The 44,320-nt window shown below is 61.9% G+C and carries 45 protein-coding genes, 1 tRNA gene and 1 riboswitch; of the genes, 29 read left to right on the top strand and 17 right to left on the bottom strand.

The window, feature by feature from the left end:
* Positions 1-221 precede the first annotated feature (221 nt).
* The 6 genes from C2E25_RS12935 to thiF all read right to left on the bottom strand — a co-directional run bounded on the left by C2E25_RS12935 (position 222) and on the right by thiF (position 6,505).
* Positions 222-1,994, bottom strand: coding sequence for an SLC13 family permease (locus tag C2E25_RS12935; RefSeq protein WP_103116151.1), 1,773 nt, complete (start codon positions 1,992-1,994; stop codon positions 222-224).
* A 673-nt stretch (positions 1,995-2,667) separates the two neighbouring features.
* Positions 2,668-3,294: a thiamine phosphate synthase gene (thiE, locus tag C2E25_RS12930; RefSeq protein WP_103116150.1), complete on the bottom strand. Its 627-nt coding sequence runs from the start codon at positions 3,292-3,294 to the stop codon at positions 2,668-2,670.
* Positions 3,295-3,301: 7 nt separating this feature from the next.
* On the bottom strand, positions 3,302-4,438 hold the full coding sequence (thiH, locus tag C2E25_RS12925) for a 2-iminoacetate synthase ThiH (protein ID WP_103116149.1): 1,137 nt from the start codon (positions 4,436-4,438) through the stop codon (positions 3,302-3,304).
* Between the two features lie 143 nt (positions 4,439-4,581).
* Positions 4,582-5,361 (bottom strand): thiazole synthase, encoded by a 780-nt coding sequence (locus C2E25_RS12920; protein ID WP_103116148.1) that lies wholly within the window; start codon positions 5,359-5,361, stop codon positions 4,582-4,584.
* A 128-nt stretch (positions 5,362-5,489) separates the two neighbouring features.
* Positions 5,490-5,690 carry a sulfur carrier protein ThiS gene (gene thiS, locus C2E25_RS12915; RefSeq protein ID WP_103116147.1) on the bottom strand — a complete coding sequence of 67 codons (201 nt, stop codon included), beginning with the start codon at positions 5,688-5,690 and terminating at the stop codon, positions 5,490-5,492.
* A complete protein-coding gene (thiF, locus tag C2E25_RS12910; RefSeq protein WP_103116146.1) occupies positions 5,681-6,505 on the bottom strand; it encodes a sulfur carrier protein ThiS adenylyltransferase ThiF in 825 nt (274 codons plus the stop codon). The genes thiS and thiF overlap by 10 nt, the downstream gene beginning before the upstream one ends.
* Before the next feature lie 47 nt (positions 6,506-6,552).
* Positions 6,553-6,657: riboswitch (TPP riboswitch) on the bottom strand.
* 124 nt (positions 6,658-6,781) lie between these two features.
* Between thiF and C2E25_RS12905 the strand changes: the two genes are divergently transcribed.
* Entirely contained in the window at positions 6,782-7,102 is a 321-nt protein-coding gene (locus tag C2E25_RS12905) for a hypothetical protein (protein ID WP_085011793.1), read from the top strand.
* A 587-nt stretch (positions 7,103-7,689) separates the two neighbouring features.
* Here the strand turns inward: C2E25_RS12905 and C2E25_RS12900 are convergent.
* Positions 7,690-8,421, bottom strand: a complete 732-nt coding sequence (locus tag C2E25_RS12900; RefSeq protein WP_158247258.1) for a PilZ domain-containing protein — start codon at positions 8,419-8,421, stop codon at positions 7,690-7,692.
* A gap of 379 nt (positions 8,422-8,800) precedes the next feature.
* On the opposite strand from C2E25_RS12900, the gene C2E25_RS12895 reads away from it, so the two are divergent.
* The 10 genes from C2E25_RS12895 to C2E25_RS12850 all read left to right on the top strand — a co-directional run bounded on the left by C2E25_RS12895 (position 8,801) and on the right by C2E25_RS12850 (position 18,736).
* A complete protein-coding gene (locus C2E25_RS12895; RefSeq protein ID WP_103116144.1) occupies positions 8,801-9,682 on the top strand; it encodes an AAA family ATPase in 882 nt (293 codons plus the stop codon).
* Positions 9,683-10,078: 396 nt separating this feature from the next.
* Positions 10,079-10,558: an FmdE family protein gene (locus C2E25_RS12890; protein WP_158247257.1), complete on the top strand. Its 480-nt coding sequence runs from the start codon at positions 10,079-10,081 to the stop codon at positions 10,556-10,558.
* A complete protein-coding gene (locus C2E25_RS12885) occupies positions 10,551-11,510 on the top strand; it encodes a permease (protein WP_103116142.1) in 960 nt (319 codons plus the stop codon). The genes C2E25_RS12890 and C2E25_RS12885 overlap by 8 nt, the downstream gene beginning before the upstream one ends.
* Before the next feature lie 48 nt (positions 11,511-11,558).
* Entirely contained in the window at positions 11,559-12,608 is a 1,050-nt protein-coding gene (locus tag C2E25_RS12880) for a hypothetical protein (RefSeq protein ID WP_103116141.1), read from the top strand.
* Complete coding sequence (locus C2E25_RS12875) at positions 12,605-14,431, top strand: PQQ-binding-like beta-propeller repeat protein (RefSeq protein WP_158247256.1); 1,827 nt, start codon at positions 12,605-12,607, stop codon at positions 14,429-14,431. Before C2E25_RS12880 ends, C2E25_RS12875 begins: the two co-directional genes overlap by 4 nt.
* 37 nt (positions 14,432-14,468) lie before the next feature.
* Positions 14,469-14,783 (top strand): DUF3467 domain-containing protein, encoded by a 315-nt coding sequence (locus tag C2E25_RS12870; RefSeq protein ID WP_103116139.1) that lies wholly within the window; start codon positions 14,469-14,471, stop codon positions 14,781-14,783.
* A 78-nt stretch (positions 14,784-14,861) separates the two neighbouring features.
* On the top strand, positions 14,862-15,470 hold the full coding sequence (locus C2E25_RS12865; protein WP_103116138.1) for a glycine betaine ABC transporter substrate-binding protein: 609 nt from the start codon (positions 14,862-14,864) through the stop codon (positions 15,468-15,470).
* Complete coding sequence (locus C2E25_RS12860) at positions 15,470-16,375, top strand: DUF362 domain-containing protein (protein WP_103116137.1); 906 nt, start codon at positions 15,470-15,472, stop codon at positions 16,373-16,375. The genes C2E25_RS12865 and C2E25_RS12860 overlap by 1 nt, the downstream gene beginning before the upstream one ends.
* Complete coding sequence (locus tag C2E25_RS12855; protein ID WP_103116136.1) at positions 16,375-17,910, top strand: 4Fe-4S binding protein; 1,536 nt, start codon at positions 16,375-16,377, stop codon at positions 17,908-17,910. The genes C2E25_RS12860 and C2E25_RS12855 overlap by 1 nt, the downstream gene beginning before the upstream one ends.
* Positions 17,911-18,076: 166 nt before the next feature.
* On the top strand, positions 18,077-18,736 hold the full coding sequence (locus C2E25_RS12850) for a DUF3047 domain-containing protein (protein WP_158247255.1): 660 nt from the start codon (positions 18,077-18,079) through the stop codon (positions 18,734-18,736).
* 2 nt (positions 18,737-18,738) lie between these two features.
* Here the strand turns inward: C2E25_RS12850 and C2E25_RS12845 are convergent, their stop codons facing one another.
* Positions 18,739-19,656, bottom strand: coding sequence for a diguanylate cyclase (locus C2E25_RS12845; RefSeq protein ID WP_103116134.1), 918 nt, complete (start codon positions 19,654-19,656; stop codon positions 18,739-18,741).
* 121 nt (positions 19,657-19,777) lie between these two features.
* Here C2E25_RS12845 and C2E25_RS12840 point away from each other — a divergent pair, with 121 nt between their 5' ends.
* Together C2E25_RS12840 and lhgO are read left to right on the top strand one after the other, a co-directional pair.
* Positions 19,778-19,963 (top strand): MerR family transcriptional regulator, encoded by a 186-nt coding sequence (locus tag C2E25_RS12840; RefSeq protein ID WP_103116133.1) that lies wholly within the window; start codon positions 19,778-19,780, stop codon positions 19,961-19,963.
* A gap of 84 nt (positions 19,964-20,047) precedes the next feature.
* Positions 20,048-21,256 carry an L-2-hydroxyglutarate oxidase gene (lhgO, locus tag C2E25_RS12835; protein ID WP_103116132.1) on the top strand — a complete coding sequence of 403 codons (1,209 nt, stop codon included), beginning with the start codon at positions 20,048-20,050 and terminating at the stop codon, positions 21,254-21,256.
* A gap of 227 nt (positions 21,257-21,483) precedes the next feature.
* On the opposite strand, the gene hgcB is transcribed toward lhgO, so the two are convergent.
* The 3 genes from hgcB to C2E25_RS12820 form a co-directional block, all read right to left on the bottom strand.
* Positions 21,484-21,771 carry a mercury methylation ferredoxin HgcB gene (gene hgcB / locus C2E25_RS12830; protein ID WP_103116131.1) on the bottom strand — a complete coding sequence of 96 codons (288 nt, stop codon included), beginning with the start codon at positions 21,769-21,771 and terminating at the stop codon, positions 21,484-21,486.
* 17 nt (positions 21,772-21,788) lie between these two features.
* A complete protein-coding gene (hgcA, locus tag C2E25_RS12825; protein WP_233189426.1) occupies positions 21,789-23,087 on the bottom strand; it encodes a mercury methylation corrinoid protein HgcA in 1,299 nt (432 codons plus the stop codon).
* A 116-nt stretch (positions 23,088-23,203) separates the two neighbouring features.
* The gene (locus C2E25_RS12820) at positions 23,204-24,268 is read right to left on the bottom strand and encodes a 3-deoxy-7-phosphoheptulonate synthase (protein ID WP_103116130.1); all 1,065 of its coding nucleotides are present in this window, start codon (positions 24,266-24,268) and stop codon (positions 23,204-23,206) included.
* Positions 24,269-24,512: 244 nt separating this feature from the next.
* Between C2E25_RS12820 and C2E25_RS12815 the strand changes: the two genes are divergently transcribed.
* From C2E25_RS12815 to C2E25_RS12805, 3 genes are read left to right on the top strand one after another with little or no spacing between them, the layout of a single operon-like run.
* Complete coding sequence (locus tag C2E25_RS12815; RefSeq protein ID WP_103116129.1) at positions 24,513-24,809, top strand: YggT family protein; 297 nt, start codon at positions 24,513-24,515, stop codon at positions 24,807-24,809.
* Entirely contained in the window at positions 24,809-25,357 is a 549-nt protein-coding gene (locus tag C2E25_RS12810; RefSeq protein WP_103116128.1) for a DivIVA domain-containing protein, read from the top strand. The genes C2E25_RS12815 and C2E25_RS12810 overlap by 1 nt, the downstream gene beginning before the upstream one ends.
* Complete coding sequence (locus C2E25_RS12805) at positions 25,357-25,662, top strand: DUF167 domain-containing protein (protein WP_103116127.1); 306 nt, start codon at positions 25,357-25,359, stop codon at positions 25,660-25,662. Before C2E25_RS12810 ends, C2E25_RS12805 begins: the two co-directional genes overlap by 1 nt.
* A gap of 2 nt (positions 25,663-25,664) precedes the next feature.
* Here the strand turns inward: C2E25_RS12805 and C2E25_RS12800 are convergent, their stop codons facing one another.
* Complete coding sequence (locus C2E25_RS12800; RefSeq protein WP_103116126.1) at positions 25,665-26,360, bottom strand: DUF6901 family protein; 696 nt, start codon at positions 26,358-26,360, stop codon at positions 25,665-25,667.
* A gap of 201 nt (positions 26,361-26,561) precedes the next feature.
* On the opposite strand from C2E25_RS12800, the gene C2E25_RS12795 reads away from it, so the two are divergent.
* The 6 genes from C2E25_RS12795 (at position 26,562) to gcvPB (ending at position 32,495) form a co-directional block, all read left to right on the top strand.
* Complete coding sequence (locus tag C2E25_RS12795) at positions 26,562-26,825, top strand: FmdB family zinc ribbon protein (protein ID WP_103116125.1); 264 nt, start codon at positions 26,562-26,564, stop codon at positions 26,823-26,825.
* Positions 26,826-26,975: 150 nt separating this feature from the next.
* Entirely contained in the window at positions 26,976-27,827 is an 852-nt protein-coding gene (gene folD, locus C2E25_RS12790; protein ID WP_103116124.1) for a bifunctional methylenetetrahydrofolate dehydrogenase/methenyltetrahydrofolate cyclohydrolase FolD, read from the top strand.
* 146 nt (positions 27,828-27,973) lie between these two features.
* Positions 27,974-29,077, top strand: a complete 1,104-nt coding sequence (gene gcvT / locus C2E25_RS12785) for a glycine cleavage system aminomethyltransferase GcvT (RefSeq protein WP_103116123.1) — start codon at positions 27,974-27,976, stop codon at positions 29,075-29,077.
* 34 nt (positions 29,078-29,111) lie between these two features.
* On the top strand, positions 29,112-29,498 hold the full coding sequence (gene gcvH / locus C2E25_RS12780; RefSeq protein WP_103116122.1) for a glycine cleavage system protein GcvH: 387 nt from the start codon (positions 29,112-29,114) through the stop codon (positions 29,496-29,498).
* A 190-nt stretch (positions 29,499-29,688) separates the two neighbouring features.
* The gene (gene gcvPA / locus C2E25_RS12775) at positions 29,689-31,038 is read left to right on the top strand and encodes an aminomethyl-transferring glycine dehydrogenase subunit GcvPA (RefSeq protein WP_103116121.1); all 1,350 of its coding nucleotides are present in this window, start codon (positions 29,689-29,691) and stop codon (positions 31,036-31,038) included.
* Positions 31,035-32,495, top strand: a complete 1,461-nt coding sequence (gcvPB, locus tag C2E25_RS12770) for an aminomethyl-transferring glycine dehydrogenase subunit GcvPB (RefSeq protein ID WP_103116120.1) — start codon at positions 31,035-31,037, stop codon at positions 32,493-32,495. The genes gcvPA and gcvPB overlap by 4 nt, the downstream gene beginning before the upstream one ends.
* A 467-nt stretch (positions 32,496-32,962) precedes the next feature.
* On the opposite strand, the gene C2E25_RS12765 is transcribed toward gcvPB, so the two are convergent.
* Positions 32,963-33,892, bottom strand: coding sequence for an energy transducer TonB (locus C2E25_RS12765; RefSeq protein ID WP_103116119.1), 930 nt, complete (start codon positions 33,890-33,892; stop codon positions 32,963-32,965).
* Between the two features lie 157 nt (positions 33,893-34,049).
* On the opposite strand from C2E25_RS12765, the gene pta reads away from it, so the two are divergent.
* Positions 34,050-35,051: a phosphate acetyltransferase gene (pta, locus tag C2E25_RS12760; protein ID WP_103116118.1), complete on the top strand. Its 1,002-nt coding sequence runs from the start codon at positions 34,050-34,052 to the stop codon at positions 35,049-35,051.
* A gap of 252 nt (positions 35,052-35,303) precedes the next feature.
* Here pta and C2E25_RS12755 read toward each other — a convergent pair whose 3' ends face one another.
* Positions 35,304-36,569 carry an acetate kinase gene (locus tag C2E25_RS12755; protein ID WP_103116117.1) on the bottom strand — a complete coding sequence of 422 codons (1,266 nt, stop codon included), beginning with the start codon at positions 36,567-36,569 and terminating at the stop codon, positions 35,304-35,306.
* A 292-nt stretch (positions 36,570-36,861) separates the two neighbouring features.
* Here C2E25_RS12755 and C2E25_RS12750 point away from each other — a divergent pair, with 292 nt between their 5' ends.
* Complete coding sequence (locus tag C2E25_RS12750) at positions 36,862-37,032, top strand: 4Fe-4S binding protein (protein WP_103116116.1); 171 nt, start codon at positions 36,862-36,864, stop codon at positions 37,030-37,032.
* Between the two features lie 148 nt (positions 37,033-37,180).
* Here the strand turns inward: C2E25_RS12750 and C2E25_RS12745 are convergent, their stop codons facing one another.
* Positions 37,181-38,737: a DUF3426 domain-containing protein gene (locus C2E25_RS12745; RefSeq protein ID WP_103116152.1), complete on the bottom strand. Its 1,557-nt coding sequence runs from the start codon at positions 38,735-38,737 to the stop codon at positions 37,181-37,183.
* A gap of 42 nt (positions 38,738-38,779) precedes the next feature.
* Positions 38,780-39,310: a hypoxanthine phosphoribosyltransferase gene (hpt, locus tag C2E25_RS12740; protein WP_103116115.1), complete on the bottom strand. Its 531-nt coding sequence runs from the start codon at positions 39,308-39,310 to the stop codon at positions 38,780-38,782.
* 210 nt (positions 39,311-39,520) lie between these two features.
* On the opposite strand from hpt, the gene C2E25_RS12735 reads away from it, so the two are divergent.
* From C2E25_RS12735 to C2E25_RS17895, 4 genes are all read left to right on the top strand, one after another.
* Positions 39,521-40,210 (top strand): DUF1573 domain-containing protein, encoded by a 690-nt coding sequence (locus C2E25_RS12735; protein ID WP_103116114.1) that lies wholly within the window; start codon positions 39,521-39,523, stop codon positions 40,208-40,210.
* Between the two features lie 508 nt (positions 40,211-40,718).
* On the top strand, positions 40,719-41,153 hold the full coding sequence (locus C2E25_RS12730) for a ubiquinol-cytochrome c reductase iron-sulfur subunit (protein ID WP_103116113.1): 435 nt from the start codon (positions 40,719-40,721) through the stop codon (positions 41,151-41,153).
* A 9-nt stretch (positions 41,154-41,162) separates the two neighbouring features.
* Positions 41,163-42,257, top strand: a complete 1,095-nt coding sequence (locus C2E25_RS12725; RefSeq protein ID WP_103116112.1) for a cytochrome b — start codon at positions 41,163-41,165, stop codon at positions 42,255-42,257.
* Positions 42,254-43,084, top strand: a complete 831-nt coding sequence (locus tag C2E25_RS17895) for a multiheme c-type cytochrome (RefSeq protein ID WP_146032969.1) — start codon at positions 42,254-42,256, stop codon at positions 43,082-43,084. Before C2E25_RS12725 ends, C2E25_RS17895 begins: the two co-directional genes overlap by 4 nt.
* Before the next feature lies 1 nt (position 43,085).
* On the opposite strand, the gene C2E25_RS12715 is transcribed toward C2E25_RS17895, so the two are convergent.
* Positions 43,086-43,937 carry an MBL fold metallo-hydrolase gene (locus C2E25_RS12715; protein WP_103116110.1) on the bottom strand — a complete coding sequence of 284 codons (852 nt, stop codon included), beginning with the start codon at positions 43,935-43,937 and terminating at the stop codon, positions 43,086-43,088.
* A gap of 115 nt (positions 43,938-44,052) precedes the next feature.
* On the opposite strand from C2E25_RS12715, the gene C2E25_RS12710 reads away from it, so the two are divergent.
* Positions 44,053-44,129, top strand: a tRNA-Arg gene (locus tag C2E25_RS12710).
* Positions 44,130-44,320: the final 191 nt, after the last annotated feature.

Genomic DNA, 44,320 nt, shown 5'->3' with positions numbered 1-44,320 from the left:
GGGGCGGCCGATACGCACGCATCTGCTGCGTTGCTCGCACCTTCAGTCGCTGCGGAGTAGCTGCCGCTACACCTCACTCCTTCAGTTGCGAGGCGCCTTGCATCTACGCACGTCTCGACCGCCTTCAACGGTAGTGCTGGGGGCGGCCGATATGCGCCCGTCTGCGGTGTTGCACTCAGGCACGTCTCGACCACCTTGCGACGGTAGTGCTGTGCGTCGGCTCAGAATGGGAAAACCAGCGGGATCAGCAGGCTACCGACCAGCCAGATCAGCAGGTTGAGGGGGGTGCCGACCTTCAGGTAGTCGACGAAACGGTAGCCGCCCGGACCCATCACCAGGGCGTTGGACTGGTGGCTGACCGGGGTCAGGAAGCTGGCCGAAGCGGCTACCGCGACGGTCATGTAGAACGGTTGCGGGTTGACACCGAGGTCGATAGCGGCTTCGAAGGCAATCGGCGCGATCAGTACCGCGGTGGCGGCGTTGCTCATCACCGCGGTGAGCAGGAAGGTGGCCAGAAACAGCCCGGCAAGCACCGCCCAGGGGCCGAACGGGCCGAGCAGGTTGAGCATGAAATCGGCCAGCAGGCGCGCCGTGCCGCTGCGCTCCATGGCGATTCCCAGGGGCAGGGTGCCGGCAATCAGGATAATGATCGACCAGTCGATGGCTTCGTAGGCTTCCTTGACCGTCAGGCAGCGGATCATGATCATCGCCAGCGCCCCGAGGGTGGCTGCCAGCATGATCGGCATCAGGCCGGTGGCCGCCAGGGCGACCACGCCCAGCAGGACCAGGATGGCCGCCGGACCGCGACGCGGTCGGAACGGCACCCGGTCAACGTTGCCGAGCAGCAGAAAACCATGGTCCCGGCCGAGGTGAATGGCCCGTTGCCTGGTCCCCTGCAGCAGCAGCACATCGCCGAAACGCAGCACCACGTGATCGACCTTTTTCACCACCGGCGCTCCCTTGCGCCAGATGCCGAGCACCGTCAGTCCGTGGGTGTCGGCGAAGCGGACATCGCGCAGGGTTTTGCCGACCATCTCCGAGGTTGGCGTCAACGCCCCCTCCACCACCACGATCTCCTCCTGGCCGGCTTCGGCCGGGGTCGGATGCTCCGCCTCCTGGACCAGTTGCAGCCCTTTCTTCTCCCGCACCTTGAGGATGCCGGACGGGTCCCCCTCCAGGAACAGGATGTCGCCGCTCTGCAGCTTGCGGTTGCGGTGGGGGAAGGGGAATTTTTCCCGTCCCCGCAGCAGTGCCCGGACCTGCAGGCCGAAATCCCGTTCCAACCCGCATCCGGAGATGGTTTTGCCGATCAGGGGGGAATTCTCCAGCAGTTCGATTTCGCTGATGTATTCCTTGATCTGGTAGGCTTCGGTGAGGGAGCCGGCCTTGCGCTCCGGCAGCAGGTGGCGGCCGACCAGCAGCATGAAGAGAATGCCGCAGGTCAGCAGCACCACGCCGACCGGGGTAAAGGAGAACATGCCGAATTCCTGACCGGTATGCTGTTTGAGCAACTCGTTGACGAGGATATTGGGCGGGGTGCCGATCATGGTGCAGACCCCGCCGAGCAGTGAGCCGAAGGCGAGTGGAATGAGCAGCTTCGAGGGGCTCAGGCGGCCCTTCTGGGCGACGGCGGTGACCAGTGGCATGAGCATGGCGGTGGCGCCGATGTTGTTGATGAAGGCGGAGAAGAGGGCGCTGGCGAACATGATCGCCGCGATCATGCGCACTTCCGAGTTGCCCGAAACCTGCAGCAGATGTTCGCCGATGGGGCCGAGAGCGCCGGTGTGGGTCAGTCCGGCCGAGAGGACGAACATCGCCGCGACGGTGATCACCGCCGGGTTGGAAAAACCGGAAAATGCTTCCTGCGGGGTCACCAGGCCGGAAATGCCGACCGCCAGCAGCACCATCAGGCTGACGAGATCCATGCGGATCCACTCGGTGGCGTAGAGGACGATAGCGGTCAGCAGGATGATCAGGACCAGGGCGATGCTCATGGAGTCTCCGGGACTATGAAGGATTCAGGGATAAGTGTATCCGGTTCTAAGCCCGACTCAAGGAGGGCGGCCGATACGCACGCATCTGCTGCGTTGCTCCCGTACCTCGTCATTCCGACGTAGCTGCCGCTACGCCTCATTCCTCGGCGCGTGAGACGCCTTGCATCTACGCACGTCTCGGCCGCCTCGGAACGGTGGTGTTGGGGGGGGGCTTTGAGCCCCGTCCTTCGGGTGGGGTTTTTCAGGCTCCCCTGTGCACCCCGTTTGTTTGCCCTCTGCGTAGCCAGTTCACATACCACCACTGCCGGGCGTGGCTACGAGAGCGCCGTGGGTTTCGTAATCTGCAAGGCTGGCAAAGGGTACTGTCCATGCCCGCCGCAGGCGATGGCTCTTTCTGCTTACTCTTGCGAGCAGGCAAGAGTAAGGCGGCGGGCGGGGCCGCGACCCCGCGGTGTACTGCGAGGGCGGTCGATACGCACCCGTCTGCGGCGTTGCACTCAGCCTTCAATCCTCGATGTAGCTGCCGCTACACCTGCGGTTTCAGTCTTCGCGCGCCTTGCCGGGCACGTCTCGACCACCTTGTAACAGTAGTGCTGAGGGCGGCCGATACGCACGCATCTGCTGCGTCTCGACCGGCAGGAACTGTCCGTACGGATTTTACCGGGGCGGTGTTTCAGCCGTCCCCGTTCCAGGACATGAGAAGTTCACGGGTGGCCGGTCCCGGTTCCCCTGCCGCGAGAATGGCGCGGATGCAGGCGAACCCGGCGGCGCCGCATTTTCTGACCGCGACCAGGTTGTTCCGGTCGATGCCGCCGAGGGCGTAGACCGGCAGGCGGCCGGCGTGGCAGGCTTCGGCCAGGGCGGCAAGTCCGACCGGGGTGCCGTAGGGGAGCTTGGAAGGGGTGGCGAAGACCGGGCCGAAGGTGACGAAATCGGCTCCCGCGGCTTCGGCGGCGTGAAGTTCCGCGAGGTTGTGGGTGGAGACGCCGATCAGGCGGTCGGTACCTAGCAGGTCGCGGGCGACGGTGACCGGCAGCGACTGGCCGCCGAGGTGGACACCGTCGGCTTCGCAGGCCAGGGCGACATCGAGGCGATCGTTGATCAGCAACCGGGCTCGGTAGTCGGCGGTGAGCCGCCGCAGTTTTTCCGCCAGCGGCAGCAGTTGCGCCGCCGGCAGGTCCTTCTCGCGCAACTGGATGAGTCGCGTCCCGCTGTCAAGGGCTTCGGCGACGGAGTGCAGCAGGTTGCCGTCGGCGACCGCCTGGCGGTCAGTGATCAGGTAGAGGGGCGGGATCTCCATCGCCTGCTCAGTGGTTCGCAGCGTGCGCGTCGGGACGCAGGAAGAGGCCGTCCCAGTCCTTCCAGACCGGGTCATAGCCCTTCTCCCTGAGCATCGCCGCGAACTCGGCCGGAGTACGTTCGTCGTCGATGGCGAATTGTTCGGTTGCCCGCTCTGTGCCGCTGTAGCCGCCGGGCGCGGTACAGCTGCCGGCACTCATCTGGGTGATGCCGAGCGGCAGCAGGTGGTCGCGAAGTTCGGCGCTTTCCCGGGTCGAGAGGATCAGTCCGGCATCGTTCAGCAGCAGGCGCATGGCGCAGATAAGTTGCACGAAGTGGCGGTCGGAGACCGTCACCGGCGGCTGGAAACCGCCGTCGGCCGGACGCATGCGCGGGAAAGAAACCGACAACTGGCTGCGCCAGAAGTGGCGGGCCAGGTAGCGGCCGTGCAGACCGGTGAAAAAGGCCTCGCTGCGGAACGGCCCGAGACCGAGCAGCGCGCCGATGCCGATCCGTCTCAAACCGGCGGCGCCGCCCCGCTCCGGCGTGGCCAGGCGCCAGGCGTAGTCCCGCTTTCTGCCGAACGGATGCAGCTGCTCGTAGAGTTCGGGGTTGTAGGTCTCCTGGTAGACGGTCAGGGTGTCGACGCCGGCGGCGATCAGGCGCGCGTACTCATCTTCCTCCATCGGGAAGACTTCGATGCCGATCGATGAAAAGAGCGGGCGGACGCGTTCCACCGCCGCCACCAGGTAGTCGACCCCGGCGACCTTCGGCGCCTCGCCGGTGAGCAGCAGCACGTGGCGGAGGCCCTGTTCCGCCAGCACCCGGGCGTCAGCCTCGATTTCATCCGCGTTCAGGGTACGGCGCGGCAGCTTGTTGCCGGCGGAAAAGCCGCAGTAACGGCAGCCGTTGTGGCATTCGTTGGACAGGTAGAGCGGCGCGTAGAGCAGGATGGTGTTGCCGAACCGGCGCCGGGTGATGCGGTGGGCCTTCTGCGCCAGCGGTTCCAGGTAATCTTCCGCGGCTTCCGAGAGCAACGCCATGAAATCGGTCTCGCTCAGATATTCGGCTGCCAGGGCGCGTTCGACGTCGGCGGCGGTCATGGCGGCGATCGCCTCCTCGACCCGTGCCGGGGTGTATTGCTGGATAATGTCGAGAAAACTCATATATGTTCCTTGCGGTCCGTCCCGGTAGTTAGTGTCCCCGCTCGTGCGTGTTCAAACCGCCGAGAACATCATGGACATTGAACAGTTGTTTTCGGGGGGTGGAATTCTTGGCGCTCTTGGCGTCCTGGCGGCGGTATGGCTTATCAGTTTCCGTCCCGAAGAAACCCGGTCAACGGGCTGCTCGCCTCGGCCTGGACACGTTCCTCGCCGAGTCCGGCGAGGTAACCCTCGCGGCCGGCTTCGACGGCCTTTTTGAACGCCGCCCCCATGGCGCCGGGATCATGGGCGACCGCCAGGGCGGTATTCACCAGCACCGCGTCGGCACCCAGTTCCATTGCCTCGGCGGCGTGACTCGGGGCGCCGAGCCCGGCGTCGACCACCACCGGGACGATCGCCTGCTCGATGATGATGCGGATCTGGTCGCGGGTGCGGACTCCTTTGTTGGTGCCGATCGGCGCGCCGAGCGGCATTACCGTGGCGGTGCCGGCTTCCTGCAGATGCTTGGCCAGCACCGGGTCGGCGTTGATGTAGGGCAGGACCGTGAAGCCGTCCCTGACCAGGATCTCCGCCGCCTTGAGGGTTTCAATCGGATCGGGCAGCAGGTAGTAGGGGTCGGGGGTGACTTCCAGCTTGACCCAGGGTTCGCAGCCGGCGGCGCGGGCGAGGCGGGCGAGGCGGACCGCCTCCTCGGCGTCGCGGGCGCCGCTGGTGTTCGGCAGCAGCAGGTAGCGCTGTCGGTCGATGTGGCTGAGCATGTCATCCTGGGGATTCTCGACATCAACCCGGCGCAGGGCGACAGTGACGATCTCGGCGCCGGCACCCTCCATGGCGGCGACCATCGCCTGGTTGGAACTGAATTTTCCGGTGCCGACCAGCAGTCGGGAGTTGAAGCTGCGATCGGCGATGGTGAGTTGATCGGACATGGGTGATTCCTTGTCAAATGAAAGGCAAGCGGTTCGGGACGCTGTCGGACAAATCAGGGTTCAAAGGGCGAGTCTGTCCGGAGCATGGATTGTTCGACAGCTGTAAAGGGATGTCTCATGGCGTTCCGTCAGCCGCCGCCGACGAACTGGACGATCTCCAGGCAGTCCTCTTCCAGCAGTTCGATGCTGCTGAACTGCTCGCGCGGGACCACGTCGCGGTTGCGCTCGACGGCAACGCGGGCGGTGTCGAGCTGCATCAGGCCCAGCAGCCCGGCGATGGTCAGTCCTTCATCGACCTGTCGTGGTTCTCCGTTGATGATCAATTGCATGGTGTCGCTCCTGTAGGGTCTTCTCCGAGCAGCAGTCGCAGTACGGCGTTGGCCTGGTGATGGGCGGCGACGCCGACCCGCGGGGCCATCAGCCCCTCGCCGGGACCGGCGGCGCTGTCGCCGTCGCCGACCAGGTAGAAGTCGCGACCGGCGCGGCGGGTCAGGACCGTGTTGGCCGGTCCGAAACCGGCCAGCCCGGAGGCGGCGACCACCGGTCGCCCGGGACAATGCAGCCGGAAGCTTTCCAGCAGCATCGCCTTCTGGTCGGGTCGGTCGAAAGCTTCGACCAGCACCTGGACGTCTGCGAAGACCGTCGCGGTGTTGTCGGCGGTCAGGCGGATATGGCGAGCTTCGATTTCGACATAGGGGTTGATGCGGCGCAGGTTCTCCGCCAGGGCCGTGACCTTGGGAAAGCCGAGCTGATCGACGAAATACTGCTGCCGGTTGAGATTGCTCGGCTCGACGATATCAAAATCGGCCAGTACCAGGCGGCCGACACCGACCCGCGCCAAGGCGATGGCAACAGCTGAGCCGAGCCCGCCGACACCGGCGATACCGACGCAGGACTGCTTGATGCGGGCATGCACGCCAGGGGTGTGACGGGCCATCAGCAGGGCTTCAAGTTCATCGGCCGAGGGGGTTTCGCCGCGCCGGATCAGCACCACCCGGTCGTCCGGCTGCAGCGACTCGTCCCGGTCGCAGGGGAAACCGTTGCGGATCAGGATGTCGGCGTCCGGTTTGCTGCGGTCGCGCAGGGAGAAAAGGGTTTCTCCGTCCTCGATGTCGAGTGCCTGTTCGTTGAGATAGATACGCATAAAAGAAAACAGCCGCCTTAAAGAGAAGCGGCCGCAAACAGGTGGGACTGTTGTCGGTTGCCGCTTCCCTCCGCCGGTATCATCCGGATCAGGTTCAAAGGGTCATCCCGCCGTGGCGGAACTCTCAGTCGGTGACTCCCCTAGGGCATTGAATCGTCACGTTAACAAGCGGCGGCCGATGCCGTCAACTCTTTTCCCCTCTTTTCCCCTTGCCCGCAGGGGATCTTTTGCTTACCATTGAGCCCTTTTTAAGTGACCCCATCCCGGAGTTTGACCATGAGTATTTCCACCCGTTATCGTGACCTGGCGGCCGAGGCCGCCGACCTGAATGCCCGGCTGAAGCAGGAGGCCGCCGAGGAGGGTGATCGCTGTGTCCGCCAGCTCGCCAAGGCGGTTGCCGCGCTGGAAGAGTTGCGTGAAGGGGTCGGTGAGATTCCCCAGATGCGTCTTGAACGTGAATTGACGCCGGTGCTGCTGCGGGCCCACAATGATATTGATCGAGCTCGCCTGTGGCTGGAAGAGGAGGATCGCGGCGACTGGTCGGCAAGGCTATGGGGGCTGCAGCAGACGATCTATCGCCTGCTCAACGATCTCTAGCTGCGAGGGCGGCCGATACGCACGCATCTGCTGCGTTGCTCGCGCCTTCAGTCGCTGCGGAGTAGCTGCCGCTACACCTCACTCCTTCAGTTGCGAGACGCCTTGCATCTACGCACGTCTCGACCGCCTCGAAGCGTCTCTACTGGGGGGGATTGGACCTTCCTTCCCGTTAGAAGCCACTGAACGGAGGGGACGGCCGGCGGAAACAGAGCCATGAATGTCTGAGGCGTCAGCCGAGTTTTCATGGCTCCCGCCGGGCGGCGCCGGAGTGAAGGAACCCGCAGGGTGGCTTCGTCGGGTGACCTTCTTTTGCTTACTTTTCTTGGGCAAGCAAGAAAAGTAAGGCGCTGGCGGGCGCCCCCGCCTTTACTGCGAGGGTGGTCGATATGCACGCATCTGCTGCGTTGCTCGCATCCTAAGTCGCTGCGGAGTAGCTGCCGCTATGCCTCACACTCCTTCGGGCGCGAGGCGCCTTGCATCTACGCACGTCTCAACCCCCTTCAACGGTTTGTGCGGGGGCGGCTGATACGCACACATCTGCGGAGTTGTCCGCGGGCCTCGAAACGGTTGTGTATGGGGGTCCCGCTTCAGGTGATATGCGGAGCGGCTGCGGGGCGGTAATGGTAGCCGTTGTCATCCGGGGCCGTCAGCAGATGACAGCTGAGATAATGTTCCAGGTCCCGGACAAGCTCGTCGTCGTGGGTGAGGAACTGGATGCCCGCCTGGTAATGAAAGTTGTTTTCCGCGACGGGTTCCTGGGCGTAGACCACCTGGCAGGGGATTTCCAGCTCCTTCTTCTGTCCCAGCAACGGGATCACGACTTCGAGATTCTGTCCCGTGCGCAGCGGTCTGGCCGAGGATTGCAGTTGTGCCCCTCCCGTTCCCAGGACATTGACCTCGCCGAGAAGATGTTCTCCCCGGTCGCAGACCAGGGCCGGAAGCCGGATCGACGCGCGCAGCTTCTTGCGGTCATACTGCGTCATGTGCCGCTGCAGGGCCCGATGCAGGGCGGGGATATCCAGGGGATCGACCAGCTGGTTGCAGCCCGGCGGTGTCCGGGGGGATTGGCCCGTCCCGCAGCAGAGGATCGTGGCGGCGTTTTTCGTCTCTCGACTTCGGTATTTTTTGATCAGCGAGATTTCTTTTTCGCCCAGTGGCCGGTCAATCAGGGCCAGGTTCGCGCCGTGGCCGGCCAGGGATGAAAACATCAGGTGGCAGCGGGTGTAGGCGAAGACCCGGTAACCGAGGCGGCGCAGGATGCGTTCCAGTTGATGGTCATCGTCGTTTTTTTTGAGTAGTCCGATGGCAGGCTGTGGCATGGGCATATCTCCCCCCTCCCGAGAGATCGGCGTGCTCAAGGCGGTCGACACAGATCTTCGCCGCCCCGCCCGACCTGCTGGTGCAAATCATTTTCCAATTCTGACGGAGGCGGCGGCGTCAGGTTGATCCGTCGGGCATGATGGCGCTAACTGTCCTATAAGACATGGTTAATCTTTTTGTCGGGGTGGATGGCGTGAGCTGTCGCGAGCCGCAGCCGGCAGCCGGAATGCTCGCCGCGGCGTGAAAGGACGCACCCCGGTTCCGTCTTTTCGCCCGCCGGTATTCGGTCCGTCGCGCTTTTTTTGTGGCATGGTTGTTGCTGATTCAAAGGGCTTTTCAGATGCTCCGGACATTCCCGCTTAAGAGGACGACTCTTCCATGCACCGCAAACTGCAGAATATTTTTTACGAGACCCGTGATCCCGAACTCTGCTGGGACGATATCGGTGGTTATGATGACGTCAAGCAGACCCTGCGTGAAATGGTCTGCCTGCCGATCCAGAAACCGGAGCTGATCGCCCGGCACAATCTCGGTCTGCCGGCCGGGGTGATGATGTGGGGACCGCTGGGCACCGGCATCACCATGCTCGCCGAAGCCTGCGCCCGCGAAGCGGGGGTTTCCTTTGTCTATATCTCCGGCCAGGAGATGCTCGGCAAACATCAGGAGATGGTCGAGGCCTTTGATACCGCGATTCACGAGACTCCCTGTATCCTCTTCATTTCCGATTGTGAATGGCTGGCGCCGCGGGCCGGCTGCGACTACGACTGGAGCCCGGGCAACCGCCGGGCGATCCCGCCGACCTTCGCCGACAAGGACCTGACCCGGCTGTTCATCGAGCAGGTCGACCGTATCAACGGCGTTTCCGGGGTGACCCTGCTCGGTTCCTGTTATCGTATCGACACCGTCGATCAGGCGCTGATCAAGGAAAAGAAACGGTTCAATCGCAAGGTCTTCGTTCATCCGCCCACCGCCGTCGACCGGCGGGGCATGCTCGATATCTACATGGATAAAATGCCCAACCTCGCGCCGGGGATCGATCGGGACGCCTTGGCGGCCGCCGCCGAAGGCTATGTCGGTTGGGATATCGAGAGTCTCTGCAAACGAGCCACGGTCAATGCCATCAAGGAGGACGCGACGACGGTCACCGGGGCGCACTTCGAGAAGGCGCTCAAGGAAGTGCGGCAGTTTCTGACTCCGGATATGGTGGAGAAGTATTGGGAGATACGGAACACAGACTGCCCCCACCACTATGAATTCTAGGGGCGGTTCTTTTCCGCCAGCTCGGCGTTGGAGTCGTAATTCCCTTGTGCGACGTAGCTGCCGCTACGCCTCCGCGGGAATCGTCAGCCCGCCTTGATCTGACGAAAAATCCCTCGCCCTTCAGTGGTGCGGCAAGATGGACTCGCGCTTCGTTGACAGGTGCGAGGGGCGGGGTGTGAGGGCGGTCCTTGGCGCCATGCGTTCAAAAGCTCTCAACGCAGAGACGGAGAGGGGCAGAGGTGGGGAGACCCACAAGCCATTCTGGCTTGTGGGTTTAAACCCAGGCCGGATTTGATTCTCTTTGCGTCTCTCTCTCTCTGCACCTCTCCGTTAAAAAGGTTTTCCTGGTATGTTTTGGCGGCCAACGCTTTTTATCGCATGGTGAATCGACAGCACATGATTACACCGGCTCCCGACATATTCGCCCGCATCTACGCTCGTCACGGCCATCGCTGCACCATGAGTACCCTCGGCGGGCGGATCGGCCTGGCGGTACTCCGCCTGCGAAGGGCGGAGTGGGGAGACGTGCGGGGCAGCTACCTGACACGAACCTGCGCGGTTGACGGCATCGCCGAGGTGACCGGTCTCAGTGAGGATGACGACCGTCTGCAGGTGATACCCGAAGGACGTCATCTGCTGCGCCTGGAGCATGCTGTCGGGAGGCTTGAAATCGAACTTGCCCCGACGGCCCTCGAACTGGCCGGCAACTATCGTCGTCTCGGCTACCAGTTGGAGGCGGGGTGGGATGATCTCGATTCCGCCGAGCGTGAGCGTCGCGAGGGGCTGCGGGAAGAAGCTCTGGATGCGTTGCTGGTCAGGTTGTGGGACATGGGCGATGACGAGCTGTTGCTGATCCGGGAAGAAAACCATGGCTGATCCCTGGTGGCAGCAATATCTCGGCGTGGTCTGGATGGAGATCGGCCGCATGTGGTGGATCTTCATCCTCTCGGCGCTGCTGGTCGGCCTGATCAAGGGTTACAAGCTCGACCTGCAGATCCGCGACGCCGTCAAGCGCAGCGGGCCGTTCGGCATCCTGGTCGCTATCGGCGTCGGCATGGTCTCCCCGCTCTGTGCCTGTGGTATTCTGCCGGTGGTGATTTCGCTGGCGATGATCGGCACCCCGCTGGCGCCGCTGCTGGCGATCCTGGCAACCTCGCCGACCATGGGGCCGGACGCGCTGCTGCTCACCTGGCGCGGCCTGGGTATGGATTGGGCGATATTGAAACTGGTCGGCTCCGGGGCTCTCGGGCTGGCGGTCGGCATGGCCACCCTCTGGGCGGAGAAAAGGGGCTGGCTGGGGGCGGATGAACTGCTGCTCAAGCCGGTTCTGCGGGAGGACGGAACCCTGGCTCCGGCGAAGGAGATCGGCGCCGCGGCCGGTATCGAGGTGCGTTCGATGCAGATTGTGCCGCGGTCCAGCAAGCTGCGTTTCATTTGGGACCGCAGTTGGGACGCGGCGCTTTTTACCGGCAAGTTCCTGTTGCTGGCGATCCTGCTGGAGGGGCTGATCGTCACCCTGGTGCCGATGCAGTGGATCACCCTGCTGGTCGGTCAGAAGAGCATCGTTTCACCGCTGGTGGCTTCGGTCATCGGTCTGCCGCTGCCGACCAACCAGATCCCGATCATTCCCATTCTGGCAGGGCTGCTGCAACGCGGCATCGACCAGGGCGCCGCCTACACCCTGCTGCTGGCGGGGCCGGTTTCGAGCCTGCCGGCGATGGTGGCCCTGAACGGCATGTTCCGGCGACGGGTGCTGGTCCTCTTCCTCGGGGTCAGCCTGACCGTCTCTGTTCTGCTCGGCTGGGGCTGGCAGCTGATGAAGTTCTGACGTTCGTTGTCTTCCCTGTCGACGGCTTTTTGCCGCTGGAGTCCGATTGTGAGAGTCGTTGCCCGTTTTTTTCTCCTGCTGACACTTTTTTTTTCCGCCGGATGTTCCTGGCTTGGTGGAACCCCCGCCGGTCCGCTGCTGAGCGGCCGAACCATGTTGAACGGGCAGCCGGCCGCCGGTATCCGTGTGGAGGCCTATCCGGCGGGCAGTTATTCCCTGGCGGAGCCCGCGCCCTATGCGTCGCCGGGCAGTGATGCCGATGGGCGTTTCGCTCTCCACCTGCCGGAGGGACGGTACTACCTGCTGGCGCGGGGGCGGGGGCTGTTCGCCTACTACGGACGCAATCCGGTCGTCCTCGGCGAGGAAGGGGTACACGATCTCAATATCGGCCTGGTTCGGGTCGCGAAACAGGCGCCGGAACTGGAACCGATGGTTGTCAGCGGGGCGCTGATCCGGGTCAGTCTCAATGGTGAACCGCTTCCCGGCGCGACCCTCTATGCCTATCTCGATCTGACCAGTGAGATGAAAGGGATGGGATATGCCATGACCGGCCCGAGTGACGATGAGGGCATCGCCGAACTGGCGCTGCCGGCCGGGACCTATTACCTGCTGGCCCGCAAACGTGCCGACGGCAGCGGGGTCGGCCCGCTGCGGGCCGGTGACTTCACCGGCTACTATCCCGGCAACCCGGTCCAGGTCCACGAAGGCGAGGTGCTGCGGCTCGACATCCCGATGCTGCAGGTTCCGGAGAAGAGCGCCGATCTGCAGCAGAGCCTGTTCGGTCGGACCTCGCTTGCCGGGGTGATCCGGGACAGCTCCGGGAAACCGGTATCCGGCGCGCGGGTGGTGGTCTACCGCGACAGCCGGATGCTCAACCGTCCCGACTATGTTTCCAACCCGACCGGTGCCAACGGCCGGTTCCTGATCTCCCTGCCGGAGGGCGGCCGCTACTACCTGGCCGGTCGCAACACCCTCGGTGGCGCGCCGGGGCCGGGAGATCTCTACGGCACCTGGAACGGCAGTGACGATCATTCCCTGGTGGTCAAAACCGGTCAGCATCTGCAGGACATCGAGATTGTGGTGGAGGAGATGTGGTGAGGCGCCTGCTGGTTGTCGCGCTGCTGCTGTTTACCGGTTGTGCCGGTCTGAAGACCGGCGGTCAAACCCTGCTGGAGGACCGCATCATCAACACCGATACCGTCTGGCAGGGGGATTACCTGATTGACGGCAAGGTGCGGGTGGTCGGTGGCGCGACCCTGACCATCAAGCCGGGGACACGGCTGTTTTTCGTCCGTCGGGATCGCGACCGGGACGGTCTCGGCGATGCCGCCATCGAGGTCGAACATGCCTCGCTGCTGGCCCTGGGCACGGTCCGGCAGCCGATCGAATTCCGCAGTGCCGAAAATGATCCGCGGCCGGGGGACTGGCTGGAAATCAAGGTCGATTTCGCCCGCAAACTGCAACTTTCCCATTGTTTGATCCGTGACAGCGCTCATGGTCTGCATGCTCATTTCAGCAAGGGGTCGCTGGAGGATTCGGTGCTGCGGAACAACATCGACGGTACCCGTTTCGGTCAGGGACGGTATGTGGTACGCCGCTGCCTGGTGGTTGGCAATCGCGGCAAGGGCCTCAATTTCCGCAACAGCGAAATGGAGATTCGCGACAATATTCTGCGCGGCAATCGTGCCGGGCTGTTCATTTTTGAAACCGACAGGCCGCTGACGGTGGTCGGCAACAATTTCGTCGCCAATCGTCATCATGTCCGTCTCGGGGATTTTTTCCGCGGCGATATCAAGCTCGGACGCAACTGGTTCGGGACGCGTGATCGCCAGAAGATCGATACCCTGCTCTATGACCGTGGAGAGGATGCGACCATCGGCAGCCTGTGGGCCGAACCGGCCGACAGCTGGTTGCCCGGAACCGGACCGTGCCCCGCGGCGCTGCATCTGGAACCGGATGCCGAATTGTTCGGAGATGGGTTTTTCGATGCCGGCGCGGTCAGTGACGGTCAAACGATTTACCTCCCCGGATGGGATGGTTCGGCCTACGCCTTCGACAGCCGCGGACAACGGGTCTGGAAACAGGCGCTCGGCGAGGTGGCTGATGCCGGTCCGGCGCTGGATGGTGGCCGTCTCTACCTGCAGACCTGGGGGCGGGAGGTGCTGGCGCTTGACAGGAGCAACGGCCGTCCGCTGTGGCGTTTCCGTTATCCCGAATCGGCCCATGACGACCACCGCCAGGGCGGGCTGGTCCGGGTCGGGAAGCAGCTGCTGGTGCCGGCCTGGAACGGGCGCCTTTACGCCCTTGACGCGGGCAGCGGCAAGCTGCTTTGGAAGCAGGACTGCGGGGCTCCGCTGCGCGCCGCGCCGGCGGTTGCCCGGGGGCGTATCTTTCAGCCCAGCGGCAGCGGCCGGTTGAGCATCCTCTCGCTTGACGGGCAGCTGCTGACCACTCTCGATCTGGGCGCGCCGCTGCTGTCGACGCCGCTGGTGACCGCCGGGGGGGTCATCCTGGTCACCCGCGGGGGAGACGTTCTGGCTCTCGATGATGACGGCCGGCAGCTGTGGCGTCGCGACCTGGCCGAGACCTGCTACTACGGGGCGCCGGTCCTCAGTGACGGACTGCTCTATCTCGCCACCGCCGCCGGGCGTCTGCACTGCCTGACCGCCGACCGGGGAGAACCGCTCTGGAGTGTCGACCTTGCGGGTCCCTCCTATGCCACGCCGCTGATTGCCGGGGGGCGGATATTCGTCGGCGACAACCGTGGCGTGATGCAGGTTTTTAACGCTTTGAACGGTGACCCGCTCGCCCGGGCGGATTTCACCAATGCCATTCAGTCGACCCCGCTGCTGATTGACGGGCGACTGGTTTTCGGGGCCCGTGACAGCCGGATCCATTTTCTGCGGCTGCGCGAGGACTGATTTTTCAACGCAGTGGTTTACTGCCAGAGGAGAAACCATGGAAGAAAAGAAGGGGACGCAGGACCGGCAGGAACTGCGCATCGAAATCCAGCTTGATGAAGAGACCGCCCAGGGCTGCTATGCCAACCTGGCGGTGGTCAATCATACCGATGCCGAGTTCACCCTCGATTTCATTTTCGTTCAGCCCCAGGCACCGCGGGCCAAGGTGCGTTCGCGGGTGATCACCTCGCCGCGGCATGTCAAGCGGTTGATCCAGGTCCTGCAGGAGAACATGGCGCGTTACGAAGCCCGGTTCGGGCCGGTGACGGTTGAGCCCGGGCCGGAACGGGAACCGGTCGGGCATTATCACTGAGGCCGCTGGCACGGAACTTGTTTGTATGTCCGGAGGTTCCAGCCTCCTCGCGGCGGTTTTTCTCAGGAGAAGGATGTCATGAAACAGAAAGTTCGTTTGCTGGTCGGTTGTTTTGTCGTGCTGCTGGTCTGCCTGTCGTTGTCGCCGGGGGCCGCTCGGGCCTGTGTCGGCAAGACCCTGGTCCTCGGCGCGGTCAACAATCCTCAGCAGCAGGTTCTCGCGCAACTGCTGGCGGTGCTGATCAGTGAACGGACCGGGACCACGGTCAAGGTGGTCAATTTCGAGAATCACCGGCAGATTCACCAGGCCCTGCTGAAGGCTGACCTCGACATGTACATCGAGTATACCGGCGCCGGGCAGGTTGACATCCTCCATGCCGAACCGATCACTGACGCCAGGCAACTCTACCAGGCGGTGAAAAAGACCTACAATCAGGATCTCAACCTGATCTGGCTCAAGCCTCTCGGTTTCAGTGCCGAGGGGGTTGCTCCCGCCGGGGTTCCGGCCGAGGCGGCGCCGGTGGTACGCAAGGACACGCTGAAAAAATTCCCCGCCCTGGCGCGCCTGATCAACAAACTCGGCGGGCGGGTTGACCAGGATGAAATCAAGCGATTGGAAACCGAGGCCGCCAGTCAACCGCCGCGACGGGTGGCCCGTGCCTTCCTTAAACAGAAACGACTGATCTAGTGGATCGTCGCGCCTTCATTCGCCGCAGCCTGCAGGTTGCGGCCCTGACGGCCGTCGGTGGTCTTCCCTGTCTTGATCTGCAGGCCCTGCCGGCGGTCGCGGCAGACCCGCCCCTGGCCCTGCGCAAAGGAACCGATATCCCCCGGCTGGTGCGTGAAACGGTTGCCGCCCTGGGCGGCATGCGGCGATTTGTCAAACCGGGTGAGACGGTGGTGGTCAAACCGAATATCGGCTGGGACCGTACCGTTGAACTGGCCGCCAATACCCATCCCGAGGTTGTCAGGGAAGTTGTCCTGCTCTGTCTTGAAGCCGGTGCCGGGCGGGTGAGGGTGTTCGACCGGACCTGCAATGATCCGCGTCGCTGTTACCGCCAGAGCGGCATCGAGGATATCCTGCGGGAGATTCCCGACAAGCGGCTGCGGGTCGAACACATGGATCGCCGCGCCTATCACGAACTGGTTATCGCCGGTGGTGTCAAGCTGAATCGCTGGTCCTTTTACCGGCCCGCCCTGGAGGCCGACCGCTTTATCAACCTGCCTATCGCCAAGCATCATTCGATCTCGGGCCTGACTCTCGGGATGAAGAATGTCATGGGGGTGATCGGCGGCAACCGCGGGGTCCTGCACCGCGGTATCGATCAGGCCCTGGTTGACATCAACCAGGTGGTTCACACTGATCTGACCATCATCGACGCGACCCGCATCCTGATCGCCAACGGTCCCCAGGGAGGACGGCTGGAGGATGTCGAAGTGCGCAACACCCTGATCGCGTCCCCTGATATTGTCGCCGCCGATGCCATGGGGACCACTCTCTTCGGGCTGCAGCCGACGGATCTTCCCTCGGTCGTTGCCGGCGCCCGCCGCGGGCTCGGGGTGATGGATCTCGACCGGGTGAAGATGGTCTGATGACGGGTCTGCGCCGCTTGCGGATAGTCTGCCAACTCGGTTGCCTGCTCGGCTTCTTCTGGCTCTTTGTGGCCACTGAATATCGTGGTCTGGATGAACTCCCTTACCCGGTCTCGCTGCTCTTCCGCATCGACCCTTTGGCCGCCCTGGCCGATTTCTTTGCCCCCGGCGCCTTCGCCTGGCAATTGCTTTGGCCGGCTCTGCTTGTCATCGTTGCGACCGTCCTGCTCGGGCGTTTCTTCTGTGGCTGGATCTGTCCGTTGGGAACCACCCTCGACGGTGCCGGCAGGCTGCTGAAAAGCCCCGGCGGCAGGTCCCGCCCGGGTCTGCGCAAGATCAAGTACCTGTTGTTGCTGGCCCTCTCCGCCGCCGCCCTGTTCGGTGTTCAGGTCTTCGGCTGGTTCGATCCCTTAAGCCTGTTTCTACGGACCCTGACCTTCAGTCTCTATCCGGTCTACAATCTGTTCGCCAACCGGGTTTTCGATTTTTTCTATGACCATCATCTGCCGCTGATTTCTGATCTGGTCAATGGCGCCTATCCCTTCTGGCGTGACCACCTGATGGCCTTTCAGCAGCCGGTTTTTGCCCTCGGGCTCTTTACCGCGCTGGTTTTTCTCGCTGTGCTGCTGCTGGAAAAGTTCGAGCGTCGTTTCTGGTGTCGCAACCTCTGTCCCCTCGGCGCCCTGCTCGGTCTCTGTTCCCGTCACGCGCTGGTGCGCCGTGAACCGGCGTCGCTGTGCAGTGACTGCAGCCGCTGTCAGAGCGCCTGCCGCATGGCGGCAACCGGCAGCGACGGTCACGCCCGCAGTGAATGCGTCCTCTGTTTCGAGTGTACTGAATACTGCCCCGCAGAGCGGGTCCGTTTCGGTTTTCACGGCCGTGAAGGATCCGGGCAGGTCGATCTGCGACGCCGCGAGGTGGTCACCGCCCTGGCGGTCGGGGCGTTGGTCGGTCCGACGGCCTCCATTGCCCCGGCGGCGGCTTCCGCCGACTCCTACCTGCTGCGACCGCCGGGAGCGGTGGCCGAAGATGAATTCCTGCGCCGTTGCATCCGCTGTGGAGAATGCCTCAAGGTCTGTATCGGCCGGGCCCTGCAGCCGGCCTGGCTTGATGCCGGGCCACTCGGGCTGTGGACCCCGCGCCTGGTGGCGCGTTTCGGCTATTGCGAATACAACTGCACCCTCTGCGGGCAGGTCTGTCCGACCGGGGCCATCCGCCCGCTGACGCTTGAACAGAAGCACAAAACAGTTATCGGTCTGGCGGTCCTCGACAAGGACCGTTGTCTGCCCTATGCCCGCAACGAAGAATGCCTGGTCTGCGAGGAACATTGTCCGACCGGTCGCAAGGCGATTGTTTTTGAACAGAAGCAGGTCCTGGTGCAGAGCCGGATCAAGATATTGAAAATTCCGCGGGTGGTGGGAAAGCTGTGCATCGGTTGCGGTATCTGCGAAACCAGATGCCCGGTCGAGGGGCGATCCGCGATTCGGGTCACGAACGAGAACGAAAGCCGCAGGAAGCGTGATGGCCTGGCTTAGAAGGCTGATGAAAAACGCCCATCTGCGGTGTTGTTCTCCCCCCGCGTCAACGACGTACCTTTCGGTACGCCTTGTTCCACGGGGGGGCGGACGCCTTGCATCTGGACATTTTTGCTCAGCCTGGGGAGCGGGACTTTTTCAACACCCTGCCTGCTGGTGTCTGCTGATGGTGCTGCTTTTGCTGGTGACTCCCGGCCTGCTCCGGGCCCAGTCCGCCGGCCGGATACTTGAGGATTTCAACAAGGGATCTCTGTCCCGGTGGCGGGAAAAAGAATTTCACGGCACAACCCGCTATCGCCTGGTTCCTGATCCGGCAACCGGAGGCTATTGCCTCAAGGCGCAATGTGATGGCTCGGCCAGCGGCCTGGTTCTGAATTACAGCTACCGGCTGCAGGATTATCCGATTCTTTCCTGGCGCTGGAAAATTGCCGCGACCCTGCCGGGTGGGGACGGCTCCCGCCGGGCGACAGACGACTACGCCGCCCGTATTTATGTCATTTTCCCGGGACGATTTTTTTTCAAGACCCGCACACTCAATTATATCTGGGGCAATCGTCTGCCGCGGGAGACGTTGGCACCGAGTCCGGTGACGTCAAAATCGATGATGCTGGCGGTCGAAAGCGGCAATCGGCATGCGGGGGAGTGGCGGCTGGAACGGCGCAATGTGCTGAAGGATTTCCGGCGCGCGTTCGGTGAGGAGCCGCCGCCGGTCGGTGCCATCGCCATCATGACCGACGGCGACGATACCGGCGGTCGGGCGGTAGCCTGGTACGATGATCTTCGTATCAGTTCCGGCGTAACGGCCTCGGCAGCGACCGGAGAATGACGTCAGGCCACCATCGCTTCGACCCGATTGCGGCCGGCGCGCTTGGCGTTGTAGAGGGCGTAGTCGGCCTCCCGGATCAGGTCATCGAGTGACTGAACCGTATCCGCCGGCGTGGTGGCGATGCCGAAACTGGCGGTCATCCGCAGTTGACTCAAATCTTCGAAAATCAGTTTTTCGGTTGCCTGCCGGAGCCGCTCGGCGACCTGAGCCGCTTCTTCAATGCTGGTTTCCGGCAGGATCAGGGCAAACTCTTCGCCGCCGTAGCGGGCGGCGGTGTCGTACTGCCGCAGGTGTTGCTTGAGCAGCGCGGCGAGCCCCTGCAGAACCGCGTCCCCCTTCTGGTGCCCGTAGGTGTCGTTGATGGTTTTGAAATGATCAATATCGATCATGATCATCGACAGGGGGGCGTTCTTGCGATGGCTGCGCTCGAATTCCCTGGCCAGCCCCTCCATCATGAAGCGGCGGTTGTTGAGTCCGGTCAACGGGTCGGTGTGCGAGAGTTCCAGCAGCATCTGGTTGCTCTTTTTGAGCTTGTCCTGCAGTGACTTGATTTTCAGCTGCACCTTGACCCGGGCGATCATTTCGGCCGGATCGAAAGGCTTGGTGACATAGTCGCTGGCTCCCTCTTCCAGCCCGCGGACCTTGGTTTCACTGTCCTCGCGTCCGGTCAGCATGATGATCGGGATATCCTGCAGTTCTTCCCGGCTGTTCATCATCCTCAGAAACTTGAAGCCGTCCATCCCCGGCATTTCGACATCACAGAGAATCAGGTCGATCGGGCGATTCAGAGCGGTCTTGAAGCCCTCGATGCCGTCACCGGCCTCGTAGACGAATTTGAACAGGGATTTTTCCTTCAGGATATCGATGACCTGCTGCCGGGCACGTTTTGAATCGTCGATGATCAGGATGGCTGATTTCATAGGTTCCTCGTCTTCGAACAGGATATGGCCCCTATTTATAACGTCCCGGCAGCCGTTGTAAAGTTTCTCAGCGGGTATAATGGTAGAAAGCACTGCTGCTCCTTGCCGTAGGAGGTGTCTTATGTCGTTGGTCAAGACCTGGTATGAACCGCAGGCCGCTGCCGATAAATTCGGTATTCCTCTTTCCCGGGTGAAGGCCTGGGTCGATGACGGACTGGTCCGGTTCGAGAATGAAGAGGGAAAACTTGTCCGCGTCAATATTGACGATGTGAGCCTGGAAGTTGAGACCATGGTGCGCTTCAACTGACCCGGACTGTAGTTCTTTTCGACTCCTGTCATCAAATCATTAACCCGTTTTTTTCTGCCCGGCAGGGAAAGAAAACTGTTTGACATGAGGCATGATTGCACCCTGGTGGTGATCGGCGGCGGAATTGTCGGCCTGGCGACTGCCCGAAAGCTGCTCGAAGTGCGGCCTGGATTGCGGTTGCAGGTGATGGAAAAGGATGCCGAGGTCGCCTGTCAGCAGACCGGGCACAACAGCGGTGTCATCCATTCCGGACTCTATTACCGGCCAGGTTCCCTCAAGGCCCGTCTCTGCGGGGAGGGGCGGGAAGCGCTGTATGACTATTGCCGGCGGCGGAAGATCCCCTTTGAACGCTGTGGAAAGCTGGTGGTGGCGCTGGATGCGGAAGAAGCCCAGCGCCTTGAAACTCTGCAGCGGCGCGGCGAGGCCAACGGGCTTGAGGGCCTGCAGTGGCTGGATAAGGCCGGACTGAAGCGGTATGAGCCGCATGTCGCGGGGATCTCCGGACTGCGGGTCCCCCAGACCGGGGTGGTTGACTATCGCCGGGTCGCGGCGGCCCTGGCCGAGGATATCGAGGTGGCCGGGGGGGAGGTAGTGACCAGTTGCCGGGTCGGGCGCATTCGACCTGTCGGGGATGGTTTTCTTCTTGAGACCAGCCGTGGCCGCCGACGCTGCCGTTACCTGGTCAACTGCGCCGGTCTGCAGAGCGACCTGGTCGCGCGGCGCGCGGGTCTCGATCCGGCGGTACGCATCGTACCGTTTCGCGGCGAGTATTACCATCTCGGCGAGCGGGGAGCGGGGCTCGTCCGGCACCTGATCTACCCGGTACCGAATCCCGACCTGCCGTTTCTCGGTGTTCATTTTACCCGTGACATCGACGGCCGGGTCGAGGCCGGGCCGAACGCGGTGCTGGCCTTCAAGCGTGAAGGGTATCGGCGAACCGACATTTCCCCACGGGATCTACTGCAGACCCTGTGTTTCCCCGGGTTCTGGAAAATGGCCGCCGGATTCTGGCGGGTCGGCATCGCCGAATGTCACCGTTCCCTGAGCCGACGGACATTCCTCGCCGACCTGCGGCGACTGCTGCCGGAGCTGAACGCCGCCGACCTGCAGGGGTGGGGCAGCGGCGTCCGCGCCCAGGCGGTGGATCGGCACGGGGCGCTGGTCGATGATTTCGTCATTGAATCAGCGCCGGGCATGATCCATGTTCTCAACGCGCCCTCGCCGGCGGCGACTGCCGCGCTGGCGATTGCCGGGGAGATTGCGCGGCGGGCGCAGGAGGAGTTCGGACTTTGATTTTCTCTCGTGAGCGCTGGCGAACGGGCGCGAGACCGCTTTTTTCGATTCTTAAACCTGAATCCGTGAGTTCCTGTTGGATGGAGAGTGCAAGTGCTTGGTCTGAATGAGATTTTCAAAAATCTGAAGCGCACCCACAGGTTCGCTGGTGATTTTGGGGAAGCTCAGGCAGATCCATGACTTGTGCTGTCCGCCGACAAGGGACTCACTGATTCAGGTTTAAGGTTTCAACAGCCCCCGCCGCAGTCACAGCTCGCTTCCTTGCCGGTCAGCCAGCCGTAGATGATGGCGCTGGCGCAGCCGACTCCGGCTTCGACCTTGAGGGCGTCAAAGGCGCAGTTTTTGGCACAGGCACCGCATTCCATGCAGCGCTCGCGGGCGTCGATGCGGGCTTTGCCGTCCTCCACCCGCAGCACGGCGTGGGGGCAGACCAGGGTGCAGAGTCCGCAGCCGGTGCATTTCTCCTCGGCCAGTTCGAGGCTGACAGTGTCGTTCAGGTAGGCGTGTTCACGCATCGTCGTTCCTCGCTTTTCTAAAAGGCCGCCCACAGCCAGCAGCCGGCCGCGATCAGCAGTGCCGCCGCCTGGAAGGGGATCGCGCGGCGCATTTCCTTTTCCACCCCGGACGGGGAGGTGTAGGTGCTCGACCCGGTGAAATTCATCGCATACCAGGAGGAGACCGCCGGCACTGCGAGCAGCAACGCGAGACCGTTGGCGCCGCCGAGAGCCGGTCCCCAGACCAGCAGCATCAGCAGGGCGGTCACCGCACCGACCAGGGCTCCCTTGGCCGCAAAAGCTCGCCAGGGCAGCCAGGGGAGCAGCAACGGGGTGACCACCGCGCCTGAAAACAGCCCGGCAAGAAAAACCAGCAGCGCACCGCCGCCGCGATGGAGGAGCCCGTCGAAGCTGAAGATGGAAGGCCCGATGCCTCCCAGCAGCAGCACCGCGAGCAGTGCGTAGAGGGTCGACTTGCCGAGGCCGGTCAACTCCACCGGCGTCAGGACCAGCCGGTCAAAGGTCGAGAAGCGTACCCGCCGCATCTCCGCGCTGGCCTGGAAATCGTTGTCGAGGAAGCCCGGCAGGTCGGTGGCGCGCACCGGCCCGTAGATGACCCGGAACCCGCAGTCGCGCTTGACCTCGTGGGCGGCAACGCCCGGCGCTCCGAGTTGCGGGACAATCAGCCGGCGATGCTTGACGACCTGTTCCAGGCCAACCGTCCTGACCCGGCTGATGATTTCCTCCGTGCCGAAGGTTCCCTTGCCGGCCGCGCACCAGACATTCACCCCGTAGGTCTCCAGTACCAGCAGCCACAGGTTGCGGCCGGCCAGTTCCCTGCGCAGCATGTCGAAGCTGAGCTTGTAGTTGGCGCTCACCAGCACCTCGGAATGTGCGTCGGGGCGACCTATGGCGTAGAGCCCCGGGGCGATGCGATAGCGGTCGCGCCCGATCCCCCAGCGCATCAGCAGGCGCCCGGCATGGTCGGCCGCGGCCAGCTCGGTTCTGACCTGCGGGACGTCGCCGACCGTGGTCGGCAACAGGTCGCTGACGAAGTGCCAGAGGCGGTGCCCGGGTCGTTCCCATCCCCGGCGCCGGGCGGCTTCGTCCGGCTGGCAGCAACGGTCTGCAGCCGGCCCGCAGCAGGTCTCCTCGCCCCGGTCGGCATGGTCTGCACCGGGATTCGTCGGGCAGCAGGCATCGTTCAGCTGTCCCTCGTCCCCGGCGGCCGCGGTGGGGCAGCAACTGCCGCCCTGTCTGGCCCGCTGGTTTTCTGCTGGTGGATCGTTTGCCGGGCTGCAGCCGCAGGCCTGCCCGGCGGATTGAGTTTCTGGCATGGGAGAACTCCGTGTTTCTATCCTGGCGACCGGTGTTGTGACCCCGGCAGGACAAAAAAGACCGGCCCGCATCTTAGCGCGAACCGGTCCGGGGGTAAAGCCGCCTGCGACTGTCGTCAGACGGGGCGCCCGCCCAGTGCCTTGAGGGTTGCATGAGCGTTGCGCAGCAACTCTTCGGTGGTCTGCCAGTCAATGCACTTGTCGGTGATCGAGACGCCGTACTCCATTTGGCCGCGATCCTTCTGGATCGGCTGGTTGCCGGCCTTGAGATTGCTCTCGATCATCAGTCCGCAGATCGAACGGTTGCCGCCCTTGAGCTGTTCGAGGACGCTGCTGAGCACCTCGGCCTGGCGGGTGTGGTCCTTGTTGCTGTTGCCGTGGCTGCAGTCGACCATGATGCCGCGGTTGAGGCCGGCCTTTTCAAGTTGCTGCTCGGTCGCCGCCACATCCTCGGGAGAGTAGTTGGGGCGGTTGCTGCCGCCGCGCAGAACGATGTGAACATCCGGGTTGCCGATGGTGTGTACGATGGAGGTGCGTCCTTCGCGGTTGACGCCGAGGAAGTAGTGGCTGTGATGGGCGGCCTGCATGGCGTCGAGGGCGATCTTGAGATTGCCGTCGGTGCCGTTCTTGAAGCCGACCGGGAAGGAAAGACCGCTGGCCATTTCCCGGTGGGTCTGGGATTCGGTGGTGCGGGCGCCGATCGCCCCCCAGCTGATGAGGTCGGCCAGGTACTGCGGGGTGATGGTGTCAAGCATCTCCCCGGCGATCGGGATCTGCAGCGAGGTGATGTCACTGAGCAGCCGCCGGGCAATGCCGAGTCCCTTGGAAATCAGGTGGGAGCCGTCCAGGTCGGGGTCGTTGATCAGGCCCTTCCAGCCGATGGTGGTGCGCGGTTTCTCGAAGTAGACCCGCATCACCAGCAGCAGCTGGTCTTCCACCTCGCGGCTGAGAACCGACAGCTTCTCGGCATACTCCAGGGCCGCTTTCGGGTCATGAATGGAGCAGGGGCCGACGACGACGAACAGCCTGCGGTCCTCGCCCTTGAGAATGTTCTTGATCGCATCACGCGATTCGGTGACGAAGGCGGCGTCCCGTTCACTGACCGGCAGAACCTGCTTCAGTTCCGCCGGGGCGATGATCGGGGTCAGACCGCTGACGTTGAGGTTGTTGGTGCGCATCATGAGGGTTATCCTTTGGTCGGCGGTGAGGCTTGTTTTGTGCTTAATAAACAATGGTTTAGCAACGACAAATCCGTCGTCTGAAGCGTGCGACGGTACTGTAGCGGGTTTGCCGGCGGTTGTCAAAAAGACCGACCGGGGCCGCCTGCCGAAAGGTTTGACAGGCATGGCACGATTCTGTATAAATGTCCTTTGATCGGAATTTTTTCTCGTAAAAACCAAGGGTTAGAAAGGGTCGCCGCAGGCCATGGGGATTATCTTCGAGTCGTTGATCAGTATTGTCAACCTGGTTTTTCAAATCTACCTTTTCATCGTCATCGGTCGGGCCCTGATTTCATGGGTCAATCCCGATCCCTATAATCCGATCGTGCGCTTTCTGCACAACGCGACCGAACCGGTTCTGTTCCGCATCCGCCGCCTCGTCCCGCTGCAATTCGGCGGTTTTGATTTTTCACCGATCATCCTGATGCTGGCCCTGGAGGTCGGTCGCAAACTGGTGGTCGGGCTGATCGTGATGCTGGCGGGAAGCATGGGGGCCTGGTGATGGCGATTACCCCGATTGATATTCAGCAGCACCAGTTCAAGACCCGGCTGCTCGGCTACGATACCGCCGGGGTCGACCAGTTTCTGGAAATGGTCGCCGATGAGTTGGAGCGCGTCAGTCGTCAGCACCAGGAGGTCAAGGAAGAACTCGCCCGCACCCGCTCCTCGCTGCAGGAGATGCAGCAGCGGGAGTCGACCCTCAAGGAAACCCTGCTGACCACCCAGAAGATGGTGGAGGATATCAAGTCCAACGCCCGCAACGAGGCGGAAATCATCCTCACCGAGGCGGAACTGAAGGCCGAACGGGTGGTGCGGGATGCCGAACAGCGCCGCATCCAACTGATCAATGAAATCCAGGAGATCAAGCGGCAGAAGATCTCCTTTGAAACCTCGCTGCGGGCGCTGGTGGAAAGCCACATGCGACTGCTTGACCTTGAGGTTGTCGAACTTGAAAATGCCCGCCGGGATGAAAAACTGCTGGAGGAGCCGCTCCCTTTCGATGAAGCCTCCGTTCCCCTGCTGGTCCCCGAGGATGACGAGGAGGATTGATGCCCTGTCTGCAGAGTGTGGCCGACGGCGTCGTACTGGCCATCCTTGTTCAGCCCCGGGCAAGCCGCAATCAGCTGGTCGGAATACAGGGGAATGAGTTGAAAGTGCGCCTGACCTCGCCGCCGGTGGAGGGGGCCGCCAATAAGCTCTGTGGCCAGTTTTTCGGCAAACTGTTCGGCATTGCCAAGGGGCGGGTCGAACTCATATCGGGAGACAAATCCCGTCATAAACGCCTGTTGCTGCATGGCGTCTCCGAGTCCGACGCCCGTCGGATCCTTTCCGAATTCCTGAACCCGGGATCCTGAATTCAGTCCAGATAGGTCCTGAACAGCGGTCGCAGTGAATCGAGTTCCTCCTCGATGCCGACCGGCACCTGACGGGCGAGGATATCGAGGATGACCAGGGCGTTGAGGGTTGAGTCCTGGTTGACAATCCGATGCAGGCGGTTGGCCAGTTGCCGGTTGACGATGCGCAGGTCGGTGTAGATGGTATACAGCCCCTCCAGATTCAGGTCGGCGTCCTTTCCCGCCCGGGACCGAAAGTATTGACCCAGCAGGTACATGCTTACGGCCCGGTAGAGGGTTTCATGCTCGTTGGCCAGGGGCAGGTGAAAACGGGCCATCGGTTTGAACCAGGCGGTGCGTGGACAACCGCTGACCGCCAGCAGCAGCCCCATCAGCGAACCCAGGGCTTTCTGGGCGGTGATGCTGCCGCGGATGGTGCGTTCCGGAGTGACCACTTCCAGCACCAGTTGTTCGTGGGAGACCAGGTCGCTGCAGCAGTCGACCAGGGGGGAGATGGCGGCTGCCGCCGGGCAGAAGGGGATCTGGGTGGTCTGCAGAGGACAGTGGGGGCACTGGTGGAAGCCGAGGGCTGCCCATTCCGGAGGATCCTGCCGCGGTCGGTCAAGCAGATCGAGGTTTTTCGAGTCGAGCGCCAGGTGGAAGCTGACGGTTTCTCCGGGAGGCAGCAGGCAGCGATATTCAATGGCCAGTGGTTGCATGGAACGTTTTGCTCACAAGTGGTTGCCTGAATCCGTGGGCTCACTGATTCAGGCGTTAAGGAGCTTTTCACGTTACGAGGTTCCCGGCTGTTGGTCAAGGTTCGTTTTGGCGGAACTTTTCAGCAGGATGCCGGCCAACTTGACAATTGCCGGGGAAATCATTAGATTGGCGGCCGAAAACAGATCCGGAGGTTTGTTGTCATGCCGCTTTACGAGTATCTTTGTGAATCCTGTGGACTCAAGTTCGAAGCCCGACAGAAATTTTCCGATGCCCCGCTGACCGCTTGCCGTGAGTGCGGCGGTGCGGTCCGCAAGCTGATTTCTCAGACCGCCTTTACCCTTAAAGGGGGAGGGTGGTATGCCCAGGGATACGGCGGCAGCAAGACTGACAGTTGCTCCGCGGGCGGCAAGGAAAGCAAACCGAGCGCCTGTGACGGTTGTCCCAAGTCGGCAGCCAATGCCTGAAAAATCCCCGGTCGTTCGACCGGGGATTTTTTTTTGTAGACGCTATCCGGCCAAAATCCACCGGCAGGTTTACTTTATTTTTCGCCTTCCCTATAGTTTCATTGGTTAAGCGCGAGGCTTAATCCATCAGCAGAAGAGGAGACTGTGAGCATGGCAGAGATTATCGATGGCAAGGTGATCGCGGCGCGGTTGCGTGAGGAAATCCGTCAGGGTACGGAACAACTCAAGGCCGGCGGGGTGACGCCCGGGCTGGCAGTGGTACTGGTCGGCGAGGATCCGGCCAGCAAGGTCTACGTGGCGATGAAGGAAAAGGCCTGCGGCGAGGCGGGGATCTATTCCGATGAACACAAGCTGCCGGCCGAAACCAGTGAAGAGACCCTGCTCGGACTGATCGCCCAGCTCAACGAAGATGAACGGATCGACGGCATTCTGGTCCAGTTGCCCCTGCCGGAACACATTGATGAACGCAAGGTGCTGGAAGCGATTTCGCCTTCCAAGGATGTCGACGGGTTTCATCCCTACAATGTCGGTCGGCTGGCTACCGGCAACCCGCTCTTTCGTCCCTGCACCCCCTACGGGGTGATGAAGATGCTGGAGTCGGTCGGTTGCGACCTGACCGGCAAGGAGGTCGTCGTCGTCGGCCGCTCCAATATCGTCGGCAAGCCGGTGGCGCTGATGTGCCTGGCGGCGCATGCCACTGTGACTCTCTGCCATTCGCGGACCCGTGACCTGCCGGAGGTGGTGCGGCGTGCCGACGTTGTCATCGCCGCGGTCGGTCGTCCGCAGATGATCAAGGGGGACTGGATCAAGCCGGGGGCGGTGGTGATCGATGTCGGTGTCAACCGGATCGGTGAGAAGAAGCTGGTCGGCGATGTCGATTTCGCTTCCGTCAGCGAGCGTGCCGGCGCCATCACCCCTGTTCCCGGGGGAGTCGGCCCGATGACCATCACCATGCTGCTCTATAATACCCTCGAAAGTGCTCAGCGCCGCGCCCGCGGCTGAGATGGAAACCCTCTTCCCGTTCCGGCGGCGGTCGCCGCCCGGAACCGGGGTGGGGGGTGATACGGAAACATTGTTCGATCTGCCGGAAAAAAACTTTTCAATTGTTCGTCTATCCTCCATAATGCGGCTCTGAAAGGAGTGGCATTATGCTGAAAAAAACCCCGCTCAACCGTATTCACCGTGACCTGGCCGCCCGCATGGTCGACTTTGGCGGCTGGGATATGCCGGTCCAGTATACCGGCGTGATCGACGAACATCTCGCTACCCGCGAGGCCGCCGGTCTGTTCGACGTCTCCCACATGGGAGAGGTCGAAGTGCGCGGCGCCGGCGCTCTGGCCTATATCCAGCACCTGACCATCAACGATGCCGCCAAGCTGGAGATCGGGCAGGTCCAGTACTCGGCCATCTGCTATCCCCACGGCGGGATTGTCGATGATGTCACCCTCTACCGGTTCGCCGCCGATCGTTTCCTCTTCTGCGTCAACGCCTCCAACACCGACAAGGATTTCGCCTGGATGGAGCAGGTGCTCGAAGAGGGTGATTTTCCCGACGTGGAACTGCGCAACCTGAGTGATGATTATGCCCAACTGGCGCTGCAGGGGCCGGCGGCGGAGACCATTCTCGCCCGCCTGACCACGCATAACCTCAAGGATATCCGCTACTACCACTTTGCCGAAGGGCAGGTTGCCGGCGTCCCGACCATCATTTCCCGCACCGGTTATACCGGTGAAGACGGGTTCGAGCTTTACTTCGCCGCCGAAGCGGCCGAGTCGGTGTGGACGGCATTGATGGCGGCGGGCAGCGAAGAGGGGATCAAGCCCTGCGGTCTCGGCGCGCGGGACACCCTGCGGCTGGAGATGAAGTTCGCTCTTTACGGACATGAACTTTCCTCCGAAATTTCCCCGCTGGAGGCGGGCCTCGGCTGGATCACCAAGTTCGACAAGGGAGACTTTATCGGCCGCGACGCGCTGCTCAAACAGAAAGAAAAAGGCGTTCCGCGCCGCCTGGCCGGGCTGGTGATGACCGACCGGGGCATTCCCCGCGACGGCTACCCGGTTTTCGCCGGCGAGGAGCAGGTCGGGACGGTTACCAGCGGGACCATGTCGCCTTGTCTGAAGGTCGGCATCGCACTGGCGTTGGTTCGGCCGGAATGCAGCGGTGTCGGCAAGGAGTTGTCTATCGGCATCCGCAACCGCCAGGTCGCCTGTCGGGTTGCCAAAACCCCTTTTATCAAGAACTGGCGGGATTGACCCGCTACCGATCATTGCAAAAAGGAGAATCGAGATGGAATTTCCCGAGGAGTTGAAGTACACCGCCGAGCATGAATGGGTTCTCTCCGAGGCCGATATCGCCACCGTCGGCATCAGCGATTTCGCCCAGGATGCGCTGGGAGACGTGGTTTTTGTCGAACTGCCTGAAGTCGGTACCCAGGTTGAGGCGGGCAAGCCCTTCGGCGTGGTCGAATCGGTGAAGGCGGTTTCCGATGTCTACGCGCCGCTCAGCGGGGAGGTCGTCGAAGTCAACGCGGAGTTGCCCGATGCTCCCGAGATGGTCAATACTTCGCCCTATGAAGATGCCTGGATGATCAAGATCAGGGTCTCCGACCAGGCTGAACTGGAGAGCCTCATGGATGCCGCGGCCTACCAGGAGTTCTGCGAGTCGGAACACTGACCCGGTTGAGGTTGAGGACTGCCCCACGCTGTAACCGGATCATGATCCGGCAATTCTTCGGCGCAGGCTGTGCCCGCGGGTTGACCGCACCGGCACAGCCTGTTGCCGTTTGCCCGCACCGGCAACGTTTTCCGGTTCGCGGTTTCCCACACACGGCGACGCCGGCGGCTGTCGCCTGAAGGAGAATCTGATGCGCTACCTTCCCCATACCGACGACGATATCCGGCAGATGCTGGAGGCCATCGGGGTGAGCAGCGTCGATGAGCTGTTCAGCGCCATCCCCGCTGATGACCGCCTGCAGAGGCCTCTCGATCTGCCCCCCGCGCTTTCCGAGCCGGACCTGCTGCGGGAACTTGATCGGCTCGCGGAACTCAACACTTCCAGTGCCCGGGCGCTCTCTTTCCTGGGCGGCGGAGCCTACAACCATTTTATTCCCGCCGCGGTCGACCATCTCGTTTCGCGCAGTGAATTCTACACCGCCTACACTCCCTATCAGCCGGAGATCGGCCAGGGAACCCTGCAGGCGATCTTCGAGTACCAGACCCTGATCTGCCAGCTGACCGGCATGGATGTCGCCAATGCCTCGATGTACGACGGCGCCTCGGCGACTGCTGAGGCGGCGCTGATGGCGGTACGGGCGACGCGTCGCAGGAAACTGCTCCTCTCGGCCGGTCTGCATCCCGAATACCGGCAGACGGTGGCCAGTTACTGCCGTTACCTCGGCCTGGAACTGGTCGAGGTAACGCTCGCCGCCGATGGCCGTACCGATGCCGATGCCCTTGCCGCGGTTCTCGATACGACCGTCGCCGCGGTGATCGTCGGTTACCCGAACTTCTACGGGGTCATCGAGCCGCTCGCCGACCTGGCCGACAAGGCCCATGCCTGCGGTGCCATGCTGGTGAGCGCGACCGCCGAACCGGTCTCCCTCGGGCTGCTCAAGTCGCCGGGAGAGCAGGGTGTCGACATCGCCGTCGGCGAAGGGCAGAGTTTCGGCCTGCCGGTTGCCTACGGCGGCCCCGGGGTCGGTTTCTTCGCCGCGCGCAAGAAGGCGGTGCGTTCCATGCCGGGGCGGCTGATCGGGGAAACCCTGGACAAAAACGGTGAACGTGGTTTTGTTCTCACCCTCGCTACCCGTGAGCAGCATATCCGGCGGGAGAAGGCGACGTCCAACATCTGTTCCAATCAGGGCCTCTGCGCCCTGATGGTGGCCATCTACCTGGCCCTGCTGGGCAAGCAGGGGATCCGGGAACTGGCCGAGCAGAACCTGGCCAAGGCCGAGTATGCCAAGCGGCAGATCGCTTCTCTGCCCGGTTTTTTGCTTCCCTATCAGGCGCCGACCTTTAATGAATTCGTCGTTGCCACTCCGCGGCCGGCTGCTGAATTGCTGCGCCGACTGGAAGCCGACAACATTCTCGGTGGTATCGACCTGGCCAGGTTCGATGCCGCCGATGCCAACCGGCTGCTGGTCTGCGTGACCGAACAGAACAGCCGCGACGATATCGACCGCCTGGTCGCGGCCCTGAAAGGAGGTGCGGCATGAGTCGACTCGGAACCCGAGGACTGGTGCTGAATGAAAAACTGTTGTTCGAATTGTCCGACAGTGGCCGCAAGGGCTACAGCCTGCCGGCGTCGGATGTTCCGCCCGCTCAGCTGGATGCCGAGCTGGTGCGTGACACGGTGGAAGGATTCCCGGAGCTGTCCGAGGTCGACGTGGTGCGCCATTTCACCCGCCTGTCGACCTGGAACTACGGCGTCGATTCCGGTTTTTATCCCCTCGGTAGCTGTACCATGAAATACAACCCCAAGGTCAACGAGGTGGCCTGCCGCAGGCCGGGGATGGCCAACCTCCATCCCTACACCCCTGACCGTCTGGCACAGGGCGCGTTGGCGCTGATGTACGAACTGCAGGAAGGACTAAAGGAAATTTCCGGTTTTCCCGCCCTGACCCTGCAGCCGGCCGCCGGCGCTCATGGCGAACTGACCGGTATGCTGATGGTGCGCGCCTGGCACGAATCCCGTGGCGGCGGCCGCACCAGGGTGCTGATTCCCGACACCGCCCACGGCACCAACCCGGCGACCGCGGCGCTGTGCGGGTTCGAGGTCGTGCCCCTGGCCAGTGGTCCGGACGGTGTCCTCAACGTCGAGGATGTCCGGGCGAAGATGGACGACAGCGTGGCCGGGCTGATGGTGACCAATCCCAACACCCTGGGACTGTTCGAAAGCCAGATCCGTGAAATCTGTAATGTGGTCCATGAAAAGGGTGGCCTGGTGTACTGTGACGGGGCCAACCTCAATGCCCTGATGGGGATTGCCCGCCCCGGCGACCTGGGAATGGACGTGATGCATTTCAACATGCACAAGACCTTCTCCACCCCCCATGGCGGCGGTGGGCCGGGGGCCGGCGCGGTCGGTGTCTGCCAGGCCCTCGAACCCTTCCTGCCGGCACCGCTGGTGGTGAAGACCGGGGATGGATTCCGTCTCGATCATGACCGTCCGCAGAGTATCGGTCGGCTGCGGGCCTTCAACGGCAATTTCGGCGTCATGGTCCGTGCCTGGGCCTACCTGCGCAGCCTCGGCGGCGAAGGGCTGAAACGTTCCAGTGAGCTGGCGGTCCTCAACGCCAACTACATCCGCGCCCGGCTGGAGGAGGTCTTTCACCTGCCCTACAAGCAGCGCTCACTGCACGAGGTGGTTTTCTCCGACAAGAACCTCGGCGGTGACTGCCACACCCTCGATCTCGCCAAGCGGCTGATCGATTACGGTTACCATCCGCCGACCATCTACTTCCCGCTGGTGGTTCATGGCGCGATCATGATAGAGCCGACCGAAAGTGAGAGCAAACAGGTGATCGACGAGTTTTGTGATGCCATGCTGGCGATTGCCAAAGAGGCGGAGGAGAATCCCGAGCTGCTGCACGAAGCACCGCGCTGCACCAAAATCGGGCGACTGGATGAGACGCGGGCGGCGAGGCAGCCCTGCCTCTGCTGGCAGGCATAGCGGGCGGTTCTTTTCCGCCAGATCGGCGTTGGAGACGTGCTTCCCTTGTGCGACGTAGCTGCCGCTACGCCTCCGCGGGAAGCACGCCTCCGCCTTGATCTGACGAAAAATCCCTCGCCCTTTGACAGTGCGGGGAGACAGAGCGTTCGTGCTTCGTTGTCAGGTACGAGGGGCGGTTCTTTTCCGCCAGCTCGGCGTTGGACTGCCGATCTCTGTGTGACCTAGCGTACGCTACGTCCCCGCGGGAAGCACGCTTCCGTCTTGATCTGGCGAAAAATCCCTCGCCCTTTGACGGCGGAGGTGGGCGATCTTACCGGTGCGTTGCATTGAAATGTCAGGCTCCCCAGACTGAGTAAAAATGTCCAGATGCAAGGCGTCCGAAACCCCGCGGAATAAGGCGTACCGGAAGGTACGTCGTTGACGCGGGGGGAGGACAACGCCGCAGATGGGCGTTTTTACTCAGTCTGCTATTGTCCGTAGATTCCCGCGCCCTTGGTGCGGCTCCTGCGCAGGTCGTAGGTGAACCAGGCCTTGATGACCAGTTTGTCCTTCGGGTAGGCCCGCGGCAGCGGACCGTAGGGGCCGCCCTTGCGGACGGCGGCCAGCGCCTCCCTGTCCAGGATGCGGGTTCCTGAGGATCTCAGCAGTTCGACTTTTTTGACTGAACCGTCGCGCAGGAAGGTCATGCGGACCAGGCATCGTCCCTGCCTTCCTTGTCGAGCGGCGCTGGCGGGATAGTTCCAGACGTTGTAGATGCCGTTGCGCAGGCGCTGAAAAAAGGAAAACAGCAGATCCTGCTGGCTGTCGAGCCAGACCTCGTCACCGACGGCGACATCACGCTGTTTTTGTCGCCATTCCTTGTCGATCCGGGCGGTGGTGTCGCTCGGCAGTTGCAGCAGTGACCGGGTATCCGGCAGCGTTTCGGTCTGTTCACTCGCCTGGGTTTCTTCCCGTGGTTGATTCTCTTCGGTGGTCTTGACCTGCTTCTGGACGGTCGGCTGTTTCCCCTCGGGAAGAGATTCCGCTTTTGGTTTGCCCTTTTTCGGTTGTGGCGCGGCGACCCTGGGTTTCATTGCCGGGGCCGGCGGCGCGGCGGCGTCCGGACGCATATCTTCCAGGCTCTCTCCCTTGGGAGCCTGTTCCTTTTCGACCACCTGGTCGGCCGGCCCGAGGCGTTTGGCCGGTTTTTTTCGTGGTTTTTCCAGCTCTTTGTGAACCGGCATGTCCAGGTCCCGGAACTGTTCAGGTTCTCTCATCTGGACATAGACCCGTTCCGGCTTCTGCGGTTTGGGAAACAGGGGCAGCTGCTTGCTCAGCAGAACCAGCAGCAGGTGGATCAGCAGTGAGAGCAGCAGGAAGAGCAGTAGCAGGTTCTGTTGGGTGCGATTCCGGTTCATGGGGTCCGTGAGGTTGATATAGGCGCATCATTATAACCGATGGAAGAGATGTGTTGGATAATTTCTGATCGCGCGTGGATGGCAAATTCTGTTGACCGGCTTCGGCGCGAACGGCTATATATGGGCTTTTCCAACTCTGGACAAGGAGGTAAGTGCAATGCATTTGGTGGATCAGATCAAGAACAAGGCAAAACAGAATCCGCAGACCGTGGTGCTGCCGGAAGGTTATGACGAGCGGATGGTTCAGGCTGCCGGTCGGATCGTTGGGGACGGTCTGGCCAGGGTCGTGCTGCTTGGCAAACCCGAGGATCTGCAGGCCAGAGCCGGGGAACTGGGTGTCTCGCTGGATGGCGTCGACCTGGTTGATCCGGCCGCGGCGGCCGATCTCGACGACTATGTCGCCGAACTGGTCAAACTGCGGGAGAAGAAGGGGATGACCGCCGAGCAGGCCCGGCAGACCCTGACCGCTGAGGACAACCTGTTCTTCGGCGCCATGATGGTGCGCAGGGGAGATGCCGGCGGCATGGTGGCCGGAGCTTTCAACACCACCGGGGACGTGCTGCGCGCCGCCTTCCAGGTGATCGGCACGGCGCCGGGCATGCGCACCGTTTCCTCGGTCTTCCTGATGGTGACCAGAACCCCTGAATTTGGCGAGAACGGCACCATCTGCTTCGCCGACTGCGCCGTCAACCCGAATCCCGATGCCCAGGCGCTGGCCGAAATCGCCGTGGCCACCGCCGCCAGCTGCCGGAGTTTTCTCGGTGCCGAACCGCGGGTGGCGATGCTCTCCTTCTCGACCAAGGGCAGCGCCGGCCACCCTGACTGTGACAAGGTCCTCGAAGCATTGAAAATTGCGAAGGAGATTGCTCCCGAGCTGCAGATTGACGGTGAACTGCAGGCCGATGCCGCCCTGGTGCCCAGGGTCGGCGCCAAGAAGGCGCCGGATTCAGCGGTCGCCGGCAAGGCCAACGTGCTGGTTTTCCCCGATCTCGATGCCGGCAATATCGGCTACAAGCTGGTCGAGCGGCTGGCCGGCGCCGAGGCGGTCGGGCCGATCATCCAGGGGCTGGCCAAGCCGGTCAATGACCTCTCGCGCGGCTGCAGTGTCGAGGATATTGTGTCGGTGGCAGCCATTACCGCCGTCCAGGCCCAGGGGTAGCGAGGGCGCGGTTCTTTTCCGCCAGCTCGGCGTTGGAGGCGTGATTTCCTTGTGCGGAGTAGCTGCCGCTACACCTCCGCGGGAATCACGTCTCCGCCTTGATCTGACGAAAAATCCCTCGCGCCTTGGAACGGGGTGCAAAAAAAGCAAAAGCCGGTGGACATTACCACCGGCTTTTGTTTACCTGCTTCCAGCCTTCCAGCCTTCCAGCCTTCCAGCCTTCCAGCCTTCCAGCCTTCCAGCCTTCCAGCCTTATTTGCGCTGAAACTCGCTCGACGAAAACGAGTACTTGAAATTCATGTGATCGGTGTAGGTCTCTTCGAGGATTGCGACCACATCCTCGGTGAAGACCAGTTCCTCATCGGTCGGAATGACGAACACCTTGATCGGTGAGTCGGGGGTGGTGATGACGGACTCTTTTTTCCGGGTCATAGTGTTGCGGTTCTTCTCCTTGTCGAGAATGATCCCCATGTGGTCGAGGTTTTCCAGCGCGGCCTCGCGGATCTTCCAGCCCATCTCGCCGACCCCGGCGGTGAAGACCACGGCGTCGAGCCGGCCCAGGGCGGCGCAGTAGGCGCCGATATATTTCTTCAATCGGTAGCCCTCGATCTCCAGGGCCAGTTTGCAGCGCTCGTCGCCGTTGTCAATGCCCTCAAGCACGTCGCGGCGGTCCGTGAACTGGCCGGTGATGCCGAGAACCCCCGACTTCTTGTTGAGGATCGTGTCGATTTCCTTCGCTGACAGGTTCTCCTGCTGCTGGATGAACATCGGGATGGCCGGGTCGATGTCTCCGCAGCGGGTTCCCATCACGGCACCTTCGAGAGGGGTCAGGCCCATCGAGGTATCGACCGAAACGCCGCCCTTGATGGCGGTGTGCGAGACGCCGTTGCCGATGTGCATGGTGATGATGTTGCAGTCCTTCGGCTCCTTGCCGAGCATCACCGCCGCCCGCTTGGAGACGTAGAGATGGCTGGTGCCGTGGAAGCCGTAGCGGCGGACGCCGTATTTCTCGTACCACTCGTAGGGCAGCGGGTACATGTAGGCGGCCTCCGGCATCGACTGGTGGAAGGCGGTATCGAAAATGGCGATATGCGGCACTTCGGGCAGGTTGGCCTGGGCGGCCTCGATGCCGGCGATATTGGGCGGATTGTGCAGCGGCGCGAGATGCTGCACCTCCTTGATGGCGTCGAGGACGGCGTCGTCGATCATCACCGAACAGGTGAATTTCTCGCCGCCGTGGACCACCCGGTGGCCGACCGCGCTGATCTCGTTCATCTCTTTGATGACACCGTATTCAGGATCGGTCAGGGTCTTGACGATCAGGTGGATGGCGACCTTGTGATCCGGGCACTCGTATTCTTCACGATAGGTTTCGCGTCCGGGGACCTCGTGGATGATGAACGAGTCGCCGATGGTGACCCTTTCCACCATCCCCTTGGCGATGACCTCTTTTTTGCTCCAGTTGTAGAGCTGGTACTTGACCGACGAACTGCCGCAGTTCAAAGCAAGAATATCCATTGAATCAAACCTCCTCCAGAGTTGGGTGAATGGTGAGCTCTATCTCCCCAGATAGAATATTGTTTCATGGAAAAAAAGGATGGTGGGATGAAACCGGTTTTTCCTTGTTAATCCGCTTATGTTGCGGGCCAACGAAGTTTTGAAAGACTAGCGGATGGACGTCTTCATTGCAAGGAATTTGTCGTGCCGCGGTGTCGAGGCCGGGGCTGGACATGGCGTAAACGGCAGTGGTATACTCCGCCGGAATTGTCAAAGAGCTGTTTCCACAATACCTGTAGAGGAGGATGTAACCATGGCTCATCTGATTTCAGACGAATGTATCAACTGTGGTGCCTGCGAGCCGGTTTGCCCGGTGGAGGCGATCAGCGAGCAGGGCGACGCCCGCGTCATTGACGCGGCCACCTGCACCGACTGCGGCGCCTGCGTTGACAGTTGCCCGGTGGATGCCATCGCCCCGGCCTGATCACCGTCGGCGACAGTCACGGTTGTTCAATGGTTCATCAAAAAAGCCGCTCCTTTTCGGGGCGGCTTTTTTGTGTCTGGTGTGTATCGCGTTGTTCGCTGCGGTTGGCACGAGCAGGCCGGATCCGGTTTGAACCCCGATCGGCGGATTATCTCGTTCCCGGCCTGGAGTCGGCCACTTCAACGTTGAATTCCGTAACCTCGTTCGGCAGGTTTCTGAAGACAATGGTGAAGGGAACTGTTTTTCCCGGCGCGACGTCGAGATTGGAGAGGGAATCCCCGAATTGGTTGTTCATGGTCTCCTCGATCTTGGCGAAGGGCAGGGTGCGCAGGGCCGCCTCGTCGAGGGGGTTGCCGCAGAAAACAGTCTGCTGCAGGACCGGCTTGCCTTTGGCGTCGTAGATCACACCTTTGACCGAGATCGCCGAGCGGGTGTGATCATAGCCGTTGCGGGCTTCCCCGGAAATGGCGAACAGCTGTCCGGCATTCTGGTTGCTGATAAAGGTGCTGCGCATGTTCAGCAGTTCGATTTTGGCGGTCGGATCTTCCGGAGCCGAGGTGCCGGTCAACAGCTGCAGGTGTCGCAGCAGAACATGCGGATCCCAGGTCCCCTTGACCTGGGCAAGGTAAGCGTAGCCGCCGGCCAGCAGGGCGGTCAGCAGCAGCACCAGCAACAGCCCGGTGTGACGGTTCTTTTTGCGTTTCTTGATCCGCGCCGTTCCCCGTTGGCGGCTCCTCGTCGACTTGGGTGGTGTTGTCGGGGCCGTGGCCTGCTTAACCGGCGTACTGGAGTTTTCCAGCGGCGTTGAGGACTCCGGAAGGGGCGTCGGCTCTTGTTCGAAGATGAAATCTCCGGTTTTCGTCTGCTCCGAGTCCAGTTCGACGTCCAGTTCGGTTTCGGCCGGAACATCGTCGAAAGCGAATTCTACCGGTCCGGTCGGGCTGGATCCGGCCCGGTCTCCGGCGGCTTCCGGTTCGTCGGCGGAGAAGCTGAATTCATCATCGATGCCGCCGCCGAATTCCTTGGGTTTGGCTTCCGGACGCTCGCCGAGTTCAGGAAGTGCGCCGAGATCATCGTCGAGATTGAAAGTCTCACCAAGGTCGCCGCCGATGGATAATTCCTTTTCCGGGTCGAAGGAAAAGTCCTCGGCGGGCGGGGCTTCGAGGTCCGTTGCGGAAAAGTCGGTTGTCGCCGAAGGCCTCTCGTCAGGGGCGGTCCGGGTTTCCGTCTGCCGGGTTTCGAGGCTCAATTCCTCGGGAGAAAAATCGGCCAGCGGTTCCGGGGCGGTCGGACCGTCATCAAAGGAAAAGTCCTCCGGCAGGTTGAAGTCGGGAAACTCGCTGTCGAATTCTCTGACCTCGTTCGGCACGGTGGCCGCGGTTTTGTCGGCGGAAGTGTCGGTGGCATTCTCTGCTTCCGCAGCGCTGCCGAGATCTTCCATGTTGAACTCATCAAAATCGAAATCGTCCCGCTCCGCGCTCGGCTGACTGCCGGTATTGTCGCGACCGATATCGGCGGAATCGACGTTGTCTCCGGCGGATTGTGTGCCGCTCGGTGCGGAAACTGCTGTTTCCGGGGGTTGCGGGGGGCCGGGGACGCGGAAGACGGTATCACACTTGGTGCAGCGGACCTTGACCCCTTGCGGCTTGAGTTTTTCGTCGGGCAGTTTGAAACGGGTTTGACAGGCGTCGCATTGGATAATCATGTCAGACCCCTCCTCGGGCAGTTACCAAATCAGGAAATCGAGCTATTCAAAGGGTTCAGCCAGGAAAATTCCGGGTAAATTGCGGTAACGTTCATCATAGTCGAGTCCGTAGCCGACGATGAAGCCGTCATCCATGGTGATGCCGATGTAGTCCGCTTCCAGAGAGACTTCCCGCCGCGCGCGTTTATCAATCAGGGCGCAGACTTTGAGAGACGCCGGCTGGCGTTCCTGCAGGCGGTGCAGCAGGGACTGCAGTGTCAGGCCGCTGTCGATGATATCCTCGACCACCAGCACGTGTTTGCCCCTGATGGAAACTTCAAGGTCCTTGCGCAGCTCGATGATGCCCGAGGACTGGGTTTCGGAGCCGTAGCTGGCCAGACGCATGAAATCGATGGTCAGCGGTCCCTGCAGTTGCCGGCAGAGGTCGGCGATGAACAGAAACGAGCCTTTGAGGATGCCGACCAGGATGATTTCCCGGTCCTGGTAGTCACGGTTGATTTCCTGACCCAGGCGGATGACCTGGCGTTCAATTTCTTCAGCGGAGAAAAGCGTTTTCAGTTTCAGTTCGGGCATCTTGTTTCAGACTCGTTCTGTTGGAGGGGCAGTACGACGGGCAACGCCGGAGATAGGTGTTTTTTATCAGCCTGTCAGCCTGCCATTCTATAGCAATTAGGCAGGGATGTGTCAATTTCTTCACGTCTCTGTTCAGGGGCTTGCGTCGTTTCCCGGGGTCGGTTAAGCTCTGCACATTCCTATCTATGTTCAAGTGAAAGGTCTGTTGACATGATCCGTCTGTTTTTTTTGTCCCTGTTGCTGCTTGTCCCTGTCGCCCCCGTTCTGGCTGACGGGCCTCGAATCGAAGTGACCCAGCCCGATTTTCAGTTCGGCAGTGTGTTCCAGGGGGAGAAGGTCGAGCACGTTTTTGAATTCCGCAACGCCGGGGATGATCCGCTTCTGATCGACAGGGTCAAGAGTTCCTGCGGCTGCACGGCGGCCCTGGTTTCAAGCAAGGAACTCGCCCCGGGCGCGACCGGCGAGGTCCATGCCACCTTCGACTCGACCCGTTTTCATGGCAATGTGGTTAAAACCATCTATGTGTACACCAACGACCCGAACCACAAACTGGTTCAGTTGCATCTGCGCGGCAATGTCAAGGAAGAGTTGCAGCTGAGCGCCCGTTCCGTGACGCTTGGGCCGGTCGCTGCCGGACAGTCGGTCAGTACCCGGGTCAAGCTGACCAACAAGGGAGACCAGGTTGCCGCCATCGGGCCCGCCCGCACCACGGCCAGGGAGATCCAGGTCGACTTTCCCCGTCGCCTGCTACAGCCCGGCGAAACCGCTGATATTGAATTGACGGCCACGGCGGGGTCGGGAAAAACAGTTGTCAGCGGCTATCTGCTGATCCCGACCGACAGCCCGCGGCTTCCCGAGCTGCGGATTCCCCTGCAGTTGCGGATCACCAAATCGGAATGATCGAAGCCCGGGGCCGCCCGGGCTTTTTTCTGTTGTCGGGCGGTTCTTTTGCACCGACTCGGCGTTGCCTCCCTCTTCGCTTGTGCGACGTAGCTGCCGCTACGCCTCCGCGCTCATCAGTCGGCGCCTTGATTCGGCACAAAATTCCTCGCCCCTTCGGCGGTGGTGGCGGGGGCCCCTGCTGATCTTCGTTGCGGGTGGCTGTCGGGCGGTTCTTTTGCACCGACTCGGCGTTGCCTCCCTCTTCGCTTGTGCGACGTAGCTGCCGCTACGCCTCCGCGCTCATCAGTCGGCGCCTTGATTCGGCACAAAATTCCTCGCCCTTCGGCGGTGGGGGAGATCCCGCCGATCTTCGTTAACCACGGTTTAAAATATGACAGAAAAAGTCTTTTGGCCCGACTGGTTGCAAGTTGCGGGGCAGCGATTATACTTTTTTCTGTTTTGATGTTCCGGTGTTGCGTGTCCTGACGCCCTGATTCGGGGTGTCAATACAATCCAAGGAGTTGTCATGCCTCAGAACGAACTTCCTTCTTCCCAGCGGCGGACTTTTCTGACGGTGCTGCTGGCGGGCCTGGGCACTGTCCTCGGCGCGATGGCCGCCTGGCCGTTGCTGCGTTATCTTTCGCCGCGTGATAGGGGCGATGCCGATACCAAGGTGACCCTGGCGCGTGACAAGGTTCCGGTCGGAGGGGCCGAGTTCATCGATTTTCGTGGCCGGCCGGCGGTTATTCTGCAGCCGAAACCGGGGGAGTTCGTTGCCCTGACAGCGGTCTGCACCCACCTCGGCTGCATCGTCAAATGGGTCAACGAGAAGCAGGAGTTTCTCTGCCCCTGTCATGGCGGCCGGTTTTCCACCAGCGGCCAGGTCCTCGGCGGACCGCCACCGAAACCGCTTGAGTCCTTCAATATAAAACTTGACGGCGATCAGCTGGTCATCGGCTAGGAGGGGACTATGCTCAAACGTGCTGTTGACTGGCTGGATGTGCGTCTCGGGGTCAGGGAACTCTGGCAGGAGAACACCAGCGGCTACCTGGTGCCGCGCAATATCAACGCCTGGTATTCGCTTGGAACGGTGCTGCTGGCGCTGTTCGGACTGCAGTTCCTGACGGGCATCCTGCTGCTGATCCATTATGTGCCCGATACCGAGAAGGCCTTCGGCAGTGTCGAAACGATTGTCAACGCTGTTCCCTACGGCTGGCTGATTCGCAACCTGCACGCGGTTGGCTCCAATCTGATCGTTGTCGTGCTGTTGCTGCACATGCTTTCGGTGCTGTTTATGGGCTCCTACAAGCGGCCGCGGGAACTGACCTGGCTGTCCGGTTTCATCCTTTTCAACCTGGGACTCGGCCTCTGCCTGACCGGCTACCTGCTGCCGTGGAGCCAGCTCTCCTTCTGGGCGACCACGGTGGCGACGGATGCCGCCGGTGCGGTGCCGGTGATCGGCCCGAAGCTGGTCGAGTTCCTGCGCGGCGCGCCTTCGGTCGGGGCGCCGACCCTGGGACGGTTTTTCGCCCTCCACGTGGTGGTGCTGCCGGGGGCTCTCATGGGGCTGGTCGGTTTTCATCTCTTCTGCGTGCGCCGTTGCGGCATTTCCGTGCCGCCTTTCGGCAAGGATGCCAAACCGGCGCGGGTCGGTACGGTGTTCGATCACGAAAAGCATCCGGGGGGGATTCCCTTTTTCCCCAACTACACTGCCGAAGAGGCCGCCATGGTCTGCTTTGCCCTGGCGGTGCTGGTGGCGGTGACCTTCTTTGCTCCGCAGATTTTTATCCCCCTTGACGCCCTTGAACCAGCTAACCCCTTCGTGACTCCAGAGCATATCAAGCCTGAATGGTATTTCCTCTGGGCCTATCAGACATTGAAGATTTTTCCCAGCAAACTCATCGGCCTGGCCGCCCAGGGAGCGTTGATGACTTTTCTCGCCCTGCTGCCGTTCATTGATCGGGGAGAGGAACGTCGTCCGGCAAAGCGGCCGCTTTTCGTCACCTGTTACGTACTCGGTCTGCTGTTGCTGATCGGCATCTCAATCTGGGGGCGCTACTCATGATGCACGCGAAAGGATGGTTGTTGGCCGGATGCCTGCTGCTCCTGTTGCCGGGGCCGGTTTTTTCCGCCGGTGAGGAGGCCCCCACGATTCCCAGGGAGACGGTCTGTCTGCAGTGTCATGGTGGGATGGAGGGGCGTCTCGGGGCGCCGGTCGGTCTCTGGAAACAGAGCATTCACCGGCAGAACGGAATTTCCTGTCATGACTGTCATGGTGGTGACCCGACCGATTTCGCCATGGCCATGAGCCCTGAGCGGGGGTTTCGCGGTGCTCCGGAAAAAGCCGAGATTCCCGCCTTCTGCGGTCGTTGCCATATCGGGGTCAAGGATGATTACCTGGCCAGCAAGCACGGCCGGGCCCTCGGCAAGGGGGGACCGCAGTGTGTCACCTGTCATGGCAACCATGCCGTCGTCAAGGCCAGCCCCGACCTGATCAATGACAAGGATTGCACCCGCTGTCACAGTTTTGAACGTGCCGCCAGGATCAAGGCGGCCCTGACCGATACTGACCGCATCATTTCCGGTCTGGAACGCGACCTGGCCGACCTGCGCCGGCTCGGGATCGCAGTGAAGAAGATGCGCGGTGAGGTGTTCGCCAAGCGCAACGAGTTTCACCGGCTGTTTCATACCGTTGATGTGAACAAGGTTCATCAGGGCACCGCGGCGGTGCAGAAATCCCTCGGGGAGGTTGCGACTGAAGTGGCCGGCATTCGTTCTGATCTCAGCCAGCGCAAGCTCTGGGGCGGGATCGCCATTGTCCTGCTGCTGGTCGCCGGCGGCCTCTGTCTGCTGTTACGGCGGACCTACCATGATGAGGAAGGGAAAGGCTGATTCAGTTTTTGGGGCTGACCTGCTCACGCAACTGCAGATAGGCTCGGCGGATGTTGGTCTGCATGAACTGCTTGTAGCCTTTGCGGTCCCGGTGCTGTGGCAGATCGAAGGTGCGCAGGGTTTTCTTCAGGCTGTCGCCGCGTTCGATATGGTTGATGATGGCGGTCAGGAAGTCCTTAAAAAAGTTCTTGTAGTCGCGGATGTCGCTGCTGCGGCTGACCGGACCCTGCCCGGGAACAACGTACCTGGCCTGCAGATTCTCCAGAAAATCGAGGGCCAGCACCCATTCCCGCATATGCCCGTCTCCCATGTAGCCGACACTGTCGGTGTAGAGCAGGTCGCTGGTGAACAGGACATTATCTTCCGGCAGGTAGGCGACGACATCGCCGTCGGTGTGACCCGGTCCGACATTGGTCAGGATCAGGCTCTTGCTGCCCAGTTTCAGGGTCATCCCCTCGCGGAAGAAAATGACCGGAAAATCCACGGCGCGTTTTTCGCTATTGACGGCCAGCCAGGTCTGCCACGACATGATCACCTCCTTGCCGGGGGGGAAGTCGAAGTCGATGTGGCTGTAGCCGCGATGATGATGGGCGAGGACGAAGTAGCGGATCGGGGTCCCGGTGACAGCGGCACCGGCGGTCACCAGGTCCTGGATCGCTTCGCGGGTGAAATGGGCGCCGATTACCACCGCTTTATCCCTGCCGACCACCAGCAGGGCGTTCGAGGTGGCGCGGCTGCCGGTTCTGGCAATGGCGGCGTAGACGCCGTCGGTGAGCTTGACCATCTGGTAGCTCGACTCTCCCCAGGCCAGGCAGGGAAGAAGCAGACAGACGATGATCAGCAGCAGGCGCATCAGATTCCTCGCGGGTTCGGGTTGCGGGGGCGATTATAACAGATCGAACATCATCTTTCGCTGCCCTTTTTTCCATTTGCAATCTGCCCCGCTATGCGTTATATAAACCCCCCGTGCGCAATTAGCTCAGCTGGATAGAGCGCTGCCCTCCGGAGGCAGAGGTCATAGGTTCGAATCCTATATTGCGCGCCAGAAAATTCAATGGGTTGGCCGGTTTTTGGTCAACCCGTTTTTCGTTTGTGCCCGGCAGTTATGTCCCGTCCTGAAACATGACATTATGGTATTTTCCTTCCGGTACAGGAATCTCTTTTCAAGAGCCGCCGGGACCGGATATGCCCCGGCGGCTCCCCCCTCCATGACGCCTACATGGAATCCCTGAACTG

Source organism: Geothermobacter hydrogeniphilus (genome assembly GCF_002898515.1).
In the GTDB taxonomy this organism is placed as follows: domain Bacteria; phylum Desulfobacterota; class Desulfuromonadia; order Desulfuromonadales; family Geothermobacteraceae; genus Geothermobacter_A.
This window is presented reverse-complemented; position numbering and strand designations above follow the sequence as displayed.

What these genes read in the sequence shown, in the direction of transcription:
- C2E25_RS12840 (WP_103116133.1), top strand. Translation starts at nt 19,778, where the DNA reads ATGTCGTTGGTCAAGACCTGGTATGAACCGCAGGCCGCTGCCGATAAA.
- hgcA (WP_233189426.1), bottom strand. Translation starts at nt 23,087, where the DNA reads ATGCCAGAAACTCAATCCGCCGGGCAGGCCTGCGGCTGCAGCCCGGCA.
- gcvT (WP_103116123.1), top strand. Translation starts at nt 27,974, where the DNA reads ATGCTGAAAAAAACCCCGCTCAACCGTATTCACCGTGACCTGGCCGCC.
- C2E25_RS12855 (WP_103116136.1), top strand. Translation starts at nt 16,375, where the DNA reads ATGACGGGTCTGCGCCGCTTGCGGATAGTCTGCCAACTCGGTTGCCTG.
- C2E25_RS17895 (WP_146032969.1), top strand. Translation starts at nt 42,254, where the DNA reads ATGATGCACGCGAAAGGATGGTTGTTGGCCGGATGCCTGCTGCTCCTG.
- C2E25_RS12820 (WP_103116130.1), bottom strand. Translation starts at nt 24,268, where the DNA reads ATGATGCGCACCAACAACCTCAACGTCAGCGGTCTGACCCCGATCATC.
- C2E25_RS12730 (WP_103116113.1), top strand. Translation starts at nt 40,719, where the DNA reads ATGCCTCAGAACGAACTTCCTTCTTCCCAGCGGCGGACTTTTCTGACG.
- C2E25_RS12935 (WP_103116151.1), bottom strand. Translation starts at nt 1,994, where the DNA reads ATGAGCATCGCCCTGGTCCTGATCATCCTGCTGACCGCTATCGTCCTC.
- hpt (WP_103116115.1), bottom strand. Translation starts at nt 39,310, where the DNA reads ATGCCCGAACTGAAACTGAAAACGCTTTTCTCCGCTGAAGAAATTGAA.
- C2E25_RS12900 (WP_158247258.1), bottom strand. Translation starts at nt 8,421, where the DNA reads ATGCCACAGCCTGCCATCGGACTACTCAAAAAAAACGACGATGACCAT.
- C2E25_RS12795 (WP_103116125.1), top strand. Translation starts at nt 26,562, where the DNA reads ATGCCGCTTTACGAGTATCTTTGTGAATCCTGTGGACTCAAGTTCGAA.
- C2E25_RS12750 (WP_103116116.1), top strand. Translation starts at nt 36,862, where the DNA reads ATGGCTCATCTGATTTCAGACGAATGTATCAACTGTGGTGCCTGCGAG.
- C2E25_RS12815 (WP_103116129.1), top strand. Translation starts at nt 24,513, where the DNA reads ATGGGGATTATCTTCGAGTCGTTGATCAGTATTGTCAACCTGGTTTTT.
- lhgO (WP_103116132.1), top strand. Translation starts at nt 20,048, where the DNA reads ATGAGGCATGATTGCACCCTGGTGGTGATCGGCGGCGGAATTGTCGGC.
- C2E25_RS12920 (WP_103116148.1), bottom strand. Translation starts at nt 5,361, where the DNA reads ATGTCCGATCAACTCACCATCGCCGATCGCAGCTTCAACTCCCGACTG.
- C2E25_RS12735 (WP_103116114.1), top strand. Translation starts at nt 39,521, where the DNA reads ATGATCCGTCTGTTTTTTTTGTCCCTGTTGCTGCTTGTCCCTGTCGCC.
- gcvPA (WP_103116121.1), top strand. Translation starts at nt 29,689, where the DNA reads ATGCGCTACCTTCCCCATACCGACGACGATATCCGGCAGATGCTGGAG.
- C2E25_RS12745 (WP_103116152.1), bottom strand. Translation starts at nt 38,737, where the DNA reads ATGATTATCCAATGCGACGCCTGTCAAACCCGTTTCAAACTGCCCGAC.
- C2E25_RS12865 (WP_103116138.1), top strand. Translation starts at nt 14,862, where the DNA reads ATGAAACAGAAAGTTCGTTTGCTGGTCGGTTGTTTTGTCGTGCTGCTG.
- thiS (WP_103116147.1), bottom strand. Translation starts at nt 5,690, where the DNA reads ATGCAATTGATCATCAACGGAGAACCACGACAGGTCGATGAAGGACTG.
- C2E25_RS12810 (WP_103116128.1), top strand. Translation starts at nt 24,809, where the DNA reads ATGGCGATTACCCCGATTGATATTCAGCAGCACCAGTTCAAGACCCGG.
- C2E25_RS12755 (WP_103116117.1), bottom strand. Translation starts at nt 36,569, where the DNA reads ATGGATATTCTTGCTTTGAACTGCGGCAGTTCGTCGGTCAAGTACCAG.
- C2E25_RS12850 (WP_158247255.1), top strand. Translation starts at nt 18,077, where the DNA reads ATGGTGCTGCTTTTGCTGGTGACTCCCGGCCTGCTCCGGGCCCAGTCC.
- C2E25_RS12885 (WP_103116142.1), top strand. Translation starts at nt 10,551, where the DNA reads ATGGCTGATCCCTGGTGGCAGCAATATCTCGGCGTGGTCTGGATGGAG.
- thiF (WP_103116146.1), bottom strand. Translation starts at nt 6,505, where the DNA reads ATGCGTATCTATCTCAACGAACAGGCACTCGACATCGAGGACGGAGAA.
- folD (WP_103116124.1), top strand. Translation starts at nt 26,976, where the DNA reads ATGGCAGAGATTATCGATGGCAAGGTGATCGCGGCGCGGTTGCGTGAG.
- C2E25_RS12845 (WP_103116134.1), bottom strand. Translation starts at nt 19,656, where the DNA reads ATGAAATCAGCCATCCTGATCATCGACGATTCAAAACGTGCCCGGCAG.
- pta (WP_103116118.1), top strand. Translation starts at nt 34,050, where the DNA reads ATGCATTTGGTGGATCAGATCAAGAACAAGGCAAAACAGAATCCGCAG.
- C2E25_RS12870 (WP_103116139.1), top strand. Translation starts at nt 14,469, where the DNA reads ATGGAAGAAAAGAAGGGGACGCAGGACCGGCAGGAACTGCGCATCGAA.
- C2E25_RS12725 (WP_103116112.1), top strand. Translation starts at nt 41,163, where the DNA reads ATGCTCAAACGTGCTGTTGACTGGCTGGATGTGCGTCTCGGGGTCAGG.
- gcvH (WP_103116122.1), top strand. Translation starts at nt 29,112, where the DNA reads ATGGAATTTCCCGAGGAGTTGAAGTACACCGCCGAGCATGAATGGGTT.
- C2E25_RS12800 (WP_103116126.1), bottom strand. Translation starts at nt 26,360, where the DNA reads ATGCAACCACTGGCCATTGAATATCGCTGCCTGCTGCCTCCCGGAGAA.
- C2E25_RS12715 (WP_103116110.1), bottom strand. Translation starts at nt 43,937, where the DNA reads ATGCGCCTGCTGCTGATCATCGTCTGTCTGCTTCTTCCCTGCCTGGCC.
- C2E25_RS12765 (WP_103116119.1), bottom strand. Translation starts at nt 33,892, where the DNA reads ATGAACCGGAATCGCACCCAACAGAACCTGCTACTGCTCTTCCTGCTG.
- C2E25_RS12890 (WP_158247257.1), top strand. Translation starts at nt 10,079, where the DNA reads ATGATTACACCGGCTCCCGACATATTCGCCCGCATCTACGCTCGTCAC.
- gcvPB (WP_103116120.1), top strand. Translation starts at nt 31,035, where the DNA reads ATGAGTCGACTCGGAACCCGAGGACTGGTGCTGAATGAAAAACTGTTG.
- hgcB (WP_103116131.1), bottom strand. Translation starts at nt 21,771, where the DNA reads ATGCGTGAACACGCCTACCTGAACGACACTGTCAGCCTCGAACTGGCC.
- thiH (WP_103116149.1), bottom strand. Translation starts at nt 4,438, where the DNA reads ATGAGTTTTCTCGACATTATCCAGCAATACACCCCGGCACGGGTCGAG.
- C2E25_RS12905 (WP_085011793.1), top strand. Translation starts at nt 6,782, where the DNA reads ATGAGTATTTCCACCCGTTATCGTGACCTGGCGGCCGAGGCCGCCGAC.
- C2E25_RS12805 (WP_103116127.1), top strand. Translation starts at nt 25,357, where the DNA reads ATGCCCTGTCTGCAGAGTGTGGCCGACGGCGTCGTACTGGCCATCCTT.
- thiE (WP_103116150.1), bottom strand. Translation starts at nt 3,294, where the DNA reads ATGGAGATCCCGCCCCTCTACCTGATCACTGACCGCCAGGCGGTCGCC.
- C2E25_RS12895 (WP_103116144.1), top strand. Translation starts at nt 8,801, where the DNA reads ATGCACCGCAAACTGCAGAATATTTTTTACGAGACCCGTGATCCCGAA.